We start from the raw sequence: 57671 nt of genomic DNA on the forward strand, positions 1-57671 counted from the left end.
CGAGGATCACCGGGCGATACTGCCATGGTTCTTGTAAAACCTGTATTTTACAGTATTGAAAGCAAAAAGGAAGTAAAAACACAACTTCCCATAAACACACATATCAATGCTGTTTCCATCCGTTGGACGGAGGACTCAGGTGTTATGTATGCCAATTACAGGACAAGGGGCTTTAAAAATGAATATGTAAAAGAGATTGATTTAAACACCAATACTGAACGAACCTTAATAAAAGAAACCAGTGAAACCAATGTTGATAATTTTACATTTAGAACCTTAGGGGAAAAAAGAAAAATTATATTTCTTTCTGAAAGAAGTGGATGGCGCCAGCTTTACTGTTTGGATTTGAAATCGGAAAAAGTAACACCATTAACCAATGGTCATTATTATATTAATGAGATCAGTTATATTGATGAAGATACTGGTATTGTTTACTTTTTAGCTTCAGGTAAGGAAACTGGTGTAAATCCATATCATCAACAATTGTACAAAGTCACTCTAAAAGGAAAAACAACTTTATTAACACCAGACAGCGTGCATCATCAAGTATCATTTTCAAAAGACGGAAAATACTTTGTAGATAATTATTCAACCGTTCAAATTCCAACAAAAACGGTTTTAAGGGATTCAAAAAACGGGAAAATTTTAGCGCAGTTAACAGAGGCAGATGTATCTTTGGTAATAGATAAAGGTTGGGAAGCTCCTGAACCATTTCAGCTTACGGCCAAAGACGATAAAACCACGATTTATGGTGCTATTTGGAAACCTTCAAATTTTAATGCATCAAAATCGTATCCCATAATTGATGCTACATATACAGGGCCCCATACGCAACGATTTCCAAAGTCTTTCGATGTGGCATTTTACAATCAGGCCCTATCAGAATTAGGTTTTATCGTCATGCAGGTTGACGGTTTAGGTTCGTCCGGTCGTTCAAAGGAATTTCATGATCACTCTTATAAAAGCATGGGAAATAATTTAGAGGACCATGTTTTGGCAATAAAATTTTTAGGGGGAAAATATAGTTGGGTTGATACCGAAAGAGTGGGGATATTTGGTCATTCAGCTGGTGGATATGATACAGGAAGAGCTATGGTTGCGTTTCCGGATTTTTATAAGGTTGGAGTAGCTAGCTCCGGAGATCATGATTTTAGAATGGAAAAAGCATGGTGGCCTGAAATGTACATGGGTTGGCCAGTTGATGAAACCTATGAAGGAGTTTCAAATATTACCAATGCCAAAAATTTGAAAGGAAAACTACTATTGGTCCATGGCGGATTGGATGATAATGTAAACCCGTCGGCAACCTTTAAATTTGCTGAAGCTTTAGTGAATGCTGATAAAGAATTTGATTTACTTATTCTTCCAAGTCAGCGTCACGGTTATACTGGAAAGCATCGCGATTATTTTATAAAAAAGCGTTGGAATTATTTTGTGGAACACCTTTTAGGTGAAAAACCTATTTGGGATTTTAGTTTGAAACAATAAAATGAATAAAAACATAATTGTTATTGGAGGGGGCATAATAGGCTTATGTTCTGCCTACTATCTTCAAAAAGAAGGACATCAAGTTACTGTTATTGATAAATCCAACTTTTCAACGGGGGCTTCTTATGTTAATGCGGGTTATATTACACCAAGTCATTTTATCCCTTTAGCTGCCCCAGGAATGATTGCAAAAGGCATCAAATGGATGTTTAATCCCGTGAGTCCATTATATATAAAACCTCGTTTGGATTTAGATTTTTTAAAATGGATGTGGGCGTTTAAAAAATCTGCAACCGCCTCAAAAGTAGAAAAGGCCATTAAACCAATCAAAGATATCAACTTGTTGAGTCGAGATCTGTATGAAGCCATGAAAGCTTCAAACGATTTCAATTTTCATTATGAGCGTAAAGGCCTTTTAATGTGCTATAAAACAGATGAAGTTGGAGAAGAAGAATGGAAAGTTGGGAAACGTGGTATAAAAGAAGGCTTAAAAGTTGAAAATTTATCAGCCAATCAAGTTAGAAAAATAGAACCTAAAGCCAATTTGAATGTTAAAGGAGCTGTTTATTACCACTCGGATGCGCATATGACCCCGAATAATTTTATGGAGCAAATGAGTGATTGTTTAAAGCGCAATGGTGTAGCATTTTACGAAAAAGAAAAAGTTGAAGATATTGAAATATCAAACGGAAATATTTCAAAAGTAATTACGGACAAACAAGAACTAACTTGTGATGAGGTGATTTTAGCCGCAGGAAGTTGGAGCCCTTTAATAACAAAAAAAATAGGATTGAAAATACCCATTCAAGCAGGAAAGGGATATCGCATTAATGTAAATCGAGAAACAAACATTACTATCCCAGCTATTTTATGTGAAGCAAAAGTGGCTGTAACACCTATGGATGGTTTTACGCGTTTTGCCGGTACTATGGAAATTGCAGGAATTAATCATAATATTAATCCGAATCGGGTTAGTACTATTGCCAATGCAGTAAAATCTTATTATAATTCGGTTGAAATCACCGCAGAAGAAGAAAGAGAGGCAGATTGTGGTTTGCGACCTTGCACCCCAGATGGCTTGCCTTATATTGGTAAATCCTCAAAATGCAATAATTTAACTATTGCAACTGGTCATGCTATGATGGGTTGGAGTTTAGGCCCCGCAACGGGTAAATTGGTTACAGAAATTATTTCCAATAAAAAACAATCATTGGATTTATTGCCTTTTCATCCGGATAGAAAATTTTAAAAACCCTAATAATTTTTGGATATTTTCCTCAAAGAAGTTCTTTATTACAATGGTGGATTAATTTGGGTTTCTTATTTGCTTGTCCACCAATTGAAGGAGGTGATCAACTAAATACTATTGTTTCTTTTTTAATAACTGATGTTACGCAGCATTTTTGTTACAATTAATTTGGGGTGTTGATAACTCGTCTAGCTTTTTCCAAGCCGCTTGAATTGCATTGAGCCATATTTGGCTTTATTGCATAATGATTTTTACTGTTCCTAATTTTTAATCGTTTAAGTTTTATATAGGCTATCATAGATGCTGTAATGTGGGCTTGTTGAGTTTGTACTGTTTTTGTTGGTGTTTTAGCAAAAGCGGTATTGTTTTTAATGGAGCGATAAAACTCCTCTACTTTCCATCGTTTTTAATTGATTGTAGTAAGGCTTTAGTAATCTAAGCTTACATCACTTGTAGCTAGATAAAGCTTAAGTACTGCCATCTCGGTTTTTGAAGAGTTGCTTAGTTATCAATACAGGGTTGCAATATTACTTTAAATAAAACCCTTATAATCAATTGATTATAAGGATTTTTTGCGGAGAAAGACGAACTATCCATTAGTATGTATGGTACTGATAAACAATCGGTTATATGTTTCTGTTTTTTAATAGTAACCGAATTAGTCCCTTATAATTTAATCTTCAATGTATTCTTTTACAATATCTAATTGAATACCAGTATATTCCGAAAATTTATGGATGGTAACAAACTGATAGGATTCTTTCCCTAAGAACTCACGAATATCCTGTAATAACTTACGACCATAGCGTTCACTCCGCCCTGTAATGCGTTGAATATCTTTTGGGTAAATACAAGCTCTTTTGGTGATCATGATACTCTATCTATGCTTTATCCGTACTTAAAAGTGCCATCATCTTAAACTTTTATGCCTCATAAAATGCTGTTTTAGGTAATCTCAGAATAGATGACTACAACTGGCACGCTCTTTTTTTAAATACTCCATAAAGTTACGTGATTTGATCTCATAATCAAAAAATAAATCATGGCTAAACAAACAGGAATTATCAAATTAAAAGGAACCATTGGAGGCATCTCTTTTTACAAAACTGGAGACGGGCATTTGGCTCGTGAAAAAGGTGGGGTGGACAAAAGTAGAATTCAGAATGACCCAGCCTTTCAAAGAACGCGTGAGAATGGTTCTGAATTTGGACGTGCAGGAAAAGGTGGTAAAATTATCAGAGATGCTATTCGAGTGTTGCTTCAAAATGCAAAAGACAAGCGAGTGGTTTCTCGTTTGACCAAAACACTGGTTGCGATCACCAAAACAGATGCGGTTAATGAAAGAGGTTTGCGAACGTTGCAAGACGGTAATTTAAGCTTACTAGAACGTTTTGAGTTCAATTTGAATGGAAAATTAGGAGCAACTTTGTTTGCTGCGTATGCAAAGGCTTTTGATCGTGTTACTGGAGAAGCGACTTTGACCATTGCTGCTTTTTCTCCAACGATTCGTATTGCAGCTCCTGCAGGAACGACCCATTTTAAAATTGTAATGGGAGGTACAGAATTGGATTTTGAAACTGAAACCTCCACTTTTGAAAGTGAAGAAACTGCGATTTTACCCTATGCTGCTGCAGATACTGCGCCCATCTTATTGACTGCTCCTTTGACTGCAAATTCGGTATTACCTGTTGCTCAAGTTTTAGGAATAGAATTTTATCAGGAAGTAAACGGACAAATGTATGCGCTTAAAAATGGTGCTTACAATGCGTTGGCCATGGCAACTGTTGATGCTCCGTAGGCATGGAGTTCACGCTTGAAAGAAGTTATTTTAAGGAGGGTACCAACGGTACTCTCTTTGTTGCTGATCAATCTTTCGACCTGGCTCAAGATAAGTTTATTTGTCAGACCATTGAGCTTCCTTGGAAAGATAATCAGCGAAGTATTTCTTGTATTCCTGAAGGAACATATGAAATACTGCCTCGTACCTCAGCAAAGTTTAAAAAGCATTTTATGCTGAAAGATGTGTCTAACAGAACGCTAATTCTGATTCATCCAGCGAATCATGCAAAACGAGAGTTGAGAGGATGTATTGCTCCTGTGTTATACCTCAGCGGTATTGGCAAGGGATTGTATTCTCAAAAAGCCTTAGATAAGTTGCGTTTCCTTATTGACCGTGCTTTAGAAAATCAGGAACGTATTTTTTTAATCATTAAATCAGCAAATTATGAATTTAGTAGAACGTTATCAACAACCCACACCGAAATTTTTTAGAATTTTGAGAAATATTGGCATTGCATTGGCTGCAATAGGGGGCACTATTTTGGCAGCACCTGTTGCACTGCCAGCAGCATTGATTACCGTAGGAGGTTACTTGACAGTAGCAGGCTCTGTGGTGACCACCGTGAGTCAAGCGGTGGTTTCTGATAAAACAGAAATATTGGACCAGGAGGATCAAAAGCATTCCAAAGAAAAAAGCAACTAAGATGCCTCAGCACTTCCAACATCAGGATTTAACTGCTGGAGTTGTGGGGTGGCAAGCTATTTTCTTCTGTGGTTCATATTGGTGCAGAAGATGTGATCACAACGATTGTACTCGCGGTGCTTGGCGCTGTAGTCAGTTTTCTTGTTTCAGTACTGATGAAACTCCTTTTCAACTCTTTTAAAAAACAGCGCAAAAAATAATGGCGCTGTTTTTTTTTTACCTAAGATCCCGAATTAAAACGCTTTTTAATTCTTGAATGGCGTTGAGCCTACTTTGTAAATTAACCTCCAAGAACTCTACTTTTTTAAGTGCCGTTCGTTTGGTTTTAAAATCATCTGCTCCAAAATATCTGCTGTATTTTTCTAATACATTTTTTACATCTGCGATATAGATAAATGATGCTATCATTCCACTTAAATAGAAACGATAGCATTTTGTTTCTAATAACATAAAAGACAAATAGAAGAGTGCTTCTTTTTGTTCGTGAGTCTCTGTAGACACCACAAAAGAATTTTTGACAGGAGATGTAAAAGATTTTCCAGAATTACCCTGGCGCCAGCTGGCTCTCTCACTAAAATAGTCCACTGGACTATTTTTTAACGTTCAGCCCTATTTTAAAATAAAAAAATGTGGTTTGTGATAGCTACGCCCAGGTTTGTGGGGCTCAATTTCAAAAGTTTTCATAGGTATTCAATTAAAGTTCAACTTCTTTTGCCGCGCTTCGCTTCCCACATAAAATTTTGAAAATGAAAACAACAAAAAGAAAGCTGTTTTTTTAATTGGTGCGGATAGACTATCAAGGTTTTTGGGAAAAATACTACTGGACTTTATTCGTTGTTGGTTGGTGATTTTTTTCAAAACCCGAAGGGCTTGACCTTTATAGGCTAAAAGCATTGGCTTTAGGGAGCCAATTGTTTTGCCTTCCTTTTTTGTTTTCCTTTTCATTATCTTTAAATTTCTTTTTCGAGAAGTCTTTTTTTAAGACTTTTTCATAGCATTTTTTTTACCCACCTCTCTACGATGTGGGTTTTTATTGTAATAATTAATATTAGAATTTAAAATACTTTTTTAAATAATATAATAATCTGATATGAATTATTATTTTTTGCGAGAACAAATAGAATTTTTCCAACGAGAAATAAACTCTGGTTAAAGTGATAATTACTATTGAGATGAAGGTGTATTTACTAATAGCTCTATAATTATATTATTTGATATTCGCTTTGATAATCTTTATGATTTTTTTTTCAGATTAAAGTAATATTAGATAAGGCAATCATAAAGAGTAAAACAGCAATAAATCCGACTAATAACCTTTCTGTAGATTTTAAGAATAAAGAACAATGCAAATTGGTAGTTAGATTAATAACTTGGTGTTCTTATCGTCTTAAATTTATAGTTTTAATAAAATTAAAAAAGATTTAAAAACTTAATTAAAAATTAGATAAAACAAATATTTCTTTCGCTAAACAAAAACCTAAAATTGTGGAAATTTTATTTTTAAAATGATATTATTAATAAATTAACTGCTTATTAAGTGAAAAATAATAGACAATTAACGACTGCTTCTATATTAGCAGTCTTAATAAGTTATAGATGTCAAAAAAAGTTTTTCGTTTAATAGCCTTCGCAGCTTTTTGTGTTTTTTTAGGAAGAGCGTATCAATTATACTTTTTTGGAGGTTCCTACAGAGCTGTATTGTGGGATGAGGATTTAATGTCTCCAATAGTGGAAGGAATTTTTGATGTACAATGGTATGATTATGCAACCAGCAAAAACGTAAATAATTATATTGAACTTTTCACAAAAATAAATAGCATCATTTTTTTAATTTCAGCGGTTATAAGTTTATTCTGGGAGCAGATTAAAGAAAAAAGGTTAAAAAGGTTAGTTGGTATTGGATTAGTTTTGTTAGTTCTCCTAGGAATTTGTTCTGCAATAGATAAAAGAAACGACATCTTTCAATTTTTTGAAATGATATTACAATTCTCAGCTCCACTTGCATTATTACTTATTAAAGATGTAGAAAATGTAGACAAGAAAAGAATTATTCTATGGTTTAAAATTGCTGTTGCACTAACATTTTTGCCTCATGGTTTATATGCCTTAGGGGCAATTTATGTGCCAGGGAATTTTATAGATATGACAATTGCCATATTATCTGTGACGGAAACAACTGCAAAACAATTTTTGCTTATAGTGGGATTATTAGATATAATCTTATCGATTGTTATATTTTTTCCAAATAAGATTGATAAATATCTTTTAATGTATTTGGCTTTTTGGGGATTTGCCACAGCATTTGCAAGAATTGTTGCAGGTTTCGATTCAAATTTTCCCGCTAATTCCATACATGAATTATCATACTTAACAATTTACAGATTACCACATGGCATTATACCTCTGTGTATTTTACTTTTAATAAAGAACAATCAAAATAAAACAATAAATAATTTAAAAACAGTTTAAAACAATTACAATGAATCTAAAAAAACTACTTTTTTCTTTGGTACTATTGGTTTGCCTAAACCATTACGCAAATACAGATAAGTATCGTCTTATTTTATTAGATGATCCTTCTTCTACAATTACTATTGCCTGGAATCAAATTTCTGGTGATAATGCAACAGTTTATTATGGAACAATAGATCAAGGTATAGATTTTACTATGTATACAGACTCTAAAACCGTAGATAAATCTGTCGATTTTAGAGGAATGAAAAATCAGTTTGTTGAACTCAGCAACTTAACCGCAAACACAAATTATTATTTTGTAATAAAAGATAGTGAAGGTACAAGTAGTAGGTATTGGTTTAGGACAGTTCATGCAGATAATAGCCGTTTATCTTTTATTGCAGGTGGAGACTCTAGAAACAATAGAACACCAAGACAAAATGCCAATAAACTAGTAAGTAAATTAAAGCCAAATGCAGTTCTTTTTGGTGGAGATATGACAGATAGTGATTCTAATGAACAATGGGCAGAATGGTTTGACGATTGGCAATTAACTACTTCTTCTGATGGGAGAATGATACCAATTGTACCAACAAGAGGTAATCATGAAGATGCTACAACTATATTTAATTTATTTAATACATCTAATGAAAATTCTTACTATGCAATAACATTTGGTAAAGATTTAGTGAGAACTTATACCCTAAATACAGAAATTTCTGTAACAGGCGATCAATTGACTTGGTTAAATAGTGATTTGGCTACAGCAGCAGCTACAAAATGGAGATTTGCTCAATATCATAAACCAATGAAGCCTCATACAACGGCTAAAGGAAATAATGACAATATTTATAGAGCATGGGCACAAATTTTTTATGATAATAATGTAAATTTAGTTATAGATTGCGATTCACATGTTGCTAAGACAACATGGCCAGTGAAACCATCATCTGGACCAAATAGCGATCAAGGTTTTGAAATTGATCAAGAAAGGGGAACTGTTTACGCAGGAGAGGGATCTTGGGGAGCGCCTTTAAGACCAGCAAACAAAGACAAATCTTGGACAAGAAGTTCTGGAGCATTTAATCAATTTAAATTGATTTATGTTTCTGAGAGTGAAATAGAAATGAGAACTATTAAAGTAGATAATGCTGATGAAGTAGCAGAATTAGGAAATGACGAGCCTTTTGTACTACCTGCAAATTTAGATATATTTACACCAAGATCTGGAGCAGTCGTTACCGTTTCTAATGAAAATAATAATAATTGTCCTGTTGCAGGAACTGCGTGTGATGATGGAAACCCAGATACCATAAATGATCAAGAAGATGGTCTTTGTGGTTGTGCAGGTATTTTACCTTTAAATATTTATAATAAAGAATATAAAGTATTAGTAAGTTCTGATGATGCTGAAGAAAATACAGTTAATGGAAATGTAAGTACTAGCAGTAGTGATTTAGAAATTATAAAAGACGGAGATGATCAAGTTGTTGGAATTCGTTTTAATAATGTAGATCTTACAGAAGGTTCAGAAGTTGTTCGTTCTTATATTCAATTTCAAGCAAAAGTAGAGAATTCAGGAGATAATAGTGATGTAATAAAGCTTATGATTCATGGAGAATCTAATATTAATAGTTCTACATTTTCATCAGATAATAAGAACATCTCCAATAGAACAAAAACAAATGCAGTAGTTGAATGGAATGATATACCAGAATGGACAGATGAATCTGCAGATTTAAAAGAAAGAACTCCAAGTTTAAATGAAGTTATATCTGAAATTATAACATTAGACGGTTGGAAACCAGGAAATTCAATTACATTTATATTTACTGGAGAAGGCAAAAGGAAAGCAGAATCATTTGATTATAATGATGCAGAAGCTCCACCTAAATTAGTTTTGGTACTAAGAGAGCCATGTCCAGAAAATGGTCTTTCTTGTGATGATGGAAACGCAAATACATTTTTTGATACAGAAGATGGAAATTGTAATTGTACAGGCATTCCAAAAGATGGAACTATTACCATAAACGTAATAGATGATGCAGAAGAAGCTATAGATGGTCCAGATGTAAAAGTGTTAGGTAAAGTTAGTACAGGAAGTTCTGATTTAGAAATGGGCTATGACTCTGGAACAGATCAAAGACATCAGCTTGTTGGTATTAAATTCGATAGCATTAAGGTACCTAGAAATGCTTTAATTGAAAATGCGTATTTGAAATTTACGGCAAAACAAGATAATAGCGAAGCTACAAGCTTAGTTATTAAAGGTGAAAAAACAGGTAGTAGCCAACCTTTTTTAGCGGAAAATTTTAATATATCTAAAAGAACAAAAACAGATGCATCTGTAGCTTGGGATAACATACCTGCTTGGGTAAAAAATGGAAGTGGTGATATTTATAATTCACCAGATTTAAAAACTATTGTTCAAGAGATAGTAGATGGAGATGATTGGAAATTGGCAAATGCAATGACTTTCTTAATAACAGGAACGGGTACTAGAGCACCCTACGCATATAGAGAAGGTGAAGTAGCACGAAGTGCTATGCTTGTAATAGAATATAAAGGAGATAGAGCACTATCTACGGAAGACATTCTCATTGGAAGTAATACAATAAATATTTTTCCAAATCCTGTTTCAGATTATTTAAGAATTAATGCTAAAGAAAAAATAGATAGAGTAACTATTTATAACTTAGTTGGTAAAGAAGTGTTAACTATGAAATCTGATAAAACTAATTTTAGAGTAGATATGACATCACTTAAAAGAGGTTTGTATATTGTAAATATTATCCAGAAGAATAAAATTGAGAAATCAGTTAAAATTCAAGTTGACTAATTTATTTATTAGTTTATTAAATAGGCTGTCTGAAAAGACAGCCTATTTTTTTAAAAAAATTATAACTCATTTATTAATAGCATTATGTATAAGTATTATAAATTCAACTATATATAATTTTATTATGAATCTTTTCTAACTAATTTGGTAAAGCCTTTCTGTACTATTAATTAATATATTCGATGTACATTCAAATTCTATTTTTATGGAAATGATACTTCTAGTAATTTTGAGAAACGAAAAATTATACCCAGAAATTTTAATTGCTAAAATTTTTATTTACACAGAAGTTACTTATTTTAACTGTAAAATTTTCTCAATTTAATAGAATTTATTGTAATCATAAAGGGTTTTTACATAAGTTAAAACTCTAAATATAGTTCTATGCAATATAAAATGAAACGAGAATATTATGGTATAAAATAAATAGTATACGAAGTTGGTATTGAAAGTTCTAATTTTAATGAAGACTAAAATCACAAATTATTATTTTTTTAAATAGAAAACAAAATTTGTTGCAATTGTCTTGATATTTTTAAATAAAGATTTTTTGAAACCAACTATCCTCGAGGCAGAGACATAGAGGTATTTCGCTGGATTTATTTTGACTCGAAATAAGGTCAAAAACCATCCCGACAACATTTGGGACTATATTTAGATTCCTTTCCTGCTTGCCGCAGGCAGGTTCACAGGAATGACAGTTTCAACAGAAACAGAGGCAGAGCCACGAGAAATTCTTTTCGATTAAATAGTTTTAATTTAGCTAATTCAAATCGTATTTTTTTTTGCAATTGAAGGTCAAAAATTTATTAATATTCTTAATACAACGTTTTACAATTTAATTTTGAAATACAACTCTGCCAATTTGAGACTTGAGAATAAATTTAAAATAATCTTTATTTTCTCTTCGTATAACTAATCTAGTATATTTTCTAAAGTAGGAATCCAAAATTATATATATTAAAAACGGTGAGATATAAACACCTCACCGTTTTTAATATTAATTTTGAAAGAATGTTATTCTTTAATAAGCTTTCTTAAACCTAAGTTTCCTACATTGTCTTTTACTTTAACAATATAAAAACCTCTGCTTAAACCAGAAATATCAACTTTAGCTTCTTTAGTATCAGAAACCATTTTTCCTAAGCTATTATAAATTTTCACATTAGAAATAGTTGTTTTTGAGGTAATTTGTAAAAAATTAGAACTTGGATTAGGAAATAACTCAAAATCTAAAGTTGCAAAATCTTTAACACTTAAAGGTGCGTTACTTGTAACTGTTGTTAAATCAGTAGTAGCGTCATAATTAACTTCAATACTTCCTCCTGGAGCAATAATTTTTTCATTGTTAGCAAGTGTTTTAAAATTATCTACTTGATCTCCTCCTAAAGTAATTTTTCCACCACCCATAACTTTTACAGACTCATCAGATACTGTTCCATTAAAAGATTGTGTACCATTATCTGGATTAGCAGTAAAAGCTAATTGAGATAAATTAAGTATTCCACCATTATAAATAGTTACTGAAGCTGAAGAGGTTGCATCCGCCTTACTTTCGAAGTTTATTCCAAACATTGCTCCAACATTAAGTGTTCCATACAAATCAATTGTACTTTGGGCACCTGGATTAAACGCTAACCACAGATGAGAACCAGTAGTAACTGTTCCGCCAGCTTCTACTAAAAGTCTTGCTTTTCCTGTCCAACCAATTGCAGACCAATGTCCACTATCTGTACTGGTTAAGCTTGCGTTATCTTTAACGATTATAGAGCCAAAAATACCACCATTTCCAAATTCAAACCACTTTGCATCTGCAGCAGTAGTAATAATACAGTCTGGTAAAGACCCATCTGAATTTCCTTCTATAATAGCTTGTTGATTTCCAAAAGCAGCTTGGCCAGGATAACCTAATGACCAATTATCATTATTTGCAAATTCAGAGCTTACAGCTCCACTCCAAACTGTTTGTGCATAAGTTACACTAGAACCAAATGCAGTGACTAATAAAATAAGTAATATTTTTTTCATAATAAAATTGTTTAAAGGATTAATAATTTTTATAGATTTAATTTGATACAAACATAAATTTGTTTGTTAATAAATGGATAATTGACAATTAATTAATACTTAAAAAGAGATTAATCCAATAAAAATTTATTTTTTTTGAGAAAAATTTGGTTTCATTCTCTTAAATAATAGCTTAAGTAAAAAAAATATTAAATAATCTAATGAAAAATTTGTGTTTTAGAAATTATGAAAAAACAACCTATCAAATATTTGAAATGAAACCTTTCTTTATAAAAAATGTTTTCAGAATATCTAATAGGTTATAAATTTTATAAAAAAGCAACGTTGTAGATTGTCTAATTTTGAATCAGCAATTAATTAATAAGCGAAACTTTCTTTTTAGATTCATAATCCTTAAAAATTTTTAGTCCATACCAGCCGATATAAATAAAACAAAGTAGAGGTAAAGTATATGAAAAATTAATTTCTGGAACCCCTAAAATTGAAATATCATCAACTCTGTTGCCACCAATATCAATAATTTGAGCTTGTAATTTTGGCATTAAGGCACCGCCAACAATTGCCATAATTAGCCCTGCAGAACCCACTTTAGATTGTTCTTCTGTTAAATCTCCTAAAGCAATTCCGTAAATGGTAGGGAACATTAAAGACATACAGAAAGAAATACTTACTAAACTATACAGTCCAATTATGCCATGAATAAAAATTGCACCAAGTGTAAATACACTTCCTAAAATTGCAAAATACATTAAAAGTCTACCAGAACTTAAAAATCTCAATAAATACGTACCTACAGCGCGCCCAATAGTAAATAATATAAAAGCAGCCATTTGATAATACCCTGCAGTAACACCATCCATCCCTATAGCTTCTGCATATTGGTAAATATACGTCCAACACATAATTAAACATCCTGTATGGAAAATCTGCGCTAAAACCCCTAGCACATATTTTTTATTTTTACTTAAAACAGTAAATGTTTCTCCAATTTTTGGCATGCCACCTTCCTCTTTTGCTTGTGGCATTTTACTGATAGTAAAAATTACAAAAACAACAATTAAAACTAGACCTAAAATTACATAGGGATCACGAATAACCATTAAATCAGATGTTTTCATTAATAATTTTGAAGCTTCGTCTAAAGCACTAAAATTTTCAACATCATCAGATTTTAAGTTTTTCAAAACAAATTGTTGTGCTACAAATAATCCAATGATCAATCCAAGAGGATTAAATGCTTGGGCTAAATTTAAACGTTGTGTTGCCGTTTCTTTAGCACCCATTGCTAGGGCATATGGATTTGCAGCCGTTTCTAAAAATGCCAATCCAAAAGTTAAAATATATAAACCCAAACAAAAGAAAACAAAGCTTTCTGTTTGAGCTGCTGGATAAAATAATAGTGCACCCGTTGCATACAAACCTAAGCCAATTAAAATACCAACTTTGTAAGAAAATTTTCGCATAAACATGGCAGCTGGCAACGCCATGCAAAAATAACCGCCATAAAATGCCATTTGTACCCAAGCAGCTTCTGAATTAGATAATTCCAATACCTTTTTAAAAGCCTGAACCATAGGATCTGTTACTGCATTTGCAAAGCCCCATAAAGCAAATAATGAGGTGACTAATATAAACGGAATTAGAACTTTTTTTTCTACAATGGGTATTTTCTTCATACAGCTTGGTTTAAATTTTTGATATTTTTAAATGATTTATTTTGATTACTCTTTAACTATTTTTAAAATTATGGGTTCTTCTAATTCTAATCTTACAAAATAGATTCCAGCAGGAATATTTTCAAGTGAAAGATTCATAATTCCGTTTGATAGATTGTAAGTACTAGAAAGAATTTTTTGTCGCAACGTATTATAGACAGTAGCTTTAACATTCAATAAATTTTTCTTTGGAATAAATATATTAATAAGACCTATTGTAGGATTGGGATACATTTTAATTTGGCTTAAAAGCGAGTTTTCTTTTAAGCTTAATGTATTTTCTGTTACTTTTAAAACAACTTTATAAATGGTATCATTTAAAATACAAGATGAATCGTCTTTTAATACATGTAATTTCCAAACCTTTAAATTATCATTTAAATGAACTGTAAATTTTTCTGGATCTTTGTTCACTAATAATAAACTTCCATCAGGTTTTTCCCATTGATAATCTCCTTTTATTGTATAGTTTGGCAACAATTCTAGATCACTTAATTCAGTAATTTCTATTTCACCTCCTGTTTTAAACCGATCTTTATCAATGCTATATTTTATAAAATTATCAGTTAAAATTGTAGAATTAATAATATTAAAATTAAGTTTTGAATTTTCGCAACTTGCTTTTTTAAAACTATATTCCCCTAAAATTTGGGCATTTTTAAACTGAATTTTATGTGAACTGATATTGTTATCAAATATGAATTTTTCTCCATTTGGATTTTCTAAAATAATATCTGTTGGAGAATTTTCTTTATAATTATGACTTGCTGGTAAATCTTTATCAAACTGCCATTTGTGCATTAAATAGCCCTCTAAATACTCTTTTTGAGTCTTATTGATGTTGTAATCGTAAAATATAACTTCGGAAATTGGTCCTTTATGATACCAACCTGAATTAGAAATTCCTCCTGCAGACTGTCCTAAATAAAAAGCTCTGCTAGTTTCCATATTAGCGCCAGAACCACTAAAAGATTCTTCTTCCTTTCCATTTATATATGTTGTTATTTTTTTTCCTTCTTTAGTAATCATCAAAATAAAATCGCTACCATCTTCGTAATACCCTCCATGATTGTTGCTTCCATTAAATTTTACTCTGTGTCTGCCATCTTTTCGAGAAAAATATACCCCTAATCCATCATTATCTTTTTCATTTCCTAAAATTGCGTTCCAATCTCCAGCAGTAGCTCTGTAATATTTTCCAGCTACTAGCAACGTCCAATTTTCGTTTAAAACAGCATCATTATTTTGTGGAAAAAGTTCCAATCCGTTTGCATTATTTGCACCAAATAATAGAGTTGGTAATCCATTCATGCCAGTTTCACTGTAAGTAGGTTTTAAATTTATATCTGATTGTTGAGACATTGTAAAACTGCTTTTAGATTTGTTTTTCCATTGCCCAATTTTAATTCCTTCAGTAGGTTTTGTTCCATCAGAAAAAATATCTTTTGCATCTAACCAAAATAATGGTTCGTTAAGCTCTGGCTCAATTTTAAATTCCATTGAATCATTTAAACAGACAATAGAATTATTTAATTTCTGCCAATTCTCATCATTTTTACGAACTCTTATAGTAACACTTTCATTTGGTAGTATAAATTCTTTTGCTACCCAACTATTAGAAATACAATTTTTACTACTGGTAACTTTACATGTTAAGGTTGTACCAACTCTAAAATTACTAATATCAAATTCCTTTTGATGATTTGCTGTTTTTTCTCCATTTACCCACCATTCATAAATAGGATTTTCTCCTTCATTTGCTGTTTGAGCAATTATTTTATTCGGGTGTATGTTACAAGTTTCTTCTTTATTTACTAGAAGGTTTAATTGTAATTCACCACTATTTCTAAAAGTTTCCCAATTAATATTTGGCCAAGCATTAGAAGACCAATCAATCATTTCTTCAATTATATCACAAGCTACACCTAGTTTAGAAAATTCAGGAATTAAATAATACATTTTATCCGCCCAATAATGAAGTCCAACAAAATTGGACATTTCTTTTAAATCTAATGTTTTTTTACTTCTAAAATCCAGCTCATTACTTCCACCATTTGGCAATCTATTCCAAGAATCTAAACTGTTTTCTGGTTTTTTAACTTCCTTTAAAAACTGTCTTAATTGCGCATTTAAAACCCATTTACTCATACCTAGTTTTACATTATCTAAAAATGTTGGCCAAATACTTGCTTTAAAATTATTTAATTGATGACTATCTGTGCGCCCAATAATATGCCAAGGACCTTGCACTCTAATTCTAAATCCTTTTCCGTTATTTGGAGTTGTTGCGCCAGACCAAGATCTAAATTGATACATGGCATTTAGAGAATGATAATAGCGCAAAGGCTCGTAAATTCCAGATTTTTTACTCGCTTTCATAATAAAACCTGGATGGTAATTATAATCCATTGGAGAATTATGAGACACCATTCCATTTCCTCCATTTATAATCAATTGTAAATGGTACCAATTGGTAGATTCATAAGCGCCCGTGGCTTCAGTTTGACCGAAAAAATTATTGCAATTTCCTGTAATATTATAACCATCATTTATGGGTAATTCTTGTTCAGAAACACACGCTTGAAAATGAGGTGGAACTTCAAAAACTTGATATCTTGTGCCAAACCATTGACGCTTTGCAGGTTGATCTTCTTCTTTTGCAAACCAATGTGCTTTGTCTTGCAAATCAAATTCGTTCATAATTTCAAAAAACTGAACTGCCATTAATCGTGCTAAACTTGTAGCGGCAAATTCTCTTGGAATACCATCACCTAGATGTTGGGTAGCAGTTCCGTTTGGTTCTCTCCAATGCTCACCTAAATTTCTATCTGGTCTTCCATCTGCAAGAAAAAATCTATAATGACGCCAAAATCTTTCATTCTGCTTCATTAAATCTTCAGGATTTCTATTTGCTGGTGGCATTGCTTCTAAATACGCTCTAAAACTTTGGTAACCAAATTTTGGAAAAAAAGCAGTTCCTCCTTGATTAAGTGGATGATTCCAATAATCATCTTTAGAATATGCATCCATAGGATGAATCATTGGCAACCAACTCTTCCAATCTGGGAATTGAATAGCTATAGGCAACAATGTTCTGTCTACCATTTTATCAGAATCGAAACGATTGTAAACGGTTTCTTGGTTTACACCATTTGGAAACATGTAGGGAAGCATTTCTTTATCTGCTTGTAAAACAGCTTCTAAACCTGCACCTGCAGCCCATTCTTCAATAGGTTTGTGCTCTAGTTCTGGTCCTGGTTGATATGGCGGATTCCAAGGACGGCCATATCTACCCACATTTTCTTTTTCTTCAGATAAGCTTCGGATGTAAGAAGCAATTAATTTACCGTCTTCCTCAGTAAGTTGATGAAATTTGGCTCTTTCTATAATTGATTTATTTGAATAACTAAAAATTTCCAAATCTCGTCCGTCTTGCGTATGACAAGAAGCACATTTTGCCTTTATGGGCTCTTGACTTTTTAGTTTGTAGCCATACCAAAATCCCTTTTTATCAACTTTTAAATAGTTGTTTTTTAGAGAGGCATCATACCACAAATCTTTGCCTGCTTTAATACTTGCAGCATCTTTATAAGGGCTTTTCCATGTTTTTGGATCATCCTCTAAAAAATAATCATCTCCTAAAATTTTGCTTCCATTTCTGTTGATTAAATTTAATTTTACAACTCTAAAACCACTAGAAATTCCATCAGAAGTATTAAAACGAAATTGAATTGTATTTTCTCCAACAACAAAACCTTGTGCCAGAATTGTAAATCGAATGGTTCCATAACCTCCATGAACCATTCCTCCTCTTTCTCTTTCTGGGCTTTCAATTTTAGTGGTATTGTGATTTAAATCTAACCAATTTTGATTGTTTATTTTGATGGAAGCTTTATTTTGGTAACTCAAATTATTTACTTGCAACCAAAATTGATCAATGTTTTCTAATTGACTTTCGTGAATTGTAAATTTTCTTTCTTCAATAGTACCTTCTACGCCCAAAACTTCTACAGGTAATAAAATTTTAGAACCAGTGTTTTGGGCCACTAAATGTATTGATGCAATAAAAAATAAATGTATGAATATGAGAGTTATCTTTTTAATGAGCTAAATTTTTATTTGGTTTCAGTTGTGTTTTTATAACAACTACAAATAAATCAAAAGAGGTTAAAAAGAAATTAATATCAAATTAAATTAAAATTAATATGGAGTTAAATATGATAAAACTTTAAAACATTGGTTTAATAATGAGCTATGCCAATTTTTTGTTATAAAATCTCATTCATGGTATTTAAAAATTTTAGTCTTTATTCAATTCTGAACTCAAAGAATAAGGCGCATTTTCAGGTTGGTTTCCCCAATTCAAATTTGGACTATCTGTCATATTAAAATTAAAAAATCCACCTTTTTGAATGTCTTTAAATTTAATAAAATTGTTATTGTATGCTTTGCCATTTAGTGAAGTAGATTGAATGTAAAAGTTACTTTTTGAATTGTTATGAGCATTAATGGTAAAAGAATTTCCGTTTTGTAAAGACAAGGTAACTTTATCAAATAACGGACTTCCAATTACATATTCATCTACAGCGGGTGTTACAGGATAAAAACCTAATGCACTAAAAACATACCAAGCAGAGGTTTGTCCATTATCTTCATCGCCACAATAACCATCAGGAGTTGCCGAATATAATTTAGTTAAAACTTCTCTTATTTTTTCTTGTGCTTTGTATGGAACTCCTGCATAATTGTACAAATAAATCATATGCTGAATTGGTTGATTTCCATGCGCATAATTCCCCATATTTACAATTTGCATTTCTCTAATTTCATGAATAGTTTCTCCATAATAAGAATCATCAAAATCTGGTGGCATTGTAAAAACAGTATCTAACTGCGCCACAAATTTGTTGTTTCCTCCCATTAAATTAATTAAGCCTTCTACATCATGGAAAACAGACCAAGTATAATGCAAACTGTTTCCTTCTGTAAAAGCATCTCCCCATTTTAATGGATTAAATGGGGTTTTAAAAGTACCATCTTCGTTTTTTCCACGCATTAAATTGGTTTCAGCGTCAAACACATTTTTGTAATTTAAAGATTGCTGATAATATTTTTTAGCAATTACAGGTTTACCCATTTTATCTGCCATTTGTGCAATTGTAAAATCTGCATACGCATATTCTAACGTTCTTGCCGTATTTTCTTTAATGCCAACATTATAAGGAATAAAGCCTAGCTTATTATAATAATCTACACCTTCTCGCCCAACAGAACTGTAAGGTCTGCCTTTATTTACGGTTGCATTTTTTAGCATTGCTTCAAATAAAGTTTCAGCAACTTTATTATCTTTAATATTACCTTTTAAATAGGCATCAGAAATTAAAGTAGCAGAATTAGAACCAATCATACAATCTCTATGTCCAGGACTAGCCCATTCTGGCAACCAACCAGATTCTTTATATGTATTTGCCAAACCTTCCATAATTTGCCCGTTCAATTCTGGATACATCAAATTAAAAAACGGAAAAACGGCCCTAAATGTGTCCCAAAAACCATTGTCTGTAAACATGTATCCAGGTAGCACTTTCCCATTATAAGGACTGTAATGAACTACTTTATTATTTTTATCGAACTCGTAAAATTTTCTTGGAAATAATAAAACTCTGTATAAGCACGAATAAAAAGTTTTTAAATTATCTGTATTGTTATCTTCAACTTTTATGCGGTTTAATTCTTTTTCCCAAGCATTTTTAGCTTTGGTTTTGGTAGTTTCAAAAGAATCGGCTCCTATTTCTCTATTTAGATTGATCAATGCTTGTTCTGGGCTTATAAATGAAGATGCTACTTTTGCATGCACAACTTCCCCTTTTTTTGTTTTAAAGCCAATAATTGCTCCCACATGCTCCCCTTCGCTATATAAAGTGTTTTTTTGCAATTTCCAATTAGCTGCCCAGGTATGATTTATTTCGAAATCTTTATCAAACTGAACCACAAAATAATTATGAAAATTATCTGGAACGCCACCACTATTATTTCTGCAATAGCCAATAATTTTACGTTCTTCAGGAATAATTTTCACCATAGATCCTTTAAAAAAACCATCCACTATTATATAAGAAGCATCATTTTCTGGAAATGTAAATTTAAAATGTGCGGCTCTTTCTGAAGGTGTAACTTCTGCAACAACATCATAATCTGCTAAATATGTTTTGTAATGATAAGGTTTTACGGTTTCTGCTTTATGTGAAAACCAAGATGCACGTTCATCTTCCTGAAACTTTAATTCTCCTGTAACCGCCATCAAAGAAAACGCGGCATAGTCATTAATCCAAGGACTTGGTTGATGGGTTTGCTTAATTCCTCTAATTTTATTTTCGTTGTATTTATAGGTCCAGCCATCTCCCATTTTAGAAGTCATTGGTGTCCAAAAATTCATTCCCCAAGGTGTCGCAATGGCAGGATATGTATTTCCGTTAGAAAGACTAAATTTAGAATCTGTTCCCATTAACGGATGTATATAATCTACTAAAGAAATATTTTTATGAATCGTGGTTATATTTTTCGATTGAATATTTTTATCTTCTTTACAAGAGAAATAAGCAGTAATTAGTACAAATATGCAGAGTATTTTACGCATCTTTTTTTCTTAAAATTAGTTTTTATTTTTAGCATCATCCAATTTATGAATTGCAAAAGCAAAAGCGCCTAAAGCAATTGATTTACTGGTGCTATTTTTTGAAACTCCCACTCCAGTTCTTAAAAAAGGATCGTAATTTATTTTTTTATCAGTTTTTGGAATTGTAATCTCTTTTTGCTGTCCTTTTAAAAACAGCGTTCTTTCATTCTCATCTTCTAAATTATATACTTTAGGAACTAATCTTTTTAAATGGCTATTATTATAAAGTTTAAAAGAAGAATTCATTTGCTGAAACATGGCTGGTGCAAAAAGTTCATATGCCGCAGAAACGCCACCACCAAGAATTACGATACCATCAAAAAGGGTAATAATATTTGCAAGTGCTTCTCCTAACACTGTTCCAAAATCATTAAAAGTAGTAATCGCTGCTTTTCTATTACCTGATTTTTCACCTTTACCAATCTTAAAAATTTCTAAGGGAGAACCTACTTTGCAGATATCTAAATTTGCTTTTTCAGCATAATTTCTTCGAATTCCTTCTCTACTTAAATGCTTTTCTACATGATATTCAGGATTCAGAACATTTCTTAGCAACCAAGCTTCGCCAGCGTTACAGTTATCTCCATGAACCAATTGCCCGTTACAAACTAATCCTAAACCAAAACCTGTACCCAATGTAATACCTATTAAATTATTGTGTTTTCTAGAAATTTTCATTTCTGAAAGTGCTGCATTTATTGCTGGCAAATTGCCAAATAAAGCTTCGCCATACGCAAATAAATTACCATCATTATTAATAAAGACAGGAATTTTAAAATAATGTTCTAACATGGGACCTAAAGCAACGCCTCCTCTAAATGAAGGTAAATTTTGCAAATTGCCAATAATTCCATTTAAATAATCTGAAGGACCAGGAAAAGCAAAACTTATGGCTGAAGGTTTTTCAGTTAGCCCATTTTTTATAGTTTCAAAACCTTTAGTTATTGTTTCTAAACATTTAGACAATTTATCTGAATTAGGATGTAATCTTACAGGTTTTATAATTTGTTCGTTATTTTGAATGGCAGAAAAAACAAAATTTGTACCACCGGCATCTAAAGTCATTACAATTCTCGGGTCATTCTTTATTTCATTTTTCATGCTGAAATTTGTTCTTCAAAAAAGGGCTATACTTTGTGATTTTTTAGGTGTGCTGATTAGATATTTGGTAAATTATGGAGCCGTTGCTTTGTACAAAATTGATTTGTTTTGCGCGTTAATTTTATAAGAAGCATTGGCAAGAATTAAAACTGCATCTCCTCTTTTAAGAGAAATTTCTGTGTCTTCTTCAGCGATGATCACTGTACCTTCTAAAACGATTAAAATTTGTGCAGTTTTTGAAGTTCCAGTATATTTTTCTTCTTTTTTCAATGAAATTTGACTCAATTCAAAATCTGGAGCAGGGCTTTTATAAATACGTTCTACACCATCTTTTTGCAAATCTCCTTTCATAATATTGGGCACAGTTGGCTCAAAAGTAACATGTTTTAACAATTCTGGAACATCTACATGTTTTGGTGTTAATCCTCCTCTTAAAACATTATCTGAATTTGCCATCAATTCCATATTTTGTCCTTCTAAATACGCATGAGGAATTCCTGCGTCTTGAAAAACAGCTGCTCCTTTACCTACATTTACAATATTAAAAAAGTAAATTGAATAAATACCTTTGTCTAAAACTGAGGTATTTGTTGCAGAATCTACTACTTTTGCAGCCCAGTAATCTGGATTTGATTTTTTGATTTCACCAGCTTTATATTTTGGTAAAATTCTATCTATTAAAGGTTGCAAAATTTTATTGCTTTCTTCCGTAGATTGCTCCATCACATTTTTATACAATTCAAAATAACCTTCCTTCTTAAAAATGGGCAATAAATGAGAAAATTCAGGAATACTTTTTAAAGTTGCAATTATTTGATCTTTTGGTAAAAAACCATGCAACAACCAAAAGTCACTTAACGCAACCATTATTTCTGGTTTATGATTGTCATCTTTATAATTTCTATTAGTTGCAGTTAGTGGAATTTTTAATTCATTTTCTTTTTTAAAACCTTTTTCTGCTTCAATTTTAGTTGGATGCACTTGAATGGACAACATTTCTTTTACATCTAAAACTTTGAACAAAAAAGACAATCGTCCAAATTTATCTGCAATATTTTCACCTAATTTCTCTGATAAATTTTCACTTAAAAATGTATTTAAAGGAATTTCATCATTTCCAACAAGTACTACTGATGGTGCATTATTATGAGCTCCAAGCCAATATTCAGCACATTTTTCTCCATTAGATTCTATATCTATTAAATTTGGAATAAATTGAGTACCACCCCAAGCATAATTTTGAATTTTTCCTTTTAGAGAATATATTTTCGACATTTTTATTATTTAAGGATAAAGTTATAAAAGTTTATTGAACTACTAATCTTTTCGAAGAAACAAAACCATCAATACTAATTTTTGCTATATAGATTCCTTTTCCTAAATCTTTTGTAGGAATTTTATAATGATGTGTGCCTGAATTAAATTCCTGTAATTGAGCTTTCTGTGATACAGTTTGCCCTAAAACATTTATCAACTGTACAGAAACTTTAGCTGATTTTTTCAAAGTAAATTTGATATTTACATCAGATTTTGTTGGGTTTGGATACATTTCAAAAAAGACATCTTTACTAACACCTTCAACAGATAAACTTTTATCTAGCAATTGAATTCCGTCTATTCTAGTAGTTACTTCGCCACTTTTAACTCTATACAATCTAAACCAATTAATGCGGCTTAAATCTGGCGTACCTATTTTGCTGGCATCTTTAGTTTCTAGTCGAATAAGATTCCAACCATTTTCGAGATTTTTTAAAGCCCAACTATACTCTTCACTATCTGCTCTTCCAGAACTACTTATTTCTACTTGATTATCGTTTTGAAATTTTGTTATATCTGATACATAATAATAAAATTGCAAAGTTGTATTTTCTACACCACCTTCTGCATTGTAGACACCTTCAAATTTTTTTGAAAATTCATCTGTATTTGAGCCTGTAAATTCTATGGCAGCAGCTCCTTGAATTTTGTCTGTTGTTGTGATACTTGTTTTACTAGATTCCCAACCAGTAATAAAATCACAGTCGTCAAAATATTCACCACTTGTACCCACAGAAATCAGCCTGTTGGGAGTAAAAGCACCAAAAGATTCAACATTTTCTTGTTCAATTCTCCATTGAAAATCTTTAAAGCAATTCGCAGCAGGTGAGGTAATATTAAAAGTAAAAATTTTCTCTTGATTAGGTGCAATAGCATCGCCTTCTAATAAGTCTACTTTACTTAAACCCCAAGTAGCGTTTCCTGCTGGGTTTTGACTTTTTAAGACATAACCTGAAGCTTTTGTCCAAGTTGTTCTTCCAGAATTTCTCATGGTAATGTTTACAGAAATCGTCTCATTTATAGCCATAATTACAGGAATATTTTGTTGTGATACAAATTCAGACCCATTACCCATCGAGGTTGCAGGTTTAATGGGAATTGTACTTGTTAAAGAAATAGAACCCTCTAACATTTGTTGTGTTTGATCTGCTAACTGCAAATACCAATCACTTGGTAATGAAACACCATCTATATCTAATGGAACTAAAATTTCTGTGGCTTCTACTGGATTCTGTGATTTCGTTTCTACAGTTTTAAACATGGCTGTTGCTTCATCTACTTCATCAAACATGGCTACATATATGTATTTTGCTCCTGCGTCTATTGCATTAAAAGCTTGTCTCCAATAAAATTTTCCACCGTTTCGTGGAATTTGATTGAAAGTACCTGCTTCTCTTTTAAGGTTTAACCAAGAAAAGCCTGGCCAAATTACTGGCATATAATCCACATTATTTTTTGCACATTCTGCTAAATCTGGTGCAATATTGGTCACTTTCCAAACATTTGCTGCATTTTCATTACTATATCTGCCAACTGCCCAAGGGCTAATCATGTCTAAAGAATTATATATCTCTCTCCATCCTGAAGCACTTTCTGATGATCCGCTCAAAGTTCTCCAACCATCTGGTACACCACCCATTACATACGCTTGGTATTTAGGAGCGGCATCTTTGTGAAAATAATCTATAATTTTTTTAAATGTAGCTACCGTTAATCCTCTATTTTTAAAACCAATTCCCCAAATAGCTACTACGGGTCTTCCGTCTTCTTTTACGTACCCATCTTGATTTAAAATATCATAATTGTCTACTAAATATTCCCAATCGTTAATGAGCTTATCATACATATTGCCATCATCTCTAACGCCAGACAAATCATACATCACAGAAAAATGTCTGTCGTATTCTGTTGACGCTGCTATTACATTTTGTAATACATTGTTTCGAGCTTTAAAAAATCTTGGATCTGAAACTTCACTTAAAAAACGTTGTAAATGAACACCATGAATGTTATACTCTTTCATCCATTTAAAATGGGTTCTTGTAGTACTTAAATCATGAGACGAAAATAATTGTGCAGTAGAACCGTCTGCATAGGTCATGTTGGTATCATACCCTTTTTCGTATTCAGACATATCTGGCCACATATCTATGGTGAAATTTTCTGGAGAAGGATTTGTTGTACTTCTAAACCAATGCCTCCATTCATTAGGGCCAGAATTATCTCCTTTAGCTAAAAACCAACCTTGGTATCCCATCATCACTTTCCCTTTCATCTCATCTTGAGACCAGCTTAAATTTGAAATACATAAAGTTATTATTAATAATATTATGGAGTTTTTTTTATTTATTTTCATATTTGTTTTAAATTTAGATTCTAGAGACTGTTTAACTTATTTTTCTGTATTTAATAGTTTGCTCATAATAGCAACAGTAGTTTTATATTCTTTTTTACCTGCTAGATTGTGATATTCAATTGGGTCATTTTTTTGGTCATATAATTCCTTCCCAGATTTCCCGTTATTCCATTCAATATATCTATAGTTTTCATTTTTAACCATTCTACCAATCATGTTTCCACGAGTTGTAACAGCTCTAACTTCAGATCTAAATGATTTTGTAGGGTTTTCTACAACATCCGCAAAACTTTCTCCTTCTAAATATTTTGGGGTATATTTTAAATTCATTAATTGAGCTAGTGTAGGGTAGATGTCTATAAACTCGAACATGCTATTAGATTTTACGCCTTTCTTTCCTACAGCATTCCCAGCAATAATAAATGGAGCATTTGTTCCTTTTTCAAAAACAGTTACTTTGTTCCACCAATTATGTTCTCCTAAATGATACCCATGATCGCCAAAGAAAACAACCAATGTATTTTCTAATTGTCCAGATTCTTTTAAAGCCTTCATTATCTTACCAACTTGCGCATCCATAAAACTTGTACACGCATAATAAGAGCGTAAAAATTCACGCTTATCCTTATCATTAAATTTGTTAAAGTTTTTAGTTTCTTGAGGCAATGTAAATTTGTAAGGAGGTTTCCAACCTTTAGATAATTTTGGTGGATTGCAGTCCTCTAAAGGATATATATCAAAATACTTTTTTGGGGCAATAAAAGGATCATGAGGTTTTTTTAAACCCACCGCTAAAAAGAAAGGTTTTTCTCTTTTTGTTTGTATTAATTCTACTGCTTTTTGTGCAATCTGCCCATCTTCTTGATCTTCATCTGTACCTTCTGCAGCTTGCCAAGTACACCATTCTAAAAAGCCATTTGTAAGGTTTCTTTTTGAGCCTTTTTTGCCCAATTCTGTAACTTCAAAATTATAATATGCATCCCAAGCTTTTGCATCTCCATGATCTCCCATTCCATGAAAAATTTTGCCCAAACCAATGGTCTCAAATCCGTTTTTCTTAAATAAATTTGGAAGTGTAATTTTAGCACCTAACACATTCTGTAAAGGCGTTCTATTATCTAATATATTGATATTCTCTGGGCGCAAACCGGTTAAAAAAGAACCACGACTTGGGCCACAAACTGCATAATTAGCATAGGCTTTATTAAATTGAATTCCAGATTTTGCCAACGCATCAATATTTGGTGTTTTTACAATTGGATGTCCATACGCACCTAATGTGGTATTTAAATCATCAACCACTATAAAAAGCACGTTTTTGTCTTTTTTAACAAGGCTATTTGTTGCTATTTCTTTCTCAGAATTTTTACACCCTATGATGATCAGGCAAAAAGATATGAATCGTATTATTTTTTTCATTTACAGATTATTTAGTTTAAAACGTTGCTTTAAATTTTTTGTATTCTAACATTAGTTCTTTTACAATTTCAGCGTTTAAAGAAGCCAGATCTTTAGATTCTGTTGGATCTTTTTCTAAATCAAATAATTGTATTTTATTTTTGGGTTTTTCAGGAGAAACACCAGGATAATCTGCAGGAGTTGCTTGCCCTTCTGTCTGAGCAATAATTGTTGTACCATCTGGGGCTCTTGGATCTGACCAAGTTGCTAAATCTACTTTTTTACGATATCTTGGTTTGTTGAGAAACAGTTTATATTTGCCTTTTCTAACAGACATTATTTCTTCATTATGCATGCTAAAAATGGGTGCATGCATACTATTTTTTCCTTGAAGAATGCTCGTAATATCTTTACCATCTAAAATAATATTGCTATCTAATTCTATATTTGTTAAGGTACATAGTGTTGGTAAAATATCTGGCGACCAAAGAGGAATATCAATCTTCTTATTTTTCGGAAACACTTTAGGATATTGAATCATAAATGGAACTCTAATGCCACCTTCCCAAGTGGTGGCTTTCATGCCTTTAAACCCTCCTGAACTTCCTCCATACCAAGGACCATTATCTGACATAAAAATTACAATTGTGTTGTCTAAAATTTTTAATTCCTCTAAAGTAGCCATTACTTTACCTATATTATAATCTAGTTCTCTAATTACATCAGCATATAAGTCATTCGGGGTTTCTGGAGTATAAAACTTATCTGAAACAGCCAAAGGTTTGTGAGGCATTGCATGCGCTAAATACAATAAAAAAGGATTTTCTTTTTGCCTTTTGATAAATTCTATTGCTTTCTCTGTATAATCTGTTGTTAAAAAACGTTGATCTACAGGTTTTTTAATCGTGTCTTTATTTTGAATAATTTGTACAGGACGCATGTCATTAGAATATAAAATCCCATAATATTCATCGAAACCTTGTGCTACAGGAAAAAATTTTGGTTTATGTCCTAAATGCCATTTTCCAATTGCTTTTGAAATATATCCTCCTTTTTTAAAAATTTCTGGTATTGTTATTTCATCAGGATGTAAACCTTCGTTATCGATTTCTACACCTGCATCTGGTGTAGGGTTTTTTGTTAATCTATGACGTAAAGGAAATCTTCCTGTTAATAACGTTGCTCTAGAGGGTGCACAATATGGAGTTGGCACATAAAAGCTTGTGCTACTTACTCCGTTCGTTCCAATTTTATCAATATTTGGTGTTTTGTATTTTTTTTGTCCGAAAGAAGAAATATCTCCATACCCTAAATCATCAACGAGTATAATAAGTACATTGGGTTTGTTTTTTATAACAGAATGGGTTTCTGATGTTCTGCACAACACAAATAAACTAGAAATTGTAATTAAAAAGAATAAAATACTTTTCAAACTTTCGCTTTTCATAATTTTAAAACTTATGTATTTGATAAAACAAAAAAAAAGACATATTTTGAATTTTGAGAATTACTTAATTTTTAGTCACCATATTTTTTACTAGTGGTTTTTCTTTCCGCAACATTTTTCCTGCTTCACCTGTTAGAAATAAATAATGATCTGGTGGCACATCATCATTACCAACAAAATAGGCGTTTTTACTATTTGGTGGCTTGTTCAAAATAGGAATAATTGCTGTTCCTTCATCAACTTCGTCAAACATCCCTACATATAGCATTTCTGCTCCTGCGGTAATTGCGTTGTAAATAAGATCCCAATAAAATTTACCACCCACTCTTGGTATGGCTCCATAAGAAGTATGTCTTGCCAGACCAGGATTTCTTTTTGATAAATTATGCCAGCTAAAACCTGCATACACCAAAGGAACATAATCTACATTATTTTCTTTGCACCATTTAATATCTGCCATTACATGATCTCTATATCTAATTTCATCTTGATGTAATAATGGCGTAAAACGTTGTACCATCCAAGGTAAAACGATGTCTGCAGATTTTATAACTTCATGTAAATAAGGATCTGGAAGACAATCTTTGTCTAATTCTCTAAAATAAGTGGGTACACCTAACATTACTGAACAACCACCATATTCTGGGTCATTTTTTAAAAAATCGATCAAACGATTGATGCCAATTTCTCTAATATTATAAGATCTATCAGGAAAACCAATTCCCCAGATGGTGACTAAAGGCTTTCCATTATGACGTAAATAGTTTTCACTATTGGTAACTTTTAAGTCATCTACCAATTTTTTCCAATCTTCAATAATTGCAGAGCAATCTTCCCCTTTAGCTCTTAAGCCAGATAAATCATACATTACAGCAATTGCTTTTCGGTTTTTTTCAGCAGCATTCAAAGCATTTTTTAATATGATATTACTTGACTTGTTTGGATTTTTATCTTTTGCCACGTTAAAAAAGCGTTGCATAAAAACACCATCAATACCATACTCTTTCATCCATTTAAAATGTAAATCTGTGGTACTTTTATCCATAGAACTAAAAACCCTTGCTTTTTTTCCATCAGGGAATTTAAAATTGGTTTCATAGGTTTTTTTATATTGGGAAACATCTGGCCAAAAATCTATGGTGTTGTGATTTTCATCAAATTTTCCATCAGCACCATAATGCCCCCAACTATTTCCAGAGCCATCTCCTGGAGCCCTAAACCAGCCTTGATAACCTGCCATTACTAATCCTTTATAATTAGGAAATAAGTAATTTTTACCATGTTTGTTTTGAGAATATGTACTCCAGCAAAAGAGTGTTGCTATTAGTAAAATAAAAATCTTTTTTAAGTGCATTATAAAGTTTTTTAGTGAAACAATGTTTTATTTTCAGTTGCGCCCATTTTAAATTCTAAGATTCCTCCATTCATAATATCTTTATGAGTAAAAAAAGGTTTTGCTAATTTTTTCTCATTCATTTTTAAAGATTGGATGTACATATTTTTGGAACTATTATTTTTTACTTTTACAGTAAATTTTTTTCCGTTTTTTAAATTGATCGTAACCTTATCAAAAATTGGTCTTCCTACTGAGTAAGAAGAATCTCCAGGATTAAAAGAATAAAAACCCATTGCATTTAAAATATACCAAGCAGACATTTGCCCACAATCTTCATTTCCTGATAGTCCATTTGGATTGTCAAAATAAAGTGTTGACATAATTTTATCTGTTAATTTCTGCGTTTTCCAAGGTTGATCTATAAAATTGTAGATATGCGTTATATGATGACTTGGTTCATTACCATGTGCATATTGCCCAATTAAACCTGAAATATCGCCAGAGGTATGTTCTCCATTAATTTCTGAGCTTGTACTAAAAAGTTCATCTAATTTGCTACTGAATTTGTCTTTACCTCCCATTAATTCTACCAAACCATTTACATCATGTGTTACAAACCAGTTCCATTGCCATGCGTTTCCTTCTACATAATCGTCTTTCCTATGTCTAGAAAATTTAGGGTCAAAAGGTTCTCTAAAACTTCCATCTTTATTAACGCCACGCATAAAACCTGTTTTACTGTCGAAGTATTTTTTGTAACGCATGGAACGTTCCATGTACAATTTATAGTCATCATCTTTGCCTAAAGCTTTTGCTATTTGAGCAATACACCAATCGTTATAAGCATATTCTAAACCTTTAGAAACAGATTCATTTTCCATATCAGCAGGAATATACCCAAACTCTTCTTTGTATAATTTTGCTTTTGGTGATAATTTTTCTTTTACTGTTTCTGATGGAAACAACACTCTTTCTGTATTGTAATTAGATGCATGCACCATAGCTTCGTATGCTTTTTCTACATCAAAGTCTTTATCGCCTTTAAAATAAGCATCAACAATAACAGGAATCGAATGATAGCCAATCATTGTACCAGTATAATTTCCATTCAACTCCCATTTTGGTAAAATTCCTCCTTGATCGTATTGATTCAAAAGAGATTTTACAAAATCATCATTTTTTTCAGGATTTATAATGGTCATTAAAGGATGAAAAGCTCTAAAGGTATCCCATAAAGAAAAAACAGTATACATATCCTTTTCTCCAGAAGAATATATTTTTTGATCCATCCCCATATATCTACCATCCACATCATTAAAAGTATATGGACTCATAGAGGTATGGTACAATCCTGTATAAAAAATTGCTCTTTGCTCTTTTGTTCCTCCTTCAATGTCTATGCTACTCAATTCGGTTTTCCATTCACTTTGAGCATCATTTTTAACTTTCTCAAAATTCCAATCTGGTATTTCAGTTGTTACGTTATTTTTAGCACCTTCATCATCAACAGAAGATATTCCAACTTTTGTCATTATCTGATCCTTATCAACATTTTTAAATTTTAAAACTGCTATTAAATTTCTACCAGCTCCAATTTCTGTTGATGCTTGCTTCACTCCGTTTTCAAAAAACTCAACAGTAAAAGGATTGTTAAATTTTGCGTGAAAATAAATGTGTCTATTGTGTGCCCAACCACTAATGTTTCTATAGCCAACAATTTCGGTATCACTAATTACTTTAATTTCACTTTTCAAAACATTTCTATGATGAATGCTATGTTTCATGTTGATAATTAAACCTCTGCTATCATCATTTAAAAAAGTATATTTATGAAAACCAGCCCTTTTGCTTGAGGTTAATTCAGCTTTAATATCATAATCTAATAAATCTACTGAATAGTAACCAGGAATTGAAGTTTCTTTCTCATGGCTAAATCTACTTCTGTAACCAGCGTCAGGATTTTCTGCAGTACCAGCAGTTGTTTTTGCTTTACCTGTAAAAGGCATAAACAAAAAATCTCCTAAATCTCCAATACCTGTTCCACTTAAATGTGTGTGGCTAAACCCTAAAATTGAAGAATCTGTATGATGATAGCCTCCACAAGCATCCCAACCATTTGTTCTAGTATCTGGACTTAATTGAACCATACTATTTGGAACACTAGATCCTGGAAATGTATGACCATGGCCACCAGTTCCTATAAAAGGATTTACGAATTGAGCATTATCTATATTTTTTTGATTAGAATTTGAGTCTAAATGTTTTTTTGAGCAAGCTGTTAAGGAAAGTAGTACACTTAAGAAGATTAGCAATGATATTTTCTTCATAGGTTTTTTTGAATTTAAAATTGATTTAGATCTGAAAATTAATTTAATACTAAATCAAAAGTAAAAATGTGAATTAATTTAAGGTGAAAAATCAATTAATAAACGATTAATATGAAGTCAATCTTATTTTTATCAGCAATATGTTTGAATATTATCAATAATAGCACTGTATCATTGTAAATAATAAAAAAAGTAGAGAAGCAATATGATTTTGCTTCTCTACTTTTAAGTTTTAAAATATAACTTTAAACTGATTTTTTTTACATTGAATAAAAAGATTTTATTTTTTAAAATACATGGAAGGAGGTGCATCTATTAAATTTGAACCCCAATTTTTGTTTGCTTTATTTCCCATTACTAATTCAAGAACTCCACCATCTTTCATATCATCATGCATAAACCAAGGCTTATTCCAAACCTCTCCGTTTAATGTTGCAGATTGAATGTACTTATTCTTAGGAGCATAGTTTTTAGTATTTATGGTAAAAATATTTCCATTATCTAACTTAATAGTTGCACTTTCAAATACGGGACTTCCAATATTATACATTGGTAAACCTGGTGTTACAGGATAAAAACCTAATTGAGAAAAAACAACGAAAGAAGTCATTCCTCCACCATCTTCATCACCAGGAACTCCCATTAAATCGTCTCTAAACCATTGATTTAATAACGTACGAATTCTTTTCTGAGTTTTCCAAGGTTGCCCAGCATAATTATATAAATAGGGAATGTGCAAAGAAGGTTCATTTGCCATAGAGAACTGACCAACATTACCTGTATGATCTGGCAATTGCGCATAAAAACCATATTTACTTCTTCCTAAAGGTTCTGAAAATGTTCTGTTTAATTCATTTATAAAAGTTTCTTTTCCGCCCATTAAATTGATTAAATCGTTTATGTTATGTTGCACGTCCCAACGATATACCCAACCATTATTTTCACTATAAAATTTTCGAGCACCCATTCCACCAGAAAAAGTATAATCGAAAGGTGTTATAAATTCTCCTTTATTATTTTTTGGATGAAAAAATTTCGTTTCTTTATTGTATAAATTTTGATAATTTAAAGAATTTTGAATGTAAAAATTGTATTCTTTATCCTTACCTAACTCTTGTGCTATTTGAGCTAAGCACCATTCATCATAAGAAGTTCCTAAAGTAACAGCAACAGGTTGTCTACTTTCAAAAGCATGAACTTCTGGCACTGTTTCTTCTTCCCCGTTATTTAATGCAGGGAAATATCCTTTCTCTTTATAAAAAGCATCTATTTCTCCTGCAGGTTTTCCTGACCAAGGTGATAAAGTTTTTTCTGAAATTGCATTTTTAGAGGCTACATATGCCTTTTCTAAATCGAAATTTCTCAATCCTTTTCTATATGCATCAATAACTGATGCTACACCATGGTTGGAGTTCATTCTTCTACTATCTCCCGTAACTTCAGGAAAAGTTGGCATCCAAAAATGATCCATTTGTTCAGCCATAATTATAAAAGAGTTTAAAATATCTTCCTCTTTTTTTGGGTCTACTAAAATTCTTAATGGATGATGTGCTCTGTACGAATCCCAGATCCAATCATCTGTGTAAAAAGGGCGTCCATTATCTTCATGTACTTTATTATCAAAGGCGCTATAATAACGCCCATCTTCAGAAAGACAAACCGGACGTTCATACGTTCTATAAAAAGAAGTATAAAAAACAGATTTATCTTTTAAATCTCCACCTGAAACTTCTATCTTGCTAAGAGCATTATTCCAAATTCCTCTTGAAATTTTATTTAAAGATTCAACGTTTTTTCCTGTCAATTCTCTTTCTAAATTCTTTTTAGCTTGATTTTCATCAATAAAAGAGATTCCGTATTGAATATTTATTTTTTTCGCATCTTTTAGAAATTTTAAAACCAAACTTGCGTTTTTTCCTGCTGTATTAGTGCCTTCACTTAATATATTATTTTTTAATACTGAAACAGTAATTGGCTTTTCTGCAAAGGTCATGTTCAGATAAACCTTTGTGTTGTTTTCTATTAATTGATAACCATATAATGAGGTTCCATCCCAATTTAAAGCGCCATTTTTTGAATTTAGAATGATATAAATCGCTTCCTCTTTTTCAAAATTTAGTTCATACATTGCAGACTGGTGAGATAATCCGAAATTGACAGTGGTATGCTGTTCATCTAAATACAGAGAATAGGAATATGGAGTGATTTTCTCATTATCATAACTTTGTTTAATAACGGATCTAATTTTTTTTACATCCCCTTGAAAAGAGCTTAAATTAAAAGCAGAACTACCACGATGGCTTGTTGTAATTAATGGCAATCCATTTATGAAATCTGAAGTAAAATCTCCTCTTTCAGGATTTACACGCATCATACTATTCGGTAGATGCATTGTTGGGAAAGTAGGGACTAATAAATGACTAATATTACCAATATATGGATTTACATAATTTATAGGTTCACTTGTAGCTTTTTTTACAAAACCACAGTTTGAAAGCAACATTACTGATACAGTAAAAATTGCAAAAAAATAAATTTTCTTTTTCATATTAGAGATTAATTTCTAACTGGTGTTGTAATATCATAACTATTATCACCATGAAACCAATTTGCAGCTTGACCCGTAAGCCATAAATAATGATCTGATTCTAAATCATTTTCAATACCAACAAATTTGTAACCTTCATTACCAACAACTAATGGCACTTCATTATTTCTTTTTACTTTAAAAATTGCTGTACCTTCATCAACCTCATCAAACATGGCAACATATAAACTTTTAGCACCAGATAATTTTGCGCCAGCTATTTGTTTCCAAAAGAAATCTCCTCTTAATCTTGGTATAGAATTAAAATTATTTGGATCTCTTGTTAAATTACCCCAGGTAAAACCAGGAAAAACTAAAGGAACATAATCAATTTTATTAGCATCTGTCCACAAACGATCTCTATAAGGAATGTCTGCATTGTAACTAGATGGTGAATTATAACGGCCTACAGCCCAGGGCATGATAATATCTACTTTTTTAATTAAATCATGAAAAGCAGGATTATTTTCTGTGTCATTACCAAAAGTTCTCCAATAATAAGGAACACCTAACATGATAGCAACTTTATTTTTTGGGCCTTTTAATTTGTTTACTAATTGACTAACATCTGCCGTTGTATATTTACGACTATCATTAAAACCAACGCCCCAAATAGACATTAAAGGTTTTCCATTATGCCTTAAATAGGTAGGATGTTCAAAATTGTCAAATAACTTATATTTCTCTACTATCTCATTCCAATCTTGTTCTAGATAGGCAACTTTATTGCTATCGCTACCACTTAAATCATACATAATACTAATAGCTCTGCCGTATTTTTTTGCAGCTTTTAAAGCACTTTCTAGCACTTTATTAAAGTGTCTTTTTCCTCTAGAATTAGAAGAATGAACCTCTACAACAAAACGTTGCATGTGTACACCATCAATATTGTTTTCTTTCATCCATTTAAAATGAAGATCTATTGATGATTCATCATAAGGACTATATAAATAGGCACTTGAACCATCTGCATATTTATAAGGTGTTACATATTTTGTTTCATACTCCGTCATATCTGGCCACATATCTATGGAAGAGCAATCTGATTTAAATCCATCACATTTAGGATTTTCATAGTGATACCAACCTCTATTAGAATCATCACCCTGTGCTGCAAACCAACCTTGATAACCCGCCATTACTAAATTAGTATATGATGTAAATAAACATCCAGTTTCGTCATAGACAATTTCATCTACCACTACAATTGGGTCATCCTCTTCTTCCTCAATCATTTCTTCGGGTGTATCACCACTGCAGGACCATCCTAAAAATAATATTAAAATTAGCATTAATAATTTGTATTTTGAATTTATCGTTTTCATATTTGATATTTTAAATGCTTATTTATATTTCATATTACAATTGTATTTCTACAGCAGTAACATAATTAAACCTTGCATTTGGTGCGTCATATAATGCACCAATTCTAAAATAATAAAACTTCCCAGTTTTTAAATCAATTTCATTATTGGTGTTTATAGATAATGTGTATGTAGTAACTGGATTTAATGGAGAAACTGGCGCATTAATATTCGTTTCTTTTTTTACCAATCTTGCAGGTTCACCAACATTTTTATCTGCACCTGCATATAAACCTATTTTAGATACATTACCAAAACCTGTTTGTTCTAAAGAAAAAGTAGCTGTCACTATACCTCCTACATTTGTTATAGAAGCATCTTTTATGCGTATATAAGGAGAAACAACTAAGTCTAATTTTGTACTGCCACTTATATTTACTTCAATAGTATCTATAGATTGAAAATTTGTACGAACAGGTAAAACTTTATAAGTATTTGCAAACAGTTTGCTATCTCTAAATGTTCCATCAACTTTATAGTTCATAAATTGCGGAGCAACGTTTTCAAAACCAGCTTCTCTTAATTCTAATTCGCCACCTCTTATAATATCCTGTTCTACTAAGTCTCCAGTAACATCATCAATAATGCTCCCATATAAATCTGCAGTTGGACCTTCTAAATTATCTAATTCGCAAGAACTAAAAAGACCTACAGAAACTAAAAAAACTATTATATATTTAATTTTATTCATAATAAATTATTCTTTATTTATATTCAAATTATGTCTTACGGATTTGGTATTAAACCATTTAAACCAATACCAGGAATATTTCTATAATATTCTCTTACATCAAAGGTTTGTGGATCATTACCTCTAATTCTATTACGAACAAAAATATATTCGAAAGGTGCACTACCTCTTAAATCTAATATTGGTAATAAAGCATGTTTTCTAGTATTGTTAAATACAGTATGATACGTTCTTCTTCTCATTAAATCCCAAACTTCTTTGTTTTCAAAAGCTAACTCTACTGTTCTTTCTCTCAAAACATTTTCGATAGTTAAAGGAATATCTGTTTGGTGAAATGCTCTTCTTCTTGTTGCATTTAAAGCTGTTTCTGCAACTGTTTGACTACCTAAACCACTTTCTACAACTGCTTCTGCATAATTTAATAAAATTTCTGCGTACCTAAATTCTGCAAAATCTGTAAAACTTCTATTCCATGCTGGTTGCACAGGTTCAGTACTTAAAAATTTTTTGAATCCAAAACCTGTTTTTGTATTGTTTCCCCCTTGTGGATTAAAGCCAGAATGCTTATCAGCATCTAACGTACCATAACTAGAATAAATGCTACCTGCAGCAAATGTAAATGCTAATGTTTCAATCTCTGCTTTACCAGCTGGTGTAATAAGCCCAGCTTGAATAATTATATTTTCATCTTTCCAAGTTGAATTTGGAAGAATTACAGTGGCTCTTAACCGTGCATCTTTATCGGCGAAAAGGTTTAGAGGATCTGAGTAACGTACATAATTACGTGAAGGTTGATAACCATCATAATTTTCTGTATTTGCATCAGCAGTAGTAATAATTTTACCATCTTCTCCTGGATTACTATAGTTTTCAAATAAATCTACAAATTCTAATGTAGGATTATATCTTCCAGGATGAGGCCATCCATTTCTTGTTTGAGCAGGACCAAACCAAATATCATAATTATTACCAAAACCTTCACCAGGAATGGTTCTTCCCTTTATTAAAATTGATTCTTCAAGTGCTATATTAGGATTTTCAAACATTGCTCTGAAATTTTCTGCAGCTTCATCTGCAGTTCCAGGGTTTGGTTTGTATAAGCCGTAAGGACTATTATTCATAATGTTTGCAGATGCATCAATACATATTTGATAATACGCATTTGCTGCACTAATAGGTAAGCCTACCAATTCTTGATTTACAGCATCCCCATTTAATGTGATATTACCGCCAAATTTTGCAACTGATGCAGCATGTAAAGCCACTCTTGATTTTAATGATAAAGCCGCCCATTTTGAAGCTCTTCTTCCATTAGTTTCTCCTAACGAATTTGCTGCAATGTCACATTCACTTAAAACAAAATCCCAAGTTTCTTTTTCTGTATTTCTAGGAACTTTTAAAGACTCTGGATCTCCATTAAATTCTTGAGGTGTTCTAATAATTGGAACGCCACCATATCTTTTCACCAAACCAAAGTAAGCAAATGCTCTAATAAATGAAGCTTCCCCTAAATATGCCGCTTTTTCAGCATCTGTATTGCTTAAAGTTGGTATGATATCTATAAATAAATTTACATCTCTAATCAATCTAAAAGCATCATCCCACCAGTTTAAATAATTGCCATTTATAAAACTATTTCGTTCACTATGATGTGCCGTCATTGTTAACATTGAAGATGTAAAACCACCATTGTTTGGATCTCCTGGATTGAAATTAAAACCGTCTTTAGGAAAGAATGTTAAATCTTCGATAGGGAGTCTGTCATATAAATCTGCTAAATACAATTTTGTTCCTGCAGGATCACCAAAAAGGTCATCTGCTGTAATTTTATCCGTTGGTAATAAGTCTAATCCATCGTCACAAGAGAAGGAAATAAGACTTACTACAAAAAGAAATAATATATTTTTTATTAGTTTCATAGGTTTTATTTAAAAGTTAATATTTACTCCAAAATTATAAGTCTTTGTTACTGGGTATGTAAACCCTGCAGAAAAAGCACCTTCAATCTTTTCTGGATCAAAAGGTTTTACAAAATCATCTGCCCAAGTATATAAATTAAAACCACTCACATAAAGTCTTAAATTAGTAATTCCTAAAGTTTCTTTCATTCCTTCATTTTTAAAATTATATCCAAATTCTACAGATTTTAATCTCAAATAAGAAGCATCTCTTCTCCAAACAGAACTTTCTTTATACAAACTACCAACATCTGCAATTGTTCTACTTGCTGGCCAAGTTCCAGGAATCCACTCACTAGTAACATCATAAGGATCTTCTTTTCGCCATCTATCATAGAAATAAGCTGGTGTATTCCCTCTAAATGCAAACATTTCTGCGTAGGTTTCTCTAAAACGTACGGTATAATTTGCTGCACCCTGAAATAAAGAGTTTAGATAGAACCCTTTATATTCTAAGTTTAAAGTAAGACCGAAAAACATTTTAGGTCTTCCGCTAAAAAATAAAGGTTGCTCATCTTGCCCATCTACAATTCCATCATTATTCCAATCTTCATATTGAAAATCTCCTGGTAATTCTCTTAAAACGTTGCTTCTATCTCCATTTTGTAAAGCTGCACTTCTTAATGCTTCTTCACTTTGAAACTGACCTATATAATTATAGCCCCAAGCAATGTCATTCCATCTACCAGATTGTCTATTTCTCCACTCGCTATAGCTGTTATTAAATGCTTCTCCTTCAACAAAATTTCTTTTTGTTCTTGAATAACTAAAATTACCTGATATGTCAAATTTGAAATCTTGTGTAACTCTTTGTCTATATCCAGCTGTAAATTCTATCCCTTGTGTTATTTCACTATTTAAATTTTCTTGTGGTAAAACACCTCCATACGTATTTGGTAATGCAATACTTCTCCTTGCAGGTATTCCATCTAATTCACGTTGATAAGCATCTATGGTAATATTTAATCTGTTATTTAAAAAGCCAAGTTCAAGTCCAATATTACTTGTTGTAGCCTCCATCCAAGTAAGATTAGGATTAGGAATTGGAGGAGTTCTAATCCCGTCTGTTAAAAAACCTTCATCAAATTCATAAGACCCACCGCTACCAATAGAATATCCCGGAACATACTGAAAAGGACCTCCTTCTGGTTGACCTGCTATTCCATAAGAACCTCTTAATTTAATATTTGAAATCCAATCTAAATTATCTTTTATAAAACGCTCTTCAGAAATTCTCCAAGCAGCAGTAGCTGTAGGATATAGACCATATCTATTTTCAGGAGCATATCTATAAGACCCCATGTAACGTGCAGATACTTCTAAAAAATATTTTCCTTTGTAACCATAATTCAATCTAGCTGCGTAAGAAAAATCTGCACTTTCACTTTCAATACCATCACTTTCTTGTCCAATAGGACTTGCGAATCGCAATTGATCTTTAGTGTAAAATTCTGGATAAAATCTTCTTATTCTAGAAAATCTATCTGAATAAGAATTACTTTCTACTAACAAAAGTGCCTTAAAATCATGATCATCTGCAAACACTTTGTCGTAATTTATATATCCTTGATACGTCATTCCATCCCCATTTCTATTTTCATTGGCAATGTTAGCAACACCGTCATTTTGTTTTACAGGGTTATAAACATCATTAACTTCATCATAATTAAATAAATTATAGGTAGGAGCTAAGCTTTTACTTTGAAAATTATTTGCATCATAAGCTACAACCCCCTTTAATCTAAGCCCTTCAACAAACGGTACTTTATACTCTACAGAAAAAGTAGATGTAAATGCTCTTGTGTTGTTATCTGTATAACCTGTAAGATCTCTTTCCATAAAAGCAACGGGATTTAAACCAGAAGCAATAGGTGCTAAGAAATTAGGATTATTATTCGCATAAGCAGATTCGGTTGGCAAAGCCAAACGGGTACCTTTAAAAATATTAAAGAAGTTTGCACCTGGTTGTGTGTTTTCGTCCCATCTTCCATTTATTAACAAAGAGGCTGTTAAGTTTGTAGAGAGCTCAGTTGTTAAATTTGTTCTGAACGTATAACGCTCATAACCAACATCATTACTAATTAATAAACCATCTTCTTGAACATAGCCAAAACTCATAAAATAATTTGTTTTCTCATTACCTCCAGATGCAGAAAAATTATGTTGTTGTGTTAAGGCTTGCTCTTTTAATGTTAATGCACCCCAATCTGTGCTCTCATAACCTGGCCCACCATTTTTCCATTTTTCAATTTCTTCTGGTGAGTAAAAAGGTACTCCAGCTCCTCCTGGAATAAATAGTTGCGTATCATTCCACATTTGTGTGTATTGTGCCGCATTTGCCATAAGAGGAACATCTGTGGGTCTTGCGCTACTTGTAACTGTACTATAATTAAAAGACGGTTTACTATTTTTCCCTTTTTTAGTAGTTACTAAGATTACACCATTTGCAGCACCTAAACCATATATTGCAGCAGATGCATCTTTTAGAATAGAGATTGTTTCAATATCATCAGAATTTAATTGTTGAAAGTCACTTGAGCCACCTCTTCTAATACCATCAATTACATAAATTGGATTACCAAATCCACGAATATTAATATCGTTATCAAAAGAACCTGGTTGACCCGATTGTTGACGAATTTGTACACCCGCAATTTTACCTGTTAGTTTTTGAGCAAGACTTACATTTGTTGTAGTTTCTATTTCTGCACCGCTAATTACTGCAACTGCAGCGGATAAACTTTCTTTTTTCTGAGTACCATAACCCACAACTATAATTTCTTCTAAAGCAGTAACATCTTCAGTTAAAGTAACATTTATAGTGCTTTGATTTGTAACGGCAACAACTTTAGTCTCATAACCAATATAACGAAATACTAAATTGAAATTACCTTTTGTTGGAATTGTAATTGTATACATACCATCAAAATTTGTATTTACACCGTTTGTAGTGTTTTGTAATGATACAGATGCTGAGGGTAATGGAAAATTATCTGTGTCAACTACTTTACCTGTTATTGTTCTAGTTTGACTTAAAATACCAAGTGTAGATAATAATAATGCAAAGAACAATATATTTTTTGTCATCATTTTTATACTACCTTGTTTATTTGCTTGTAGCCAAAATAGTAGTTTTTGTTTCTTCATAAATATTGAATTCAGTTTTAGTATAATTATTTATATTGTTTCTGAAATAAGGCACAACATAACTTTAATTTTTAATAAGACAAATATATTTGCAGAGATTAATTAGCAAATAATTAACAATTAAAAATTACTTAATTTACAATTAATAAGTAAAATTTTTAGAAAAGCAGTAAATTCGATTTGATTTTTTGATGAAATTCATAATATTATCTAAAAGTATCTTTCTAAAATTAAAAATATAAATTACCTTGCAGTCTAGACTATATAAATAATATGAGAAATTTTATTATTTTCTTTTTTCTATTAATTTCTATTCAAATAACAGAAGGACAAGACTATTTAGATGAAGGTCTATCTTTCTATTCTCATGAAGTAATTCAAGAAAAAAGAACTTCTTTAAACTTAACACCAAAAACACCAATTCGCTTTCAAAAGAAAATTAATATTTCTTTTGAAGCTAATTTTAGACGTGGTGATGGCTATTACGGAAATATTTTAAAAATTGTTGGAAATAGTTTCTTAAATATAGACTTAGTAGCAAACCTAGATAGCAATGAAGAAAACTTTTGGTTGGTTATAAAAGACAAGATTCTTTTTAGTTATAAATGGTCTGATATTCCAAAAGGAGACTATAATAGATGGATAAAATTTAATATTAATATTGATGTAGAAAAATCAACCATTGCGCTATCAATAAATAATGAGAAAATAGTTAAAAAATCTGATGCGCTAAAAGATATTTCTAATCTCGAGATGATTTTTGGAAAGAGTCTTCATACAAAATTCCAAACTACAGATGTTTGTCCTATGAGTATTAAAAATGTAAAAATTTTTAATCAAAATGGAAAAATGATAAGAAATTGGTCTTTAGGAATGCATACAAAAAACAATGTTGTGTATGATAATATCATAAAAGATGTAGCTATTGCAAAAAATCCTGAATGGTTGATAGATCAACATTTATTTTGGAAAAAGCAAAAAGATTTTAATTTTAATAGATTATTAGGAACAGCAAAAGATTTAAAAGGTGAGAGAGTCTTTTTTATAGAGTCAGAGAAAATACATATATATTCATTAGTCAACAGAACATTAGAAACAATAATTGTTAAAGAAAATTTTATTAAATGCCAATCTAATAAATTTTTCTTTAACAACACTAAAGAAGAATTAGTGGCTTATTCTATCGATGAGCAAACCTTTAATCTATTTAATTTTAAAGATTCTAGTTGGTTAAATCCAGAAACTAAATGTAAAGAAACTTCTTATCTACATCATACTATTATAGCTGATTCAAAAAACAGTTCTTTAATTACTTTTGGAGGTTATGGCTTCTACAGATATAATTCTTCGTTTAATAAATTTAATATAAACGACTCTAGTTTTAGCACCGCTACTATTGATAATGAAATTACACCAAGATATTTAAGTTCATCGGGAATTATAGATGCTAATAAATTTTTAATCTTCGGAGGTTACGGAAGTAAATCTGGCAGGCAAGGTGTTAATAGTCGTTTTTTTTATGATTTATATGCTGTTGATTTTAATAGTTTAAAACCTAAGAAAATTTGGAGTTTAGAAAACGAATCTTCGGAATCTTTTTTACCTGTAAAATCTTTAATCGTAGATAATATTTCAGAAAGTTTTTTTACGCTAATCTTTAACAATACAAATTATAAAACACATTTGAAACTTGTTCGTTTTGGAATTAAAAATAAAGAAAAACAGATTTATCCAGATTCAATTCCATATAATTTTTTAGATGTAAAATCTGATGCATTTTTTTTCTTGAACTATAATAAGTCTAAACTATATACTATTACAACTACAGATCAAGAATCTTCGCTGTATTCGATGACATATCCTCCCTTATTGGCGAATGATGTATATCAAGAGGAGAAAGAGAATTCAGCTTTTAATTTTTCAAAAAATATTTGGATTTTGGGGCTTATTGTAGCTATGATTTTTTTAGCTTTATATGTTCTAAAAAATAGAAAGCAACCTGTAATATCTACAGAAAAAGTAATTGCTCAAGAAGAATCTTTAGATTTGATTGCTTATAAAAAAGAAAAGATAAAAAAATCTGCTGTATATTTGTTTGGAGGTTTTCAAGTTTATGATAAAGGTGGAAACGATATTACAGCACTATTTACACCTACGTTAAAACAGCTATTTATTTTAATACTATTGTCTAGTTCAAAAAACAATAAAGGTATTTCTTCAATTAAGCTTACTGAATATTTGTGGCCAAATAAACCAGAAAGTAATGCTAGAAACAATAGAAATGTAAACATAAGTAAGTTAAAAATTTTATTAGAAAAAATAGGTGATATAAAGATTAATAACGAAAACACATATTGGTTCATAAATATAGGCCCGTCTGCTTTCTGTGATTATAATTTTGTTACGAAATTATTGAGTGAAGGCACGAATGCAAATTTAGATAAAGATGAGGTCTATGAACTTTTAGAGATTGTTTCTAGAGGAGAAATTTCTCCAGATATACAAACCGATTGGATAGAAGATTTTAAGATGCATATTTCTAATTTACTGATTGACAACTTAAATAGAATCGCTAAAAATCAATCTGATCTACGCTTACTTATATTAATTGGAGATACCATTTTAAAATATGGTCCTCTAAATGAAGAGGCAATTGCTTTAAAATGTAAATCTCTATATCTTTTTGGTAAAAAAGGATTGGCTAAGCAGCAATACAACCAATTCTGCAAAACATATTTTGAGGTTTTAGATTCTAAATACGATGTTACATTTAAAGAAATTATTAATTAGTGACATTGTAGGCTAGAGAAAAATAAATTATTGACGGTTTAATAAAAATGTTCTTTTTTTAGTTCAAAATACTAATGCTAGTTCCTATTTGCGCGTTATGTAAAGATAGCTTTGGAGAGTTTTGTGTTTTATGAAACAATAAGAGCGTGTTGCTTTTTGGAGTTGTGCAATGAGTTTGCGAATGGAACAAGCTCTAAAATGCAACTACCTATAGATAAGAAAACGCTAAACTTGCGTTGGCGCGCGGAACAAACCAAAAGACATTTCGACTTTGCTCAATACAGGCTACGGTTTTTGCTTTTGCAACAAACTGGATTTTGGTTTGTGGGGAGTTAATTATCCTTAAAAAATAACCTTATTCTGTTTTGACAAGTCTACGCCAAATGAAAGGAAAAGGTAACTCTCTATGATATCTACTTGTTATTGAGAAAATTAAATCATAACTAATATCCATAATTTTAAATTTCCTTTCTTCTGAAAAAAGCTCTACCTCCTCTATTATTTCTTTTTTATAATCTTCAATAGATTTATAGAGAGTAATAGAATGCTTTAATTTGCCTGAAGTTCTACTGTAACCATTATTTAAATAAAATTTTTCTGTGTCTAATTTTGGAAACCAAATTTGTAGATTTAATTTATTATCAAATATTTTTAAAATGTTTTGCAAATCATCATATGCTTCTTTACTATCTAATAAAGCTGACCAATCTGCTAATAGTGTTAGAAGCATAGTAGATTTTTCATCCTGCTTTTTAGTGCCCATATAATAATCTACCAGATCCTCATAATTTGTTTTAAATAACGGGAAAAAGTTTTTCAATATTTTCGCATCGTGAATACCTACAACAAGCATTCTTAACCATTTCTCACATTCTTTTTTATGGCCTGTAAAGTATAAAAACCTCATAGCGGGTTCAATATCTATAATATGGTCATCATATAAGGGATAATGTGATGTTGGATTTGTATTAATTAAAGATAAGAGTGCTTTAGAAATTGTCATAGCAGATTCTTCATAAATAGCAGCAGCAGAAGAATCTTTAGCGTTGAAATGATATTGATATTGTTTTATTTCTGTAAGTCCTATATTAGCAAGAATTCCTATTTCTTCCCAAACAGTTAGACTATATTCAATCTGATTTCGAGAATAACGTTGTAAACTATGTTCTACAAAATAGTGTTTGCTTACCTTATTGAAGTAAGATATTCCTATTTTTCGTCTCAATAAATGTATTTCGTAAAACTCTAGCCTGATATATTTTTCTTTAAAATGTTCTTGATTACTCAACCATTCAAAAACTTTCAAAATAGTTTTATCAGCAGCAAATATTGCCGATTTAATATAGCCATTATCTTCTGCCCATTTAAAAACAATACTCAAACATATACGTAGTAATTTTAATCTTTTTAGTAGAGGTTTTTTGGTTTTAATCGGCTTGTCCAATATTGTGTCCACCAATCTATTATAGTGGTTTAAATCATAGTCTTTAAGTTCAAGAAAAGCCAATGTTTTCTTTAATAGTGAACGCATTTTTGGGTTAAATAATCTTTCTGAAAGTAGATTCTCTGAAACCATCTTGGTTATATCATCTATTCCCCAAAAATCAAATTTCAAATCATCACTTTCATATTTTTCTGTATATTTTGCCCAACTTGTTTGAACTGTCTGATTTAAGTTTCCATTTGTTGCTACAATTACTTTTTTTGGAAGTTTTCTTTGTTCTGTAGTTAGGGAAATTGAAATATAAGTTTCTAATATTTCTGTTAATGATTGACGTACTGCATTTTGTCCTGAATCCCAAACTGACCTTGTAATGTGGCCTTGTTTAACAGTTATAAGAAATATCTTTTCAATATTATCTTTATCTTTTCCAACTGCAGCTATATCTACACCATATTGCCTACCCTTTTGAGGTTTAGATATTGGTGTAATACTCTTGCTTATTAGAATATCAATAAGTAGCGCATCAAGTTCACCATCTTCTTTTAAAAGAGAAATATATTCATTAGTTAGGAAGTTCATTTCTTTTCATATTTTGCCACATTAATCTTGTTTTTTCTTGACCTATTTCATCTATTGATTGAACACGAGGCATTTCAAAACTACTTTTGAAGTTTTGCATTTCTGCTTCTTGAGAATATACACCTCTATGCTTTGAGAAAAAAGATTTACCAGCTTTGAGGTTTATATTAGTAATCATATTTAGAAATGAATTATTTTTAGATTCCGAATCATCCATTAGTTTTTGCATTTGAACATTTTGTCGTTTCAAAAAATAATTCATTCTCTTATCTGAAGGTTCAAACTCGTTTATTATTTCTAATTCAGAAACCTGCTTGTAATAATTTTCTGAAGTATCAATAATTTGATTTATGATTGAAGTTATGATTTTGTTAGCAGTTTTTCTTTTCTCTTTCAGTATTTCTGTTACAGAGTAATAGTTTATTATTAAATATTTTACAAAAAGAGTTGCTATATGATTTCTTATGCGTTCATTTTTGTAATTTACTTCAAGGATATTATAAAGCATTTCAGATGCATATTTCCGATCTAATACATTTCCTACAATCATAAATACAATGTATAAAGAATCTTCTTCATCAAAATTCTTCAATAGTTCTTTAGGAAGCCCAATAGGACTTATATTATCGTCAAAATTGCTAATAACAAAATGTAAAGCATTTTTATATGATTGATTATCTGAATTTAGCCACTCTAAAAATAATGTTTCTACCATTTTTGGGTGATTAGAATACAGTTCATCTATTATTTCTTTTAAAACAGATATTCCTTTTAATTTACCTTTATTATTTAAAATCCATTCATTTATAAACTCAATAATAATTTCTGGATTTTTAGAAATGGTATCTTTTAAACGATAAGTGATTGTATTATAAACATGTTTATATTTTGATTCTGTATAAGTTAAAAGCTTTAGGTATTTTTGAAAATATTCTGCTTCTTCATCAAATTTAATTTCTTCATTAAGTGATCTTGCAACTTCACTTTGAACTTCTATATTTTTTTTCTGGAGTAATTGTAGTATTATTTCCTTTGCACCACCTATACTGTTTAAGTGTTTGTTGTAAAAGCGTGCTATAATACCTAAACTTTGAACAGACTCTTTTTCTATTACTACTATTAGAATTTTATTAACTTCATTTAAGAATTTTAATTCTTCCTTTTTATCTTTTATGACAACTTGGTATGCAGCATTAACACCTGAATTAATTTTATACTCAGCTACACTTTCTATCAGAGATAAAATTTTATCCTTATAGGGATAACTTGTTTTACTTTCTGATAAACCTCCTAGTATTGAAGGTATAAAGTTTAAATTTTCTAAAGTTGGTTTTACGTCTATTATTTGTAATACCTTAATAGCTTCTTCTGGTTTCTCAATTGCAAATTTTCTTAATGCTTGATATATATAATAACTTGCACCATCATCTTTAATTTTTTTATATAATAAAGGCAATGATTCTACAAAATAGTTTTTATCAGGTATTTCAAAATTATTACAGTATTGATTAAAATCTTGCCAAAACCCATTATATTTAGGATTGCTATTTAACTGTGTCAAAAACTCTTTAGCTTTATTACTCATTTTTTCAAAGATTTAAAAATATATAAAGAGAAATTATCTTCAGTTAGTTCTTAAAGTTACCACCCACCTTTCTACCCACTTACGGAAGTTTATAATTTATTTTCCAATGACCACCTTTTGCGCTACCTACTCTTTCAATAAGCCCACGATCTTTTAAAGCATTTAGATTATTGTCAATAGCAGTAGCACTTAAGTCAATTATTTCTTCCAATTCTCTTTTAGAAACTTTATTATTTTTATGAATAGCTTTGATAATATTAACTCTATTAGCTGTTAGATTATCTACCCACTTATCTACCCACTTATTAAAATCGAAAGGTCTTCTAAATGTTACCGTAAATATTCCTTCAGTATTAAATTCAGGTGGCGTTAAATTATTTTCTAACATTAATTCTCTCATTCTACTAATACCAGAACCTACTTGTTCTACCATTCTTATTCTTTCAAAAAGACCAAATATTAAAGGGTTTCTGCTTAAACTTCTTTTTCCAAATTCATTTTTAGGAATTCCACTCACTAAGCCTCCAGGATTAGAAATTTCAATTCTATCATTAAAAACTTCTACAGAGATACGAGCTCCTTTATCATAATAATCTCTATGTGCTAAAGCATTAATAATAGCTTCTTTAAAAGCTGTTTCGGGAATTTCCCAAATTTCTTTTCGAGGTTGTGAACCATTTCCTTCAATGTCATAACGCACATTTAGTTTTGTTTTTAACCAAGTCATTTTTTGCAGAAATTGCTGATACAAAGTACCTGACATTATTTTATCATCAGTAATATATCTTTTATCAATACCTTCAAAAACAGTACATCTAATTACTGCTTTTTCAAAAAATTGTTCTGGATTTTCTGCAAAGAATAAAGTAGCTCCATTTTTAAGAAAACCTTCTTTAGTTACTAATTTTAAATTATTGAAGACTTGTTCGTTTGAAACAGTAGTGCCTAAACCCGCTAATTCTCTAAATTGATAGATGTTGGTATCAGCAATATCTTTAGTAATATCGATTGTTTTACAAGGCGCTTCATCATAATAAATCTTATCAGCTTGCTGAAAGAAATCTCTCATTTCTTCTACCGTCGTTAATTTTTGAGAATTAGGGCCTTGACGCACATAAATAGCTCCAGAAAGTACATACGGTTTATTTACACCTGAAGGAACTTCAATTACTACAATTTCTTTTTCATTAATAGTTATCGTATAAATATCACAATGTAATGTTGGTGTAATTTCATTTATTGAATTCTAAAGTGCTGAACGTTTTGCATTCGAAAATAATATACCTTGTATTGAATTATTATCATCTACACCTAAAAGTATAGTACCCCCAGCAGCATTTGAAAAAGCACAAATTTCTTCTGTAATCTCTTTTACTTTACTTGGAATACTTTTCTTAAATTCTACATTATAACCTTCTTCAGAAGTAATTAATGACTTTATTTCGTTGATACTTAACATAAAACAATTTCTATTCACAAATCTATTAAAATTGTTTGGTTTTTGGACTTAGAGTTGCACTTTTATCGGTGTTTAGATGTTGTTGTCTTTATTTTCTTTTATCTAAACTTTCTCTATCAAAAGCAATTAAATTAAATAATTCTCGCATTCTTGAGCCTACTCTATTGCCATATCTTTCTTCGAGTTCCTGGGCGTTGAGGTTTGTGGTGGCGTGAGTGAAGACTGGCTTTTTGCTATTTGCTTTTAGGTGTTGGTATTTATGAGATTTCTCGACTGCGTCTGCCTTATCGGCAGACAAGCTCGAAATGACATTTTGAGGATTACTTGTATTTAGCAATAAATCATATCTAGATAATAAGATTTCTCCCATTACATTGCAATCTTTTCCGAAATGGCGACCTGTAGTTTCTACACCTAAATCATCGAAGCAGTAGTAATTGTTATTTCCGTATTGTTCAATGATTTTAAAACCGAGGTTATTGAAGGTAAATACAATGTTTCTCGCCGGAACTACCTCATAGTTTTTTAAGTGAGGCACCATGTGTGGCAATAATTTCATTAAACTTGTTTTTCCGCAACCCACTGGGCCAGATAGTAAAATTCCTTTTTGGGGATCGATGTTCATTCTTTTACATGATACATAATCATGAATAAAGTAAATGGCTAATTTGTATAGAATTGCTTCATCTTCTTTGTGAATCTTGAAATTTTTGCCAAATAATAGTTTGCCTTTATGGTCTAAATAGAATAGGATTTTTTCAAAATAGTAGTGAATATTATTGCCTTTTAATTCGCCTAATTGGTATTGGAGAGTTCCTTCGGTTATGATGTGTGGTGGTTTGAGATTCATTATAACTTTCATTTTGCCTTGATGCAAAACGAAACAAAAAATCAAGCCTTAAATTTTACGAAGTCATATTCATTTTATATTTTGGTCTTCGTGAATACGCTATCGCTATTTCGACGGTCAAATTGATTTTTAATGGCTAAAAGAAATGAACTCCCCCGCATGGGCGGGGTCAAACAGCATTTCTTTTTACGCCATTTTCAAATATTTGACGCCTGCACTAACGGCAGGCAGGCTCGTCTGCCAAATTTTTATGGCGGTTAGAATTCTGACTCAACTTTTAACTTTCTTAGTTTTTTAAATTTGACTCTAATACTTTTTTCTTGATAATACTTCGATAGCTTCGCTAGCTACTTTCAATGAAAATGTCTTTTCATTTCAGTAATGCTCGAGGAGACATTACGTCATTCTAATCGTTTGATAAAATTTTTTCTCGGGTCTCGGATAGGATACACAGTGGTTGATGGTAGCTCAACTTTTCCCCGAAGGGGAAATGTCCGTAGGACAAAGGGGTTAAAACGGTCTAAAAGGGGCTAAAAGAGGCCACTTAAAACCCCTTCAACACCTTAATCCCATGTACAGGTTGCTGTATACCCGTAGTACTAGAAATCCCACTAGGCACTTCAAACTCATAGACAAACTGCCAATTGTTTTTGGTGGTATAACTACCTAAGATTTGAAGCCGACTTTGGGTGTCAAAGCCTAAGCCCAGTCCGAATTTAGAGCGAGTTCGAGTCAAGGTTTCTGTTTTAGTGGTGGTGATGCGAAGGGTATCTACCCGCAACAGGTATTTGGGAAAGAGCGGTTTGTAGCTAAACTCCGAAGAGAGCAAATCTCCATTAAACTTGTTGTAGATGGTAAAGCGTCCGTCTAGCAAGCTGTCTTTTACTTGGACTTCAAACTGCTTAACGGAATCTATCGGGACGCTTTCTTTGGGAGTGGTAATAGGTGTTTGAGTCCCTACTTTACGGGTAACATATACAATTTTAGGCTCAGGGTTTAGCGTAATACCTTTGGTGGTGACATAGTGGTTAAAAATCTCCAAAGTATCAATAATTCCTTGTCGGTATTCGGTTTTGGTAATGGTTTGGGTTTCTTTGGTCGTATAGCCGCCCAGACTGGTAATGATGGCATGTCTAATCCAGTCTTTGAAGAGAAACAGCAATAAGAGTAGGGCGATTGCCAAGGCTATTTGGGTTGTTTTTTTCATGCTTAAAAAGATTCAAGGTTCTTCAAAAGGTTCAATATTTTTCATTTAAAATTCAAGATTAGACAGGGATGAAGTTTAAAAGGTTTCAGGTTTCAAGGTTAGACACGGATGTCACGAATTGGCACTGACTTTACCGAAAAGGAATGGTAGATTTTTTTATCTTTTGTATTTTTCAACCTATATCAGGGACTTCTAACTTCTAACTTTGTACTTTGTTTTTTCATTTGTTCATTTTGTCTTGAAACACTATTTAGCGAAAGCTAAATACCTAAACCAAAAATTCAAGCCTTGGATTTTCGACGGTCAATTACGTTTTCAATGGCTAAAATAAAAGAACTCGCTCTGCTCAGACAGCTTTTATTTTTACGCCATTTTCAAACTATTGACGCTCGCCTCCAAATCCTATGGCAAACCTACCATTTGATATTTTGTACTTATTTTCATGATTTTCAGTCATACGTCTTTAAGTCATCAGTCATTTAAACTCAAAAACTTCTCATAAAACCAAAAGCCTCTTTACCCTTCCTTCGGGGAAGGGCTCTCACAAACATTTCACAAAGCAAAAAGTCTCCTCTGGGATGGGATCTCGGGGAAGGGCTCTCACAAACATTTCAACAAAGCAAATAATACATCGGGATGGGCTCTCCGCCCAGTAACCACGGGGGCTAAAAACTGTGCCTACAAAAAAGTTGATTTGTAACTACAAAATGTTCTTTTTGTAACTACAAAAGTGTTGTTTTGTAACTACACTTTTCTTGCGCTGTGCTTACAACTTTAAAAAGAAAGCTGAAAACACTAAAAAAAAGGTGTTTTATGACCTCTTTTTTAGTGCTTGCTTTGCCAATTTATACTTTTTGATAGGTTAAAGTATCTCGCATCACTTTAAGTCGTGATCCTGGTGCAAAGAGTATTCTGGCTTTTTTAATCAGTGCTGTGGTGACTTCTTCTTGTGTAGCAACACCTTCGCTGCTTACACCTACACGTAGGTTTCCAAGTTCTCCTATACGAACCACATTGCCATAACTTAATTCTTCTATACACACATCAACGAGTGCATAGAGTACGGCACGAATATCTGCACCACTAACGGTACTTATTTTTTCAATACTTGTGGTAAGCGCTTCAATATTGCGCTCGTCTTGTTTGGCTGTAGTAGCATACCATTTTTTGATACCACCACCTGCTACGCCTGGTTCTCCACGTTCCAGGGCTTTAATTTTTACTGGCATTTTATTTGTTTTTAGTGAAACTCTAATTTTAAAAGCACGCAGTGTTTTAAAATTAGTTAGTTGAACTAATCCCTGCGACCTGTGCTGAACTTGATTCAGTAAGGCAGGGATCTCATCTGTATATAAAGAGATCTTCTAAACAATCTCTATCGCATCCATTCCCACATGGGCAAGGTTTGTTCTTTTTATTTTTACATTGCTATTCTTTACTGTATACCATCTCGACCTGCGAGGTTATGGATTCCTGCCTACGCAGGAATGACACGCTAACTATTAACTACAATCTAAACTCTAAATTTTGATATGCATCCTGTCATTGCGAGCAGCCTATACTGAGCATAGCCGAAGTACCAGCAGGAATCTCATCTGTATATAAAGAAACTTTCTAAACAATCTCTATCGCATCCGTTCTAAGATAGGAATCGGTAGGGTTCTTTTTTTGTTTGTATCATCATCTTTTTCTTTTGCAATGTCGTTGTGAATCTTCCTGTCATCCTGAATAGCCTGTGCTGAACAAAGTCAAATCACTCAGTTAGACATTTGTAATTACTTTTCAGACAGCCTCTCATCTGTATATAAAGAGACTTTCTAAACAATCTCTATCGCATCCATTCCCATATGGGCAAGGTTCGTTCTTTTTATTTTTGCATTTTCTAACTTAAGGTATCGTTTTTCATCCCATAGCTTTATAAAAAGGTCTTGTACAATGTCTTCTGCCAGCTGAAAGGAGTCGCAATATTTAAACGCATATACACTTAAAGGTTTATAATACCGGTCGAATAGTTGTTTGTAGGCGTCCGGACTTCCTTCCTTTAGGTTTTTAAGAATTTGAGCATCACTTAATTTCATATATCAGATTGTGTAGGGAGGATTATTGGCAATAAAAAATGTGCTAATATAATTTAATTTGACAGCTCTCATAAATTATATTACCATACAAGATAAATAATTTGATGCAAATACTATTAATAGCTAAGGTTTTTTTTACTTTTTAACTATTCGCTCTCTTTACGTAGTTGCTTTTAAAACTCATTTTATCTTTTAGAATTTTCATGTCTTCACCTACTTTTCTATCCAGTATTTTAGCATAATGTTGAGTTGTTTTGAGTGATTTATGCCCCAACATTTTGCTTACTGACTCTATGGGAACGCCATTGCTTAGCGTGACCGTAGTGGCAAAGGTATGACGTGCTAAATGGAACGTGAAGTTTTTATGAATGCCACATAGATCTGCAATTTCTTTTATATAGGCATTCATTTTTTGATTGCTTAACACCGGTAGTAATTTATTGCCATTGATTACTTCTGGATGGTCTGCATATTCTTGGGGATTTTTCTTTTTCAATTTTATCGTTGAATCTTTTTATCTATTACATCGTTTGATGATTTAGTTCAAACTTCATTTATTTTATGAAACACCACCTAGTTAGCTGCTTTGATGTGTTTTACAATTATTTAAATATATTCTTTTAGAAAAGGATTCTCCTCTGGATTCAGTTGCATCTTGACATCAATGCTTGTAAATTGTAAAAGTACTTTCTTTTTGTAAGTCGCCCCCCTTAACAACTATGAATGCCAATTGAGATTCTCTAAAATATGTCTCAAAACAAGTTATTGAGACATATAGCTACATAAATTACCATTCCCTAAAAATACATTTCTCATAATTTTGAATTTATCTACCTCTACAAAAAAATTAGAGCTCTAATTATAAGTTAATTATTATGAAACCTTCTATTAAAAAAACACTACTGTTTCCTTTTGCGTTGATATTTCTCTTTAGTTTCTATTCCTGTAGTAAAGAAGATGTTCCAGCATCTGTGTATGATGAAATTGGCAGGTATTATATTGCTAAAAAAATTACTGAAATGCCCCCAGTAGATATTATTGGTGGTTATTCTTTAGCCGTTGGTGACATCTATCTTTACAAAACAAGTAGCGCTTATTATGGTAAATTAGAAGTGCTACAAATTGCTGTTGTTACTAATTTTTCTATTCTAACAATAAAAGCTACAACTTATAAAGAAAATGGTACTATTTTTAATGAAACTACTTCCAATAATTTAGTTCTTTTAGATACTTTCTATTGTGATTTAGACACTATGGAGAAAAATGCCAATACCTCTAATACTAATGATTTTATTTGGGATGGTACAGACCAAGTTATTCAAAAACGCAACGGTGCTGTATTTCTTAAATACGATTAGCATTTAAAGTTTATGAAAAAATGCAAAAGGAAATTTGATATTAAAAACAATGATAAAATTTATTGATAATGAAAAACCTTATTGAACATATAATTGTGCAATATCAAGAAGTCCAAAATGGAAAATTATGGATTGGCAGCACATTTGCTAGCAAGTTAAATTTAGTTAATAAAAATACTGTTTTTATAAGGCCTATTAGCGGTTTACACAGTATTGCAGAAATCATCTCACATTTAACCTTGTGGAGAAAAGAAACTATCTTGAAAATAGAAACTGGAGAAGGAAGTAAAACCGATGACTGTGAAGAAAATTGGCTTCCTTTAAGAAAACTAAAGTCATTAGGTTGGGAGCATATTATTGAGGAATATCAGACCTCTTTAGTTACTCTTATTGAATTGTTAAAATCAAAAGATAATGATTTTTTAAATGAAATTTATTATGATACCGATTTCAAAAAAGACTATCCTTATCAATTTGTGATTCATGGAATGTTACATCATGACCTCTATCATCTAGGTCAAATTGGCATAATAATTAAGTATTTAAAAAAGAATAATCTACTTAAATAATTTGTTACTATATTAAATAAAAACATTTTTTATTTTTTTTTAAAGTTAGGTTTTACTGTGCTCAACCCAGTATTTAAAATACTTCATAGGTTGTGATATGAATTTAATATCAATAAATAGTATTATTTATTCAATAGTATATTCCATATTTTTTTTAAAAAAAAGTTAATTCCTCTTCATAAAGATTTACCTAATTCTATTGCTAATTAGTAATCGTGCATTCTTTTTAACTTCTAATTGATTTTTGTTTATTTTAAAAAATGTCTCAAAAGCTATATTTGATACAAATTTGTTATTCAACTAAATTTTATAAAAGACCTAAATCTCTAGATTTGATTTCGTATTATAAAATTATACGTCATGAGAAAAAAAATTACATTACTTGTTTTGATTGTTGGACTTGCAAATTTCTATGCACAAACACTCCCCTCTCCAGTAAATTTAGAAACTGGGTACAGTGTACACAATGATGGTTACCTTCTTTATCCTTCTCCAGAGAATGCCTACACCACTATTCTTGAAGTTGGCCCTGGAAAAACCTATACAGAAATACATGATATTCCGTATACTTTAATAACTCCTGGTACTTTGGTTAAAATTTATTATCGTCCAACTCCATATCTGACTAAAATTTTATTAAATGTACAAGCAAGTGAAAATAACAAAGTACGGTTTCAAGGAATACCAGATGAAAATGGTACGTTGCCAGTAATTTCTTTTACCAATGCAACGCTTTGGGGAAACACTCCAAGTAGTGGTGCTTTAACTATTGCTACAGGATCTTTATTTATTGTTTATGATGTTTACAATGTAAAACCCTCTTGGATAGATATTGTGAATTTACACTTAAGAGATGCACCTTACGCAGGTGTTTGGGCACAAGCAGATCATGTTTCTATAAAAGGATGCATTTTAAATAATAATGCCAATGGTGTTTTCTTTCAAGCAAATGACCAAAATATCCTTGAAATTTCAACCAATATGCTTATTGAAGGCAACTTATTTATGGAAAACGGTTCTACAGGGTCTAATGCAGATAGACATCATAATATTTATGCACAAGGAAGAAATTCAACTATTCAATTTAATACTTTACAGCGAGTAAAAGATGGCTCTTTGGGTACTAGTTTAAAAGACCGGTCTTCTTTTACTGTTGTACGATATAATCGTATTGAAACCTCTTCTAGAAGTATAGATTTGGTAGAACCAGAAGATACAGACCAAGTGTTGACTGTAGATGCGAATTGGGGTGATGCGTACGTGTATGGAAATTTAATTATTAATGACCACCCTTCTGGATCTACTGCTATGATACATTATGGTTATGATAATGTACCTACCTACAGAAGAGAAGGTACTTTGTATTTTGCTAACAACACTATTTATGTTGATAGAACAGGACATGGTCTGTATAAGGTAAGTTTATTTGATGTGAATAGTACAGTATCTAATATACAGTTTTCTAATAATATTTTGTATGCCACTGGGATGAACCAATTTAATATTTTTCGTTCTAATAATACCGATAATGCAGGTGCAATTGCTTTTGAAACTTCATGGCTTTCTGTTAATGGAACCGATGACCCAACCTCTTGGCAACTTAATGATTTAGCAGGGTCTTATTCAATGACAGGAACTCCTATTAATGGAAATGGAATTAACGCAGGCTTTACAGCAGTTGCTAATGGAGATTATACGTTAACAGGCAGTTCTCCTTCTCTTGCTTTAGGAACTAATTTAAACGCTACTATTGGTTTAAATGTAAACTATAACAGTATTACTACATTAGTTG

Annotated in this window: 37 protein-coding genes and 2 pseudogenes (2 of these 39 cut by a window edge); 11 read left to right on the top strand and 28 right to left on the bottom strand. The window is 31.5% G+C overall.

Going from position 1 to position 57671, the window contains the following annotated elements:
* Nucleotides 1–1488, top strand: partial view of a prolyl oligopeptidase family serine peptidase gene (locus Q0998_RS00490; RefSeq protein ID WP_299664684.1) — the 3' portion only. It extends 774 nt beyond the left edge of the window; only the last 1488 of its 2262 coding nucleotides appear in the window; its start codon lies off the left edge, out of view; it ends in the stop codon at nucleotides 1486–1488.
* A gap of 1 nt (nucleotide 1489) precedes the next feature.
* Entirely contained in the window at nucleotides 1490–2737 is a 1248-nt protein-coding gene (locus Q0998_RS00495) for an FAD-dependent oxidoreductase (protein WP_299664687.1), read from the top strand.
* Between the two features lie 673 nt (nucleotides 2738–3410).
* Here the strand turns inward: Q0998_RS00495 and Q0998_RS00500 are convergent.
* Nucleotides 3411–3608, bottom strand: coding sequence for a hypothetical protein (locus Q0998_RS00500; protein WP_299664690.1), 198 nt, complete (start codon nucleotides 3606–3608; stop codon nucleotides 3411–3413).
* A 171-nt stretch (nucleotides 3609–3779) separates the two neighbouring features.
* Here Q0998_RS00500 and Q0998_RS00505 point away from each other — a divergent pair, with 171 nt between their 5' ends.
* Genes Q0998_RS00505 through Q0998_RS00515 form a run of 3 tightly spaced genes read left to right on the top strand, consistent with a single transcriptional unit; the run spans nucleotide 3780 to nucleotide 5219 of the window.
* Entirely contained in the window at nucleotides 3780–4535 is a 756-nt protein-coding gene (locus tag Q0998_RS00505) for a hypothetical protein (protein ID WP_299664692.1), read from the top strand.
* Between the two features lie 2 nt (nucleotides 4536–4537).
* The gene (locus Q0998_RS00510) at nucleotides 4538–5008 is read left to right on the top strand and encodes a DUF5675 family protein (RefSeq protein ID WP_299664694.1); all 471 of its coding nucleotides are present in this window, start codon (nucleotides 4538–4540) and stop codon (nucleotides 5006–5008) included.
* On the top strand, nucleotides 4962–5219 hold the full coding sequence (locus Q0998_RS00515) for a hypothetical protein (RefSeq protein ID WP_299664697.1): 258 nt from the start codon (nucleotides 4962–4964) through the stop codon (nucleotides 5217–5219). Before Q0998_RS00510 ends, Q0998_RS00515 begins: the two co-directional genes overlap by 47 nt.
* Before the next feature lie 216 nt (nucleotides 5220–5435).
* On the opposite strand, the gene Q0998_RS00520 is transcribed toward Q0998_RS00515, so the two are convergent.
* Nucleotides 5436–5804 carry a hypothetical protein gene (locus Q0998_RS00520; protein ID WP_299664700.1) on the bottom strand — a complete coding sequence of 123 codons (369 nt, stop codon included), beginning with the start codon at nucleotides 5802–5804 and terminating at the stop codon, nucleotides 5436–5438.
* A 105-nt stretch (nucleotides 5805–5909) separates the two neighbouring features.
* Nucleotides 5910–6164 carry a hypothetical protein gene (locus Q0998_RS00525; RefSeq protein ID WP_299664703.1) on the bottom strand — a complete coding sequence of 85 codons (255 nt, stop codon included), beginning with the start codon at nucleotides 6162–6164 and terminating at the stop codon, nucleotides 5910–5912.
* Nucleotides 6165–6815: 651 nt separating this feature from the next.
* Here Q0998_RS00525 and Q0998_RS00530 point away from each other — a divergent pair.
* Both Q0998_RS00530 and Q0998_RS00535 read left to right on the top strand, forming a co-directional pair.
* Nucleotides 6816–7688 (top strand): hypothetical protein, encoded by an 873-nt coding sequence (locus tag Q0998_RS00530; protein ID WP_299664706.1) that lies wholly within the window; start codon nucleotides 6816–6818, stop codon nucleotides 7686–7688.
* Between the two features lie 10 nt (nucleotides 7689–7698).
* Nucleotides 7699–10512 carry a fibronectin type III domain-containing protein gene (locus Q0998_RS00535; RefSeq protein WP_299664709.1) on the top strand — a complete coding sequence of 938 codons (2814 nt, stop codon included), beginning with the start codon at nucleotides 7699–7701 and terminating at the stop codon, nucleotides 10510–10512.
* Nucleotides 10513–11529: 1017 nt separating this feature from the next.
* On the opposite strand, the gene Q0998_RS00540 is transcribed toward Q0998_RS00535, so the two are convergent.
* From Q0998_RS00540 to Q0998_RS00615, 16 genes are all read right to left on the bottom strand, one after another.
* The gene (locus tag Q0998_RS00540; protein ID WP_299664712.1) at nucleotides 11530–12540 is read right to left on the bottom strand and encodes a T9SS type A sorting domain-containing protein; all 1011 of its coding nucleotides are present in this window, start codon (nucleotides 12538–12540) and stop codon (nucleotides 11530–11532) included.
* Between the two features lie 353 nt (nucleotides 12541–12893).
* Entirely contained in the window at nucleotides 12894–14216 is a 1323-nt protein-coding gene (gene fucP / locus Q0998_RS00545) for an L-fucose:H+ symporter permease (RefSeq protein WP_299664715.1), read from the bottom strand.
* A 45-nt stretch (nucleotides 14217–14261) separates the two neighbouring features.
* The gene (locus Q0998_RS00550; RefSeq protein ID WP_299664718.1) at nucleotides 14262–18302 is read right to left on the bottom strand and encodes a T9SS type A sorting domain-containing protein; all 4041 of its coding nucleotides are present in this window, start codon (nucleotides 18300–18302) and stop codon (nucleotides 14262–14264) included.
* 253 nt (nucleotides 18303–18555) lie between these two features.
* The gene (locus tag Q0998_RS00555) at nucleotides 18556–20892 is read right to left on the bottom strand and encodes a GH92 family glycosyl hydrolase (RefSeq protein ID WP_299664721.1); all 2337 of its coding nucleotides are present in this window, start codon (nucleotides 20890–20892) and stop codon (nucleotides 18556–18558) included.
* A gap of 15 nt (nucleotides 20893–20907) precedes the next feature.
* Nucleotides 20908–22032 carry an ROK family protein gene (locus Q0998_RS00560; protein WP_299664723.1) on the bottom strand — a complete coding sequence of 375 codons (1125 nt, stop codon included), beginning with the start codon at nucleotides 22030–22032 and terminating at the stop codon, nucleotides 20908–20910.
* Between the two features lie 72 nt (nucleotides 22033–22104).
* Nucleotides 22105–23307, bottom strand: coding sequence for a mannose-6-phosphate isomerase, class I (gene manA / locus Q0998_RS00565; RefSeq protein ID WP_299664726.1), 1203 nt, complete (start codon nucleotides 23305–23307; stop codon nucleotides 22105–22107).
* Between the two features lie 31 nt (nucleotides 23308–23338).
* Nucleotides 23339–25705: a T9SS type A sorting domain-containing protein gene (locus tag Q0998_RS00570; protein WP_299664729.1), complete on the bottom strand. Its 2367-nt coding sequence runs from the start codon at nucleotides 25703–25705 to the stop codon at nucleotides 23339–23341.
* Between the two features lie 36 nt (nucleotides 25706–25741).
* On the bottom strand, nucleotides 25742–27124 hold the full coding sequence (locus tag Q0998_RS00575) for a sulfatase (protein WP_299664732.1): 1383 nt from the start codon (nucleotides 27122–27124) through the stop codon (nucleotides 25742–25744).
* A gap of 16 nt (nucleotides 27125–27140) precedes the next feature.
* Nucleotides 27141–28550, bottom strand: coding sequence for a sulfatase-like hydrolase/transferase (locus Q0998_RS00580; protein WP_299664736.1), 1410 nt, complete (start codon nucleotides 28548–28550; stop codon nucleotides 27141–27143).
* 64 nt (nucleotides 28551–28614) lie between these two features.
* Nucleotides 28615–29904 carry a glycoside hydrolase family 71/99-like protein gene (locus tag Q0998_RS00585; protein WP_299664739.1) on the bottom strand — a complete coding sequence of 430 codons (1290 nt, stop codon included), beginning with the start codon at nucleotides 29902–29904 and terminating at the stop codon, nucleotides 28615–28617.
* Nucleotides 29905–29915: 11 nt separating this feature from the next.
* A complete protein-coding gene (locus Q0998_RS00590) occupies nucleotides 29916–32213 on the bottom strand; it encodes a GH92 family glycosyl hydrolase (protein ID WP_299664742.1) in 2298 nt (765 codons plus the stop codon).
* 280 nt (nucleotides 32214–32493) lie between these two features.
* On the bottom strand, nucleotides 32494–34761 hold the full coding sequence (locus Q0998_RS00595; protein ID WP_299664745.1) for a GH92 family glycosyl hydrolase: 2268 nt from the start codon (nucleotides 34759–34761) through the stop codon (nucleotides 32494–32496).
* Between the two features lie 8 nt (nucleotides 34762–34769).
* A complete protein-coding gene (locus tag Q0998_RS00600) occupies nucleotides 34770–36125 on the bottom strand; it encodes a glycoside hydrolase family 71/99-like protein (RefSeq protein ID WP_299664748.1) in 1356 nt (451 codons plus the stop codon).
* A gap of 34 nt (nucleotides 36126–36159) precedes the next feature.
* Nucleotides 36160–36855 carry a DUF3823 domain-containing protein gene (locus tag Q0998_RS00605; protein ID WP_299664751.1) on the bottom strand — a complete coding sequence of 232 codons (696 nt, stop codon included), beginning with the start codon at nucleotides 36853–36855 and terminating at the stop codon, nucleotides 36160–36162.
* 35 nt (nucleotides 36856–36890) lie between these two features.
* Entirely contained in the window at nucleotides 36891–38774 is a 1884-nt protein-coding gene (locus Q0998_RS00610) for a RagB/SusD family nutrient uptake outer membrane protein (protein WP_299664754.1), read from the bottom strand.
* Nucleotides 38775–38783: 9 nt separating this feature from the next.
* Entirely contained in the window at nucleotides 38784–41960 is a 3177-nt protein-coding gene (locus Q0998_RS00615; protein WP_299664757.1) for a TonB-dependent receptor, read from the bottom strand.
* Nucleotides 41961–42233: 273 nt separating this feature from the next.
* Between Q0998_RS00615 and Q0998_RS00620 the strand changes: the two genes are divergently transcribed.
* On the top strand, nucleotides 42234–44750 hold the full coding sequence (locus Q0998_RS00620) for a hypothetical protein (RefSeq protein WP_299664760.1): 2517 nt from the start codon (nucleotides 42234–42236) through the stop codon (nucleotides 44748–44750).
* 355 nt (nucleotides 44751–45105) lie between these two features.
* Here Q0998_RS00620 and Q0998_RS00625 read toward each other — a convergent pair whose 3' ends face one another.
* The 9 genes and pseudogenes from Q0998_RS00625 to Q0998_RS00665 all read right to left on the bottom strand — a co-directional run.
* The gene (locus Q0998_RS00625) at nucleotides 45106–46773 is read right to left on the bottom strand and encodes a hypothetical protein (RefSeq protein ID WP_299664763.1); all 1668 of its coding nucleotides are present in this window, start codon (nucleotides 46771–46773) and stop codon (nucleotides 45106–45108) included.
* Nucleotides 46757–48358, bottom strand: a complete 1602-nt coding sequence (locus Q0998_RS00630) for a hypothetical protein (protein WP_299664766.1) — start codon at nucleotides 48356–48358, stop codon at nucleotides 46757–46759. Before Q0998_RS00630 ends, Q0998_RS00625 begins: the two co-directional genes overlap by 17 nt.
* Before the next feature lie 79 nt (nucleotides 48359–48437).
* Complete coding sequence (locus tag Q0998_RS00635) at nucleotides 48438–49427, bottom strand: ATP-binding protein (RefSeq protein WP_299664769.1); 990 nt, start codon at nucleotides 49425–49427, stop codon at nucleotides 48438–48440.
* A gap of 27 nt (nucleotides 49428–49454) precedes the next feature.
* Nucleotides 49455–49817: pseudogene (locus Q0998_RS19365) on the bottom strand (ATP-binding protein); the annotation flags it as partial.
* Between the two features lie 88 nt (nucleotides 49818–49905).
* A complete protein-coding gene (locus Q0998_RS00645) occupies nucleotides 49906–50667 on the bottom strand; it encodes an ATPase (protein ID WP_299664775.1) in 762 nt (253 codons plus the stop codon).
* Between the two features lie 544 nt (nucleotides 50668–51211).
* The gene (locus tag Q0998_RS00650; RefSeq protein ID WP_299664778.1) at nucleotides 51212–51874 is read right to left on the bottom strand and encodes a hypothetical protein; all 663 of its coding nucleotides are present in this window, start codon (nucleotides 51872–51874) and stop codon (nucleotides 51212–51214) included.
* A gap of 845 nt (nucleotides 51875–52719) precedes the next feature.
* Nucleotides 52720–53103, bottom strand: a complete 384-nt coding sequence (locus Q0998_RS00655; protein WP_299664781.1) for an HU family DNA-binding protein — start codon at nucleotides 53101–53103, stop codon at nucleotides 52720–52722.
* A gap of 588 nt (nucleotides 53104–53691) precedes the next feature.
* Entirely contained in the window at nucleotides 53692–53952 is a 261-nt protein-coding gene (locus Q0998_RS00660) for a sigma factor (protein ID WP_299664784.1), read from the bottom strand.
* Nucleotides 53953–54094: 142 nt separating this feature from the next.
* Nucleotides 54095–54427 (bottom strand): annotated as a pseudogene (locus Q0998_RS00665) (site-specific integrase); the annotation flags it as partial.
* Between the two features lie 400 nt (nucleotides 54428–54827).
* Here Q0998_RS00665 and Q0998_RS00670 point away from each other — a divergent pair.
* The 3 genes from Q0998_RS00670 to Q0998_RS00680 all read left to right on the top strand — a co-directional run.
* A complete protein-coding gene (locus Q0998_RS00670; RefSeq protein ID WP_299664787.1) occupies nucleotides 54828–55310 on the top strand; it encodes a hypothetical protein in 483 nt (160 codons plus the stop codon).
* A gap of 68 nt (nucleotides 55311–55378) precedes the next feature.
* Nucleotides 55379–55879 (top strand): DinB family protein, encoded by a 501-nt coding sequence (locus Q0998_RS00675; RefSeq protein ID WP_299664790.1) that lies wholly within the window; start codon nucleotides 55379–55381, stop codon nucleotides 55877–55879.
* Nucleotides 55880–56239: 360 nt separating this feature from the next.
* On the top strand, nucleotides 56240–57671 hold the 5' portion of the coding sequence (locus tag Q0998_RS00680) for a T9SS type A sorting domain-containing protein (protein WP_299664792.1). Its footprint extends 359 nt past the window's final position; the window shows 1432 of its 1791 coding nt (coding positions 1–1432); the start codon lies at nucleotides 56240–56242; the stop codon falls past the right edge of the window.

The organism is uncultured Polaribacter sp., from assembly GCF_947501385.1.
In the GTDB taxonomy this organism is placed as follows: Bacteria; Bacteroidota; Bacteroidia; order Flavobacteriales; family Flavobacteriaceae; genus Polaribacter.

Excerpts from the sequence above, each read along its gene's own strand:
- Q0998_RS00495 (WP_299664687.1), top strand. The coding sequence starts at position 1,490 with ATGAATAAAAACATAATTGTTATTGGAGGGGGCATAATAGGCTTATGT.
- Q0998_RS00500 (WP_299664690.1), bottom strand. The coding sequence starts at position 3,608 with ATGATCACCAAAAGAGCTTGTATTTACCCAAAAGATATTCAACGCATT.
- Q0998_RS00505 (WP_299664692.1), top strand. The coding sequence starts at position 3,780 with ATGGCTAAACAAACAGGAATTATCAAATTAAAAGGAACCATTGGAGGC.
- Q0998_RS00510 (WP_299664694.1), top strand. The coding sequence starts at position 4,538 with ATGGAGTTCACGCTTGAAAGAAGTTATTTTAAGGAGGGTACCAACGGT.
- Q0998_RS00515 (WP_299664697.1), top strand. The coding sequence starts at position 4,962 with ATGAATTTAGTAGAACGTTATCAACAACCCACACCGAAATTTTTTAGA.
- Q0998_RS00525 (WP_299664703.1), bottom strand. The coding sequence starts at position 6,164 with ATGAAAAGGAAAACAAAAAAGGAAGGCAAAACAATTGGCTCCCTAAAG.
- Q0998_RS00530 (WP_299664706.1), top strand. The coding sequence starts at position 6,816 with ATGTCAAAAAAAGTTTTTCGTTTAATAGCCTTCGCAGCTTTTTGTGTT.
- Q0998_RS00535 (WP_299664709.1), top strand. The coding sequence starts at position 7,699 with ATGAATCTAAAAAAACTACTTTTTTCTTTGGTACTATTGGTTTGCCTA.
- Q0998_RS00540 (WP_299664712.1), bottom strand. The coding sequence starts at position 12,540 with ATGAAAAAAATATTACTTATTTTATTAGTCACTGCATTTGGTTCTAGT.
- fucP (WP_299664715.1), bottom strand. The coding sequence starts at position 14,216 with ATGAAGAAAATACCCATTGTAGAAAAAAAAGTTCTAATTCCGTTTATA.
- Q0998_RS00555 (WP_299664721.1), bottom strand. The coding sequence starts at position 20,892 with ATGCGTAAAATACTCTGCATATTTGTACTAATTACTGCTTATTTCTCT.
- Q0998_RS00560 (WP_299664723.1), bottom strand. The coding sequence starts at position 22,032 with ATGAAAAATGAAATAAAGAATGACCCGAGAATTGTAATGACTTTAGAT.
- manA (WP_299664726.1), bottom strand. The coding sequence starts at position 23,307 with ATGTCGAAAATATATTCTCTAAAAGGAAAAATTCAAAATTATGCTTGG.
- Q0998_RS00570 (WP_299664729.1), bottom strand. The coding sequence starts at position 25,705 with ATGAAAATAAATAAAAAAAACTCCATAATATTATTAATAATAACTTTA.
- Q0998_RS00575 (WP_299664732.1), bottom strand. The coding sequence starts at position 27,124 with ATGAAAAAAATAATACGATTCATATCTTTTTGCCTGATCATCATAGGG.
- Q0998_RS00580 (WP_299664736.1), bottom strand. The coding sequence starts at position 28,550 with ATGAAAAGCGAAAGTTTGAAAAGTATTTTATTCTTTTTAATTACAATT.
- Q0998_RS00585 (WP_299664739.1), bottom strand. The coding sequence starts at position 29,904 with ATGCACTTAAAAAAGATTTTTATTTTACTAATAGCAACACTCTTTTGC.
- Q0998_RS00590 (WP_299664742.1), bottom strand. The coding sequence starts at position 32,213 with ATGAAGAAAATATCATTGCTAATCTTCTTAAGTGTACTACTTTCCTTA.
- Q0998_RS00595 (WP_299664745.1), bottom strand. The coding sequence starts at position 34,761 with ATGAAAAAGAAAATTTATTTTTTTGCAATTTTTACTGTATCAGTAATG.
- Q0998_RS00600 (WP_299664748.1), bottom strand. The coding sequence starts at position 36,125 with ATGAAAACGATAAATTCAAAATACAAATTATTAATGCTAATTTTAATA.
- Q0998_RS00605 (WP_299664751.1), bottom strand. The coding sequence starts at position 36,855 with ATGAATAAAATTAAATATATAATAGTTTTTTTAGTTTCTGTAGGTCTT.
- Q0998_RS00610 (WP_299664754.1), bottom strand. The coding sequence starts at position 38,774 with ATGAAACTAATAAAAAATATATTATTTCTTTTTGTAGTAAGTCTTATT.
- Q0998_RS00615 (WP_299664757.1), bottom strand. The coding sequence starts at position 41,960 with ATGAAGAAACAAAAACTACTATTTTGGCTACAAGCAAATAAACAAGGT.
- Q0998_RS00620 (WP_299664760.1), top strand. The coding sequence starts at position 42,234 with ATGAGAAATTTTATTATTTTCTTTTTTCTATTAATTTCTATTCAAATA.
- Q0998_RS00625 (WP_299664763.1), bottom strand. The coding sequence starts at position 46,773 with ATGAACTTCCTAACTAATGAATATATTTCTCTTTTAAAAGAAGATGGT.
- Q0998_RS00630 (WP_299664766.1), bottom strand. The coding sequence starts at position 48,358 with ATGAGTAATAAAGCTAAAGAGTTTTTGACACAGTTAAATAGCAATCCT.
- Q0998_RS00635 (WP_299664769.1), bottom strand. The coding sequence starts at position 49,427 with ATGAGAGATTTCTTTCAGCAAGCTGATAAGATTTATTATGATGAAGCG.
- Q0998_RS00645 (WP_299664775.1), bottom strand. The coding sequence starts at position 50,667 with ATGAATCTCAAACCACCACACATCATAACCGAAGGAACTCTCCAATAC.
- Q0998_RS00650 (WP_299664778.1), bottom strand. The coding sequence starts at position 51,874 with ATGAAAAAAACAACCCAAATAGCCTTGGCAATCGCCCTACTCTTATTG.
- Q0998_RS00655 (WP_299664781.1), bottom strand. The coding sequence starts at position 53,103 with ATGCCAGTAAAAATTAAAGCCCTGGAACGTGGAGAACCAGGCGTAGCA.
- Q0998_RS00660 (WP_299664784.1), bottom strand. The coding sequence starts at position 53,952 with ATGAAATTAAGTGATGCTCAAATTCTTAAAAACCTAAAGGAAGGAAGT.
- Q0998_RS00670 (WP_299664787.1), top strand. The coding sequence starts at position 54,828 with ATGAAACCTTCTATTAAAAAAACACTACTGTTTCCTTTTGCGTTGATA.
- Q0998_RS00675 (WP_299664790.1), top strand. The coding sequence starts at position 55,379 with ATGAAAAACCTTATTGAACATATAATTGTGCAATATCAAGAAGTCCAA.